This window comes from Paenibacillus sp. J22FR83, assembly GCF_059691955.1.
Genome location: NZ_JCAUAM010000028.1, coordinates 1 through 57,671, shown reverse-complemented (window position 1 = coordinate 57,671; position 57,671 = coordinate 1). Strand labels below are relative to the sequence as shown.

Below are 57,671 nucleotides of genomic sequence, written 5' to 3'. Positions count from 1 at the left end.
TACAGCATGGCATCAATCCGTCAATGAAATCTCTCTTCAAGCAAGCCAATGCGCAGAATCCACACGTAGTACCCTTCATCCTTGGGTTAAAAAAATTACCAATGCACCCACCAGCAACGATCGGGTCCGGGGATGAAACCGAGGCGATGGATTATATCATGTATCATCAACCTCTATACACCGCATCACCTAAATTAGTGAAATGGATGAGCAGGAACTAAACCCTCCTGCTTCATACACAGAAATTCAAGTTTCATCACTTCATTGCTGCTGAATAACTTCCACTGTAGTAGGTTTAAGTTGGACTTGGCCCGGTTGTGGCGGTTTTAGGGAACCCTTCCGAAGCGCCACTCTTCTACTAACTTTGGAGAGATCTTATCTATTTTTAAAACAGCCTATCCTAAATGATGGTCTGTTATAGCAGAACAACTTTAGTTCGGATACTTGTTAATCGACAAGGACGATCTCTCGATCGTTCGCTTCAACCGTAATGATTTTGGCCACATCGATATGCCCTCGTCCTATGAAGGCAGATTTCAGCAACTGTTAAAATTATCTCTTGGCCTTTCTCAGTCCATTAAAATACAAATAGTTCCGCGTTCAGTCGGACACTAGCCTGTTAATGCATATCCCTAACTTCACGCTACAGTCTGCGCCGGACCGAACCCTAGAGGCGTTCGCCTCCCCAGTCTCACCCATACAAAGGGAAAAGCACCCTCATTGGGTGCTTTCATCTTTGTATAGAAGTGAGCCATGGCTTGGTAAATCCACAATTCACCGCCACGTGATGGTTAGTTTATTTAGGAGGTGGCGTAACTTAATCTTTGGCCAGTACGGTCAGTTCCTTTGAATCAATCACCAATCCAGATAAACGTATGAAATCAAACCCCAGTATCCCGTCTATCTCCATTCCGTAATTCATATCTCCGATTTCTACTTCGAACGATGATAACGAAACCTCTCCCGCCTTCACAAATTCGAAATGCTTGGAATACACGACTTCTACTCCACCCACGCCTCTAATCTTGTTCAAAAAATCACCCAGTTCTATCATAACCCCAACAGAATCCACTGCATCCGCACTGAAAATAGTTCCTGCCGAGCCCGTATCGAGCAATACATTTTTTTAATTCTTCACCGCGGTAACAAATTGTTACTTCTATAAAGGGTAATCCATGCTTTACATCTATGTTCATCTGGGTCCCCGTACCCCCGCCCATTTCTCCCTAAGCTCCAGTTTTTCGCGGGATGTGTGAAAGAAGCCGTATTCCCGGTAAGGCTGCGCCCGATGCAATTCACAATACCGTTTCATGGCAACAGTGGAGTCATCAAAGCGATCAATGACAGCCACCTCATCAACAAGCCAGCATCCTTCCTCCGAGCGGGATTTTAATGCCTCACAAACAATCCATTCATTTGGAAACTGTTCACGAACTTCTTCCCATCTCATCCTTTCCACCTCCGAATCAATTTACCTTTATAATATCATAAAAGCCTAACCGGAAAATGATGTGGTTAAGCTTGGTAATTATGATGAACCCCTGTCCAGCTTTAACTATTATGGTTTTGTATGGACCAGGGTTCTAGCATGTGATCTATGTTAAAATACAATTTCTTCCATAAATTCACCCTCCTCTACGCTCCGGTCCGCGCAGACTGAACCCTTGAGGGAATCTCCTCCCCAGTCTCACCCATATAAAGATGAAAGCACCCCCATTGGGTGCTTTCATCTTTATATGGAGGTGAGCTGTGGATGGGTAAACTCACAATTCACTGCCAAGGTTCTTTTACTTCCCCTTCTGTGCCAACATTTTCAGTAAAACCGTAACAGCTTCTGCTCTTGTCGTTTTACCGCCTGGAGCAAATTCGTTCGCACCCTTGCCTTCGATGATGCCCAGCTTCTTCATAGCCTCAACTGCGCCTTTCGCCCAGTCCGGAATGGCCTTGTTATCCGAGAAACTTGTTTCCACGGCTGCTACATTAGATTGGCCCAAGGCACTTGCAATCATCGCCGCCATCTCAGCGCGTGTAATCTGTGCATCTGGACGGAATGTTCCGTCCTCATAGCCTGTAATAATTCCCGCTTGCACGGCTTGCGCCACCGCCTTCTGCGCCCATTCGCCGATCTTCGTATTATCGGTGAAAGTAAGCGCCGCTCCTTCTCCTTGCGGCTTCAACGCATTCATCAGCATAACCGCAAATTCTGCGCGCGTCACGGATTGCTCTGGCATGAACGTGCCGTCCGAATACCCGCTGACGATTCCGCTGCTTATCGCTTGCTTGATATTAATCTCAGCCCAGTGTCCGGAAATATCGTTAAAGTTAATCGTTAGTTTTGTGTCTGGTGTAGGCACCTTTGCCCCTTCACCTACAGTGAATACGGCATATTTCGTAAGGTGATTGACGTCCACGGAGATGTGATTTCCGTTGATCTTACCGCCGGGAACTTCTACCCATACTTTCTTCAATTCGTCAAAATAGAATACAGCTACGGTTTGGTTGCCGCTCAATTTTGCCTTATCAAATGCAAAAGTTAGTGTGATCGGTTTACTGAAGTTCTCCGAGAAGTTTTTTAGAATCTCGAAGATTGGGCTGGCTAGCACACCTTTATCATTTAAAAGATTTTGAGTGCCCACTAATTTTTCTATCGTGATCTTCAGTTCTTTATCTGTCGCATTAGCTGGAATCGAAACTGTGACCTCTTGTTGCAAACTGACTTCACCTGATCTACCTGCGGATAATGTTAGTTTACCATCTGTGGAGGAAGTATTATTAGTTGGCGTTGATGAGCCACCACCGATACCACCACCGCTAGATGGCATTGTGCTTACTTGATTAGAAGCCGCACTATCTCCTCCAGCGTTGACCGCCTTCACGACAAAATAATACGATGTGCCGTTAGTCAAGCCTGTCACCGTGCTGCTGTATACCGAGCTAGTCACACTATAGCTATAAACGGAGCCGCTCACTGCGGTGACTTCGTTGCCATAGATTCCCGAGGTCACGCTTTGGAATACTTTGTAGCCTGTCGAACCGTTTACTGGATTCCAAGTAAGCGTTATTTGCCCATTGCCTGCAACAGGCGAGTGCAATACCGGAGCTCCAGGTATCGGAACTTGCGGCGTTACACTCGCTGCGCTGGAGTCAGCACTAGTTCCGGCAGCGTTCGTCGCGGCCACTGTAAACGTATAGGTAGTTCCATTCGTTAACCCTGTGATCGTGATCGGACTTGTAGCTCCGGTAGCCGTGAAGCCTCCCGGATTAGCGGTTACCGTGTAGCCGGTAATCGCGAAACCACCGTCATTAGCAGGAGGCGTAAAGCTTATGGTGGCTTGTCCATCGCCTGCCGCAGCAGCTACTCCGGTTGGAGCTTCGGGTGAGAACGATATATGTTCCACGCCCAAAGTTCCCCCCGCATACAGCGTGCCGTTTACGTAGAGCAAAGAATTCAAATTGCCCGGAGAGCCTGCCGACTTCGTCCACGTCGTACCGTCGTATGACCATACGTCTTCGCTTCCGCTATCCATCGTACCTGCATATAGCGTGCCGTTTACATTGACCAAGGAGTTCACGTCGTTCGGCGAGTCTTCCATCTGCGTCCATGTCGTACCGTCGTATAACCATACACCGTCACTCGTACCCGCATATAACGTGCCAGCTACATTGGCAATGGCATTCACATCCTCACTCGGCTGCGAGCCTTCCGTCTCGCTCCATGTACCGTTGTATGACCATACGGTATCGCTCGAACCCGCATATAGTGTGCCGTTTACATTGACCAAGGACTTTACTTCATACGGTGAGTCGTCCATCTGCGCCCACGTCGTACCGTCGTATGACCATACAGCGCCCCTCGTACCCGCATATAGCATGCCGTTTACGTCGAGCAAGGAATACGCACGACCCGGCGATCCTGCCATCTGCGTCCACGTCGTACCGTCGTATGACCATACGCCTTCGCTACGACCACCCGTCGCGGCATACAGCTTGTTATTTAAATTAGCGATGGCATTCACACTGCCCGGCGAGTTTGGCATCTGCGTCCACTCCGTGCCGCCGTATGACCATACGTCAGTGGAAGCTGTCGCCGCATACAGGATCCCGTTTACATTGGCCAAGGACTTTATATTACTTGGCAAGATACTACTCCAGGTGCCGTTTCTGTATGAACGTACGCCGTTGTAATCTGCTGTATACAAGGTCCCGTTTACATTGACCAACGCACGCACGCTACCCGGCGAGCCTGCCATCTTCGTCCACGTCGTACCATCATATGACCATACATCATAGCTACCGGTCGACATTAGCGCATACAGGGTTCCGTTTACATTGCTCAATCTTTTGTAGCCCGTCGGCGCGTCTGCCATCTGCGTCCAATTCGCGCCGTCATATGACCATAAGCTGTTGCCATTATCATTATTCACCACATACAGCTTGTTGTTTACACTGACCCACATTTGTGGATAGAGCGGCGCACCTGTCGTCGGCGTCGACGACCACACCATGTTATCATATACCCACCATACGTAACCCACAGGGTAAGGGCCATACACCACCACATACAGCTTACCGTCTACATTGGTCAAAGACTTCACATTGCCCGACTTGATTTGCACCCACGTCGACGTCGCACCGTCGAATTGATACACGCCTTCCTCCGTCCCCGCATGCAGGATGCCGTTTACATTGACCAAGGAACTCACACTGCCCAGCAAGCCCACTAACTGTGTCCAGTTCTCGCCGTCGTATGACCATACGGCGTCGCTGTAACTACTCGTCACTGCGTACAGCGTGCCGTCTACATTGGCCACGAAATTTATAGAATAAGGAAAGTCTCGCATCATTGCCCACGTCGTCCCGTCGTATGACCATACGCTGGTATACGTTGCCGCATACAAAGTACCATTTACATTGGCCAAGGAACTCACATCTAACGGTCGCAATGGTGATGATGTCCAGGTTGGCGAAGCTGCATGGGCCACGTTACCTGTACCCATGAAAGGGATGATCATCATAGCGAGTAGAAATACCAAGAATACACTTTTGGATCTGCCTGACCACAACCTAAGTCCGGATTTAAATGAATTCATAACCATTTACACCTCTAAATTTATTAGTTTGATTACAATGGGCGATACAGCAATTCCGTCTGCCTTTACCTAATCTAATAACTTGCATGCTCTTGCCCATGCAATGGCTTGCGTACGCCTTTTACTCCCCAGCTTTTTATACAAATGAACGAGATGGCTTTTTACCGTTGCTTCCGCGAGTCCGAAGTGATTGGCAATTTCCATATTCGATAACCCGTCCGCAAGCAGATGCAAAATTTCCGTTTCACGGTTCGTCAAGGATACGGCCAATGGTGGATCTTTAGCGTAGGAAATAATCTCCGCATGAACTCGCGTTTCGCCAGAAAGCATACCTTGAGCATCCATAAGTTCTTCTCCTTCCTTTGTGACAATACGTATGGCGATTCGGATCAAATCTTCCCTACACTGGGACTCAGCATAGCTCGTCAATACGAAAAAAGAGTCAAACTAAAGTTGTAATTCAGAAAAAAAAGTCGAAAAAGCCCACAATCTGGCGCCTCTCGGCGCCTATTGTGGGCTTTTCGTACATCTTCTATATCAATTAATCTATGAATTGCAGTTCTCTTGCCTTTGCAATCGCCTGCCCACGCCGTTTCACGTCGAGCTTACCGTATAAACGGAAAACATGGCTTTTGACCGTAGCTTCCGTTATCCCAAAACGATAGGCGATTTCCTTATTGGATAAACCGTCTGACAATGCGTACAAAATTTCCATTTCACGGCTCGTCAGCGGATCAACAAGCGCCTGTGAAGCTTTTGCCGATACATCCATAAGACTACGGCTTGAATCACTTGACACACTAATTTGCTTGCGGGAATCATGGAGGGATTTCAGATAAACCATTCGAGTTATCATGAGATCCAGCACTTCCAGTCTTTCCTCCGTAAAAACACCAGGGATCAAGTTATTCTCCAAATAAAGGACAGACGGCTGCAATTTCTCCGGAAAAAGAATAGGCATACACAGAATCGAATACGGCTGGTAACGACGGATGTAAGCATCTACCGCATAAGAGCTGCAGGAAGCATTAGCAAGCACGACGGGGTCGCCGCTGTTAACAACATATCGAACGATAGCTTCTGCATAGGAAGGAACTTCTGGGGTATCCTCATTCCTTCCTGTTTGCGCTTCAATTGTGAAACCTTCCTCCTTGCTGTACAGTACATATCCCTTCTCTGCACCCGAATAACGAAGCGCCGATTCGAGGAAGTGATGTATCACATCCTCGTTATCCGCTATGCTCGACCAGCTCGAAATTTGCCGAATGAGCTCCTTTTCATCACCAGTGAAGGGAGGCATGTCCCGTATAAATTCACGTTGTCCTGTTTCTTCAGCGACTGTCATCCTGTTATGTTGCCCTTGGGCCATTACTAACAGCAGCTCAGGGTATGTCTCTCTCAGCTTGCTTGCTTTGGCAGCAGCCCCCCATTTCCAATAAGCAGCACAGGCATCCGTCATGAGCGTATCCGCCACCGTAGTCATGCCCGCTTCTCTGAAGTAAATGGAAGCCCGTTCGCAGGCGATCGCTTCCATCATCCCGTATCCCTCGCTTCGCGCTGCCCGAATCGCATCTTCGAAACCTTGCATGGCAGCCGCCCGGTTGCCGCAGATTCGCTGCCATTCGGCCGTGATGAGCAGATAAGCGGAAGACCCGTGTCCGTAAAAACCAGTATCGCGTGCCATAGAGCGTAATTGTTGATTAAGCAAACGTCGAATGCTTTTACACTCTTCAGGCGATGCCACGGCATGCAGAGCAGCCCGCGTTAAGGACTTATAGACCTCTTGTTTGCCGATTTGCAGCGGAGCTTGCTGATAAGAGCAGTTGCTGCCTAGCTCCGCCCATTTCAGGGCTTCACGGTACTCTCCGTTTAGATAGGCGATTTCGATTCTGCAGGTACAGGTATAGAAAGCCTGGTTGTTCTGTGTTTGGTTTCGTGGATTACCCTCCACATGAACTGAAATCTCGTCCATTTTACTTGCTGATCCAGCCAGTTCCTTTATATATTGCCTCGCGATATGAAATAATTGTAACGTATCTTTATCCAAAAGCAGCTGTGAAACTTCTTCATAATAAGAAATACGTTCAGACAACGTGTGTAAATCACCAATATGCGTGGTAATATGCGTATGCATTGCATGACCGACGAAAGTCATTTCACCAGTTTCCAGTCCATAGCGTATAGATTCCTCAAAATGCTCCACTGCCTGTATCGGATTACGGTACTGCTTAACGAGACCCATATACAAGTGAAGATGGCATTGTAAAGATCCGCCTTCAAAAGGAGCCGAAAGAAGATAAGCCGTCTCGGTATAAAAAGTCTCCGTAGGGCGGAACCCGACATTGTTACCTGGAAAAAAGTCTTGGGGGTTTTTAACAAAAATGCTGCCGTATATGCAAAGAACCACCGTAAAAGCTTCATTATTTCCATGCTTCAAACCATAGCGAACAAACCTTGAAAGCAGTACCGCATACAGTTCCAAACTTATGCTAAATACCGAAGCCGATATCGCCATGACCAGATCCGACAAAGCTTTATAACGGGCATCACGACTGGGCGGTAAGTGCGGCAACTCCTTACGCATTCTATACAGGGCGATTCGTGTCATAACGACTTCATTCACGATGACCGCTTTGGAGGGCTTCATTGGCAGCTTCCACCCGAATTCCGCCAGAGCCTGCCGTCCGATATCTACGGCAATCCCATTTCTTTTTAAATAAGCATTCATAGCGATTCGAATCATGTAAATGCGGGAACGCTGGACCAAGTCGGCGGTAAGGGTCATCAACTGATCTAACAGTTCTTCCGCGCGATCTATTCGCCCGCACATATACTCGCATTCAGGCAGCTCCAGCATGATCCGATAGGCAAGAGATTCCGTTCCAAGCTCATCGCCCGTGGCAAGACGCAAGCCTGTTTCTAGAAAATGCTGCGCTGCCGCAAACGCCGTGGATGCTTTTGACTTCAATCCAGCCTGAAGATTATAGGCAGCCAGCTCTCTTTTTTCCATCCCATCTGTCATCTCATGGTGTCCCAGATTCAAGTGATAAACTAAATCAAATAGCGATTCATCCCTCTGGTCGAAGCCTTGACTACGCATCGCGCGTCCGATCTTCAGATGTAGAACTGCTTGTTCCTGTTTGGGGATAGCTTGATAGGCGGCCTGCTGAACACGGTCATGTAAAAAAGCATAATAACCATTCCCCACATCCCCCTGGTCAACAGTGTCATTCTCCCGACAAATTAAAGCTTCTTCCTCGGCTAACGCTAAAAGTTTACGTGTATAGGGCAACGTGTAGCCACTTACTAGAGCAATCGTCGCAAGGCGGAATCGGTGCCCGATGGCTGCCGCAATCGTCAACAGTTGAATCGTTTCCTTCGGCAGCATACGAATACGACTCCCAATTAATTGGAGGATGTCCGGATCTTCTGGTATTTGTGCAACTATATCTAGTTCCCATGTCCAAGCGGCTTGTTCCTTATCGAAATACAGCCTTTTTTCGCGATACAGACTATCCAGAAGACGGTGTAAGTAAAGCGGATTGCCGCCTGTTCTATGGTAAATAGACTCCGCAAGCAATCGGATACGGGCCGTATTTTCGTTCAGAATTTGCGAGACAAATTGCCTCACATCGATATAAGACAAAGGCTCGAGCGCAATATACTGCACCTGTAGGGGGGGTCTGCCTTGTGCAGGGATAGCTCCTGTTCGATCCATTGAGGAGCCGCAACTAGGGTCTCTTCACTTTCCCGGAACGCGCCTATTACTAACAAACCATGTAAGTTTCGGTCATGTGAAACCGCCCGGAGGACATCCAGCGTAGCTGGGTCAGCCCATTGGAGATCATCCAAAAATATTACGAGGGGATCGTCCTTGCTGACAAAACATTTTATGAAAATAGGCAATAGTCGTTGAAAACGAATCGCTGCTTCGGCAGGAGATATGGGTTCCACCGCAGGAAAGTCCCCGAGAAGCGCTGCAGCTTCCGGTAGAAGCTGTGCAATAACGCCTGCTCCCGTGCTTAAAGATTCCGCTAATCGGACCTTTAGCTTTGCTACATTTTCGGGCGATGCACTCCAGATTTGCCGAATCAATCTTCGAAGGGCTTGAAGGATCGGTTCAAAAGGAATATCCCGATTCATGAGATCACATTTGCCTGTAATGAACCGACCGCCAACTCTTATAACCGATGGCTGAAGCTCTCGGATAAATGCGGTTTTACCGCTGCCTGCCTTGCCGCTAACGAACACGAACGCCGAAACGCTGGTACGCGTCTGTTCGAAAGCTTCGCGCAGCTTTTCTGCTTCTGTTTCACGGCCGAAGAGAGCACGCGGAAGCCGAAATTGACTAGCCGCATCTGCACGTGCAATCTCGAAGGGGACGATCTCTCCCTTTTGCTCCAAAGACAGAGCGCAATATTTTAAATCGGAAAATAAGCCATACGCACTCTGATAGCGCTCCTCAGGCGATTTTGACAACAGCTTCTCAATGATATCTTCCAATGGACCTGCCATCTCTGGACGCAGCTCGCTTAGCGGATTGGGTACCACTGCAAGATGGGCATGTACCCACTCTTCCTTACTCTGTGCTTGAAAAGGCAACCGCCCTGCCAGCATCTCGTAAAATATCATTCCTAACGCATACAAATCGCTGCGCTCATCAGGCGCACGATTCATCCTACCTGCTTGTTCGGGAGATAGATACGCGTAATCTAGCTCGCGACTTTCTGCTAGTACAGCTAGATTCATATCCTCCTGAATTCGGACACAGGATGGATTCAAATTGCCAATGATCCTATTGCCCTGATGAACCTGTTGAACCAACTTCACCAGAGCTATAGCTATATGTAAAAATGAAGGAACTTCCATTGGAGTTAACTTCAAAATCTCCTCTAGTTTGAAACCATCTGTACGTGACATGTTATCCGATCCTCCATTTGAAGCTCCGAATTTAATACTCTTCTAAATAATTGTGTGCCGTTTCTTATTCTAGCATTATTTAATGTGACTCACATTACGTTTCCAGTATAAAAAGGGTAAGCTTCGCTTACCCCAAAACATATAAATTCCTATATGTAAACAAAAGACACCCCGAAGGGTGTCTCATGTATTTTTATGGAGGTGAGCCGTGACTGAGTAAATCCACAGTTCGTCGTGGCTTATATGTCACAGCAATCTAAGTTGTCTCCATCAGGATTCATAAATAATACCTTCAAAATTGGAACATCACTCTTTTCTAATTAATTTGTAATTACTTGTTTGTTCCTTATAAATCTCTTCAACTTTTCTTTGCTTTTGGGATCATCTAGCCAGGAGATAGGTATTTCAAATCGGTATGAGAACCCAATCTTAAATGACGGATATTTTTTTTTATATACACGGATATTGTAAACCCACATTAGTATAAAATTCATTAATAAGTTCATCACAGAATTCAATCTATAGACAACGATGCCACTCTGGCTCATTCTACCTATAAACTTTTTTACGTGGTGGGACTCGCCAATAATATACTGTACATCACTATATCGGTTATTAGATTTAATTTCCTCGTAAGCAGTTAAAATACTTTCAGCTGCCTCAGAAATGAAGTATTGCCCTTTTTTACTTCGGAGTTCTCTTAACTTAAACAGTTCTTTTAATCCAATCTTATTATCCAAATGTATATTCAAAACATTTGCTATCTTCCATCTCAGAATAGTCGTTTCATAATGAGCGTACCCAAGATCAGTCAAATTTATCTTTGCTTTAACTACTCTGATCCTTCTAACTTTTATATAAACAAATAGCACAAACAAGCAAATAAACAGCACTGCTTCAGATAAAATTGAATAGTAGAAAGTATAAAATATAGTAACAGTCGTTGCATTGTAACAAATAACCAAACTAAGTCCAACTACAATTAGTAATATAAACATTATTTCCGTTAATAACTGTGACAAATACAGCGAAGGTCTTATATGGAATAACTTCATTATTTTCAACATAACTGCAGAAATATCTCCTCATAAAAATTGATGTTATTCAATAATTTCTAAAATAATATTCTGTAATTGGTCTTCTGATATAGTGTTTTTTCTTTCTGCGTATCTAATTCCGAATTTGTTAGTATAACTATCAACCACGTAAATATCATTTCTATCTGCGTAATCCCAGATCATCTTTGTGCCAATTGGATACTTCATATTAATCTCCCCTTAATGCCGCTGATATTGTATACGATAATTTATTAGACTTATTTTCTAAAGGTTCTTTCATAGTCTTCAAAACGAATTTTCCTAATAAGTTTACGATCAGAAGTACGAACGATTATCCCTTCGGATTTTCCACTTGCATCTATTCCTACTTTTGTGTTTTCAAATGTCTTTAATAATGAAAAAGTACTTTCTAAAGAGGTTGGAAATTCAGCGCCTTTGATTGTGTCCAGTAATGGAGCAAACTCTAAGTCCATAGATTCTATAAACCGCTTCTTTTCACTTTCATCATAGAAGGGTTGGTTACCATGGTCTCGCCACTCAGCAATCTTTTCTTGTGGCAATCCTAGAAGTCTTTCTAATTCACTTCTATCCAATGAAAAAACATCAAAAACTCGATAACCTTGTGTCTTGTTTTCTGTATAGTTTTTAGCAGCCTTAGTTTTGCCTCCATAGGATTCCTGATATATTACAGTCAGTGCCCAATCACTTTTAGTGAAAATATCGCCAATAATTTTTTCAGCTAGAGGCATAAGGAATTCTGCAATGTTGCCATAAGGGTTTCCAATTCTGTCACCTTTTGCATACAACAACTCTTCTCTAGAGCCGATCAAATAATCAACTTCTTCATAGTTATTTTTAAAAAGAATAAGTCTGGAGTTTTCACCATCAACTTTCTCGTAAACAAAACCATCATCCGAATCTGAGAAACCCTTACTCTCTGTTAACTCATCATTTAATTTACCGCGCTCACCCAATTGATGGTATGTAAGTATACTTGGGTACTTTGTTAAAGAGTTAATTTTCTTCAAATCCATCTTGTATTCAACCCCTTATAAAATTATATTTCTGACCCCAATGAATAAAATTGCTCTTTTGACTATTATTCACATTGAATGTTATGAACAAAGCTAATGCTAATAATCCCAACAAGCAGAAACCGAAAATTATAGCTAAAATCGAAACTATTGGTATGTACCATGGAAACCTAACCCTTACAACTCCCGATACCCCAAAAACAATTCCGCTTACAGACCAAGTTATCCAATACACATCTGCCCATAGTTCTTCAAACCTACTAAGCGAAACGTAAGGTACATGTAAAAGAAAGTAATCTGATAGAGAAATGACAATATACTTAGTATTGAAATAACATAAAATGAACGCTTACTTAGATTTTTTAAATTAATAGTAATCCTTAACCTTATTCCCATAACAATAACAATAACTGCAAGTATTCCTAATAAGCCAAAAATAAAAAACATGCTAGTCATTGCCAACAAAACTTCCCCTTAGTTCATAAAATCGTGCCCTCGTTTTTAATCTTGAACATTTTCCTTTGAAACTAGTATTAGTTCCTCTATTGTCAATTTGTAAGCATTCCCCTCTGTGTCAGTAAGAGTTTTACCTGATAAGTCTACCCACACTTCCTCCCAAACGTCGCCATCGTCATCAATGGTTTCAGGGTAAAATCTATAGCTCCTAACTTCATAACGCCCATCAGACCTTAAATAAATAACCGCTCTATACTGTTTATTTGACGAGAGCAATTCAGCGATTTGCTTCACGTTACACACCCCAGTTTCTTCAATGGAACATTAAAATCATTCTTTGATTTAATAACTCATCATAACCTCCTTATTATAATACCCACTTACAAAATAAGGATATTGACAGAACTCTTTTTCTTAAAGATATTATAATACTGATAACGCCAAAAAAAGCCAAGAGGCTTTTAGAATCTAAAGCTTATCATATCGTTAATTACAAAGGTAACGATTCTACTCATGACATATATACAACTGCTTGCTAAGCGATCTTTAAGTGGTATATTTTTGTAGACATTTTGTCTACAAAATATAAGCAATTTGCAATTCTTCTTCATGTCTACAATCCGTCTACAATTACATCCCTATAAAGCAAAAAAACGCAAACTTAGCGGGTTTCTCTGATGGAGGTGAGGGGAGTATTGAAATGTCCATCTAACTTACTAACGAAGCTTACTCACAGATAACAACCCTAGCGGTACATTTCAATGCCTTGCTCCCTCCGCTACGCTCCAGTCCGCGCGGACTGAACCCTAAAGGGGTTCTCCTCCCCAGTCTCACCCATACAAAGAAAAAAGCACCCTCATTGGGTGCTTTCATCTTTGTATGGAGGTGAGGGGAGTCGAACCCCTGTCCGAAAATATTGCCACACAGGCATCTACGGGTGTAGTCACAGTTTTGATGTCACCCGAGCATCGCCCCGTAACCGGCTATGCGTTGGGTCAGCCTGATTGTCTTCCTACGTCCGACCCCAGGCGGAGACCAAACGTCGTATCCCACTATAGTTGAGCCCCTATCCCAGTCACATGGGCGATGCTGAGTAGAAGCACGCTAACAGGTTATTAAGCTGCTAAAGCGTAAGGTTGTTGTTGTTTGCCATTTAATAGGCTTTAGCGTTTTATAGTGGACGCGGCCCCACTACCCGCAACCCGCGCTCAAACTATCCCCGTCGAATCCAAGAACACCCCCGGATTGCCTTCGTAACCGCCAAAGACGGTGAAGGATAAAAGGACAAGCTGTAGAGCCAAGTTACTCGAAATCGAAATCAAATCTCTTCGTTACATGTACTAGTATACCACATGCCTCAGCAAAGTGAACACTAGGTTCATGGAAGCCAAGGTGTTACCTTCCAGTAAGTCCAAGCTATCTGGCAATCTTCTGCTTCTCACGCAAAGCACGTTGAATATCGCGTTGCGCATCTTTCTTCGCAGCAGATTCACGCTTGTCGTATTGCTTCTTCCCTTTACCAATCCCAATCAGCAGCTTCGCATAACCATTCCGAATATATACCTTCAATGGAACAACGGTATACCCTTCTTGCTTAGCTTGGCCGAGGATTTTGGCGATTTGCACTTTCTTCAACAACAGCTTCCGCGTCCGTGTAGGATCTTCTGGATTGCTGCGATTTCCCTGTTCAAAAGGACTGATATGCATATTGTGTACAAATGCTTCGCCATTGCGAATGGTCGAGAAGCTGTCACCAATGTTGGCTTTACCTGCCCGTAAGGATTTGATCTCCGTGCCGGTCAGGACAAGACCGCATTCATACGTATCTTCAATGAAATAATCGTGTGAAGCCTTTTTATTCTGGGCGAGCAGTTTGCCATCGGCCTTCTTAGTTGCCACGTGAGATCCTCCTCCCGCACGTTAAAATGCAGGTAAATCTTGCTACAATGTGCAACCTATTGTAGCAAGATCCCACCCGAAAAGCAAGAACCGGCGACTATCTCCGCCGCTTCTTGCTACCATCGCCGTCGTCGCTCCGGCGACGACCGCCCTTGGCGAGCGCGTTCACGCCGCTCGCCCAATCCATGCCGCTGCGCTCCGCAGCAGCGCCACCGCCACCGCCCGCTTGGGCTTCGCCCCCAAGCGAAACCCCACGGCCACGCTCGCCGCCCTGGCCAACACCACTATCCGTCCGCCCTGCGCCGACGGACTGCAAGCGCTGGCGCAAGCTGCCGCCTTCGCCAATCTTGCCGCCTTTAGCGCTCTTGTCGCTCCAAGGCTTACTGCCACCCTTGCCACGGCGCGATTTCCCTTGATGGGATGCATGGCCTTGGAAGGACCCACCTTGCCCTTGCCCTTCTCCTGTGCCAATGCCTGCAATGTTCTCCGCTTTGCCATCTCCACCAGCATTGGCACCGTTACCGTTCGGCCCTCTACCTCTAGATCTTTTACGCCCCGCTGTAGGGTTAGCCTCTGCCCCCAGTGATGCTTCTCCCCCACCAGTAGCCTCAGCTTTTCGGCGAGCAGCCATTTCAATGCGTCTGGCAGCAGCATGATCGGCACGACTTCCTTTTTTCCCTCTATCTCCAGTCCCTTGCGTGCCGTCGCCTTGACCAGCCACAGGTTGGGTTTTGGCAAATCCACCCTTGCCTTTGTACCCGCCTTTGCCTTTCTCAGGTCTGCCGTTCGTTCCGCCTTTACCCTTATCAGGTCTGCCGCCCTTATCTTTTCCACCACGGAAACCTTTAAATCCACCTGAGCCCTTGAACTTGCTTCCACCACCGCCGCCGCGGCTAAATCCGCCCTCTTTGCGTGGTTTCATATCCAACAATTCGAAATCAATCGTATGATCTTCCATACTCACGCGGGCAACACGCACTTTGATGCTGTCCCCAAGTCGATAAATTTTGGAGGTGCGCTCACCAATCAATGCATGCTGCTTCTCGTGATGATTGTAATAATCGTCAGTCAAATCGCTCAGACGAATTAAACCCTCAACCGTGTTGTCCAATTCAATGAACATGCCGAAGCCCGTCACGCTCGAGATAATCCCCTCGAACTCTTCACCGACTTTATCTAGCATATACTGCGCTTTCTTCAAAGCTTCTGTATCACGTTCTGCATCGACAGCAACGCGCTCACGCTCGGAAGACTGCTGGGCAATATCATTCATACGCGAAGCCAAATAATCATGACGTTGATCCGGAAGCGTTCCACCGTTCTCCAATACTTCACGAATAACACGATGAATAACCAAATCCGGGTAACGACGAATCGGCGATGTGAAATGGGAATAAAACTCCGCGGCTAAGCCAAAATGCCCCAAACTCTGCGCATCATATTTCGCCTGCTTCATCGAGCGCAGCATGACTTTACTAATCACGCCTTCTTCCGGCGTTCCTTTGATATCTTCTAATAATGCCTGCAAGGAACGCGCATGAATCGCCCCGCCTTTACCGCCGCGCATCGCATAGCCGAAGGTTGTTACGAACTCCATGAAATTCATCAACTTCTCGGAATCTGGATCCTCATGCACCCGATACAGGAACGGCACTTTCAACCATGTAAAATGCTCAGCAACCGTCTCATTGGCGGCTAGCATGAACTCTTCGATCATCATCTCAGCGACGGAGCGCTCTCTTTTGACAATATCAGTTGGTTTCCCATCCGCATCGACAAGAATTTTGGACTCTTCAAAGTCAAAATCAATCGCGCCACGCTTCATCCGTCTGGAACGCAGTCTAGCTGCCAGCTCTTCCATGCGTTTGAAGTCTTCCATTAAATACGCATATTTCTCCGCGATTTCCGGCTCTGCCTCACCTGTCAGCAGCTTGCGTACATTCGTATAGGTCATGCGTTCTTTTGTTTTGATGACACTGGTGAAAATCTCATGATTAACGACTTTCAAATCTTGGTCAAATTCCATTTCACAAGACATGGTCAGTCGGTCAACTTGCGGGTTCAAGGAACAAATCCCATTCGATAAACGGTGCGGCAGCATTGGAATTACACGATCGGTCAAATACACCGAACAACCACGATTATAAGCCTCAATATCAAGCGCCGTGCCTTCCCGCACATAATAGCTCACATCGGCAATATGCACGCCAAGTCGAACGTTCCCATTGTCCAGTAGCTCCACATTCACGGCATCGTCCAAATCCTTGGCATCTTCACCGTCGATGGTCACAATGGTTTTCGCACGAAGATCGCGTCGGCCTTGACCGATGATTTCTTCTTCCGTAATCGAATCGGGTGCGGCATCTGCTTCTGCCAGTACTTCAGGCTGGAATGCTTCCGGTAATTGATGTTGACGGATAATCGCCAAGATATCCACACCTGGATCATCCTTATGACCTAGAATCTCAATCACTTCACCTTCCGCCGCAGACCGTCCCTCGGGATAATTTACGATTTTCACAACAACCTTCTGTCCAGAGACTGCTCCCATAAAAGCATGCTGCGGGATGAAAATATCTCTTGTTACCCGCTTATCATCTGCAATGACGAAGGCATACGTATCTTGGCTTTGAAATACCCCAACGATTTGCGAGTTCGCACGTGTAATTACACGTACAACTTCCCCCTCCAGACGACCGCCGCCTTGACTGCGCGATGTAACTTTCACGAAGACGATATCACCGTTCATCGCGGTATTCAGATCGTGAGCATTAATATAGACATCCGGGTGCTCGCGGTCCTCAGGAATTAAGAATGCAAAACCCTTCGCATGGGCCTGCAGCTTGCCTTTAACCAAATTCATCCGTTCCGGAACGCCATAACGATCATTGGGGCTCCTTACGATATGTCCGCTTTCTTCTAATTGATTGAGCAATTTAATAAAATCCTTAAACTCATTCGCACTTCCAACGCCAAAATGCTTCTCAAGCTCTTTATAGGACATAGGCTTATAGGCCTCTTCTTGCATCAAACTCATTATTTCATTCTCTTTTATCATGTTCTCTTCACCTTCTTGTTGTTGTTGAGCCTAGCTCTCATTCGCCGTATCCGTATCCGTTTCCCTTACTCCATAGTATGCCATTTCCAAGGAAAGGATAAACGCCTTTCTTATCCTACTTCTACCTTGCTCACACACCGAATCGGCGTTTTGGTATACGCACGTGACTCCGCATTGATGGAGATTAGTTTCTCCAACACATGCCCATACCAATCCGTCTATCCTTTATCTACGCTTAAAATGAAAAAACAGCAGGAGTATAGTTCTCCTGCTGTTATCGTTTTATGTGTGTTAGCTTTTCACTACGTATGCTACGACAATAGAAAGAATAAAGAATGCAGCAGCAAGGCCCATTGTTGCACGGGACAAAAATAGTTCCAAACCACGAGCTTTTTGTTTACCAAATAAGTGTTCTGCGCCACCGGAAATGGCACCGGACAAGCCTGCGCTTTTCCCTTTTTGTAAAAGAACAATCGCGATTAATCCAACCGAAGCTATGATTAACAAAATTTTCATAAAGATTAACATATTAGCACCCCAATTGCCGATTCTTTGCCTTATACAACTAGCATGAGTATTTTAACATAGTTTGTCCACGATTACAACAACTGCTCATGTGGTGCTAGGACCTCTTCTTGATTTACTTAGCCTCTCATATCTTTCTGCACAAGTAGGAATAATACCCTTAATCTAATAAATCCCTTGTATTGAGAAGGAGCATATTATCTTGAGTCATAACTCCTATTGGTATATAGGCTTGAGCCTGATCAGCTTAACACTGCTTGTATATATTTGCTTCATAAAAAATAAAGTCCGAAGTTTTTTTCTTTTTCTGATCATGGTACAAATCGCATATATGATTGAGACTGTCATTTATATTTATTTAGGCAGTTATCAGTATTACCCTAAAATACTCAAAAACTACGCTTTCTATGATAGCAATATGGGAGCGCTGACCTCTAATTTGTTAGCTATCCCTGTCGTAGCAACCTTCTTAACAACGTTTCAATTAGGGTGGTTTTGGATATTCGCCTTTATTGGCTTCTTTGCAGGTGTAGAATGGCTGTTCATCAAGCTCCACATCTATACGCTATTCTGGTGGCGAATTGAATTTACGTCCCTGGGACTTCCATTTTACTTTCTAGTTGCCAAACGTGTATACCCTTACTTATTAAAGCCCCTTAAAGGATGGTTTCACTCCCTACTTCTTTTTATGTGCACGGCTCCATTCCTCGGGACCCTTCATATCATTCCGATCATGGTGTTCCAGAACCGATTCTATCACCCTGGTTGGTTTAACGATCCGGCTCACGATACAACCGCCTTAGCATCCATTTATTATGTTTTCGGAACCCTCATCGTCATCATAGCGGTTAAGCTTCGATGGAAGTATGGATGGATCAAGCTTTGTCTGCTAACAACTGTTTTTTATATCCTAACGCTTGTCCTAAAGCGAAAAGAAATACTCGATATCCGCGTTTGGTGGGATCCCTATTTTTATGTTTTATTTCCTCTGCTGATTTACCCCATTGCTACGTCTATTAGTACGCGTTTATCCTCCGGTCCATCGCAGGCCAAACAATAATGTCTAATTAATGTACTCACGATGCAAAACAGCGGCAGCTCAGGACTTCTGTTACTCAGTCCAAGCTGCCGCTTATGTTAGATTGCGACCTAATCCCTATATGACATCGCGGTAGATCTAGTAGAGCGCTGCGCTCCTTTTTTCCGCCCCAAGAAGGCACTCACCGCTTGCTTCGCACACCACAGTGCGAATACCGTAAACAAGATCGCCCATGCAATAGCGGGTATCCCCGTGTAGTTGGCCAGGTTACTTGCATCACCAGCACTCCGACTGTTTTGCATCGCATATACGATCAGTGACCCAGGGCCGAACACCGACTCCTCCAAGCACAAGAACGCCAGCAGCAAATAGTAGAAATCGCGCAGCCACTTCGGGGCGAGCGCCAACGCTAGCACTGTCATAAGTATAAAGCCAAGCAGGAACGTAACGCCGAAGCTATTCCTAACGAACAGCACCAGTGACAGTGCAGACAGCGCCGTCATCACTTGCAGCCCTAGCCGCTGCTTGCCCTTGGCGTAAGCCGAGAACAAAAACCAGGCAAACAACGAGGCGGTCATATAACCCGCCAGCGAGACTGGGATGACAGCCCATGACTTGGTCATGGACGAGTAGGTGACACCGCTGTGGTCTCTGTACAGCTCGATGTACATAACCTTGCCGGATAGCGCAAGCGTTGCGACGGCATGGCCGAACTCGTGTACCATCGTATCCAAGTTCCGAAAGAATGAGGAAGGAATCCAGTGCGTGAGCACCGCGGAACCTATCAGGAATAGGATCGTTTTTACCCAGTTGCTCAAAAGCGTAACCTCCCTGCTTATCTGACGACTTCACTCCCATTATACGCCAAAACGGGCAGGTGTAAGCCACCTGCCCGCCTTATATTTACATACGAATCTGATTACTTGAAGTTTCTCAAGTTGTAGAATGCTTTTTTACCAGCGTATTGAGCAACTGTGAACAACTCGTCTTCGATGCGAAGAAGTTGGTTGTATTTCGCTACGCGGTCCGTACGGGACGGAGCACCTGTTTTGATTTGACCAGCGTTTGTAGCAACAGCGATGTCAGCGATTGTGCTGTCTTCGCTCTCACCGGAACGGTGGGAGATAACTGCTGTGTAACCAGCGCGTTTTGCCATTTCGATTGCATCGAAAGTCTCAGTAAGCGTACCGATTTGGTTAACTTTAACCAAGATGGAGTTTGCGATATCTTGCTCGATACCTGTGGAAAGACGCTCAGTGTTCGTAACGAACAAATCGTCACCAACCAGTTGAACTTTGCTGCCCACTTTCTCAGTAAGCAATTTCCAACCTTCCCAGTCATCCTCGGAGCAGCCGTCTTCAACTGTGATGATTGGGTATTTATCAACCCAAGCAGCCAAGAAGTCAACCCACTCAGCGGATGTGAAGGATTTGCCTTCGCCTTCCAAGTGGTATTTGCCGTCTTTGTAGAACTCTGTGGAAGCAACGTCCATACCCAAGAATACGTCAACACCTGGTGTGAAACCAGCTTTTTCGATAGCTGTAAGGATTGTCGTGATTGCTTCTTCATTGGATTTGAAGTTAGGAGCGAATCCGCCTTCGTCGCCAACAGCTGTGTTAAGACCTTTTTCTTTCAATACGGATTTCAAGCTATGGAAAATCTCAGCGCCGATGCGAAGAGCTTCTTTGAAAGTAGGCGCGCCTACTGGAAGAACCATGAACTCTTGAACGTCAACGTTGTTGTCGGCATGTGCCCCACCGTTGATGATGTTCATCATTGGAACTGGAAGCGTTTTGGCATTGAATCCACCAAGGTAAACGTACAATGGCACGTCCAAAGCGTCAGCAGCTGCGCGAGCAACAGCCATGGAAACAGCTAGAATTGCGTTAGCTCCCAATTTCGCTTTGTTAGGTGTACCGTCAAGCTCGATCATTTTGTTGTCGATGCCAACTTGATCAAGAGCGTCTAGACCAATGATTTCTGGAGCGATGATTTCATTTACGTTCTCAACAGCTTTCAGAACGCCTTTACCAAGGTAACGACCTTTGTCACCATCACGAAGCTCAACAGCCTCGTATGCGCCCGTGGAAGCGCCTGAAGGGACGATAGCACGGCCGAATGCGCCGGACTCAAGGTATACTTCGACTTCAACTGTTGGGTTACCGCGGGAATCCAATACTTCGCGTGCGTAAACATCAGAAATAATTGTCATTGTGATAAAACACTCCTTCAATAATATAAATTATTTGTTTAGAATTGTGACCCCAGTCATTTGCTGTGGTTGATTCAATCCTAAGAAATCTAGCATCGTTGGTGCTATATCTGCCAGAATACCGCCATCTCTTAGTGTAACAGATTTGTCCGTCACAATAAAAGGCACAGGATTCGTTGTATGTGCTGTGTTGCGTGAACCATCTGCATTCGTAACAACATCCGCGTTTCCGTGATCCGCTGTGATGCAGACTACGCCGCCTTTAGCAAGAATCGCCTCAACAACTTTACCAAGACAATCGTCTGTCGCCTCGATCGCTTTCACCGTCGGTTCAAGCAAGCCAGAGTGACCTACCATGTCAGGGTTCGCGAAGTTCAAGATGATCACGTCATGCTTCTCAGCTTCAACTTCCTTCACAACCGCATCCGCTAATTCGTAAGCGCTCATTTCCGGCTTCAAGTCATATGTAGCAACCTTCGGTGAAGGAATCAGAAGACGCGTTTCACCTGGTAGTTCTGCATCACGACCGCCGCTGAAGAAGAACGTTACGTGCGGGTACTTCTCGGTTTCTGCTGCACGAAGCTGCTTCAGACCGTTCTGAGCCAACACCTCGCCAAGCGTGTTATCCAGATCCTTCGGTTTGTACGCGACGAAACCGTCTACGGACTCGCTGAACAGCGTCAGACACACATAGTAGAGATTCTTCGCTACTTTAGGACCACGATCGAAGCCGCGGAAGTCTTCATTCGTGAAGACTTGGGACAGCTGGATCGCACGGTCAGGACGGAAGTTGAAGAAGATGACAGCATCGCCTGATTCTACAAGTCCTACCGGCTTACCACTGTCACCAACGATAACCGTTGGCATCACGAACTCGTCGTAGACGGATTTCTCATAGGATTGGGCGATCGCTTGCATCGGATCCGTATAAGTAGGACCCTCGCCATACACCATCGCGCGGTAGGATTTCTCCGTACGCTCCCAGCGTTTGTCGCGATCCATCGCATAATAACGGCCTTGTACGGTCGCAATTTTGCCAACGCCGACTTCCTCGATCTTGTTCAAAAGCTCTTCCATATACCCCTTCGCAGAATCAGGAGCCACGTCGCGGCCGTCCAAGAATGCGTGGATGTAAACTTCGCCGAACTGTTCTTTCTTACACAAATCAAGCAAGGCGAACAAATGCTTAATGTGACTGTGCACGCCACCGTCCGAAAGCAAACCGTACAGGTGCAGCTTCTTCGCGTTTTCTTTGGCATGACGAACTGCGCCTAGAATGGTTTCGTTGTCGAAAAACTCGCCATCACGAATCGATTTCGAAATCCGCGTCAGATCCTGATATACCGTACGGCCTGCGCCGATATTCAAGTGTCCTACTTCAGAATTCCCCATCTGGCCTTCTGGCAAACCTACAGCCTCACCGCAAGCAGTGAGGGTAGTATGAGGGAACGTGGACCAGTAACGGTCGTAGTTCGGCTTTTTGGCATGAGCAACCGCATTCCCCTGCTCTTCCGAACGAAGTCCGAAGCCATCGAGAATGATGAGTGCTACCGGTTTCGGTCTGGACATGTTACTTCGCCCCCTGGACGAGTTGGATGTAGGAAGCGGACTCTAAGCTCGCTCCACCTACAAGTGCGCCGTCGATGTCAGGCTGTGCCATGTACTCAGCGATGTTGTTTGGCTTCACGCTGCCGCCGTATTGGATACGAACAACATCAGCAACTGCTGCGCCGTAAAGACCGCTTACCAATGTACGGATGTAACCGATCACGTCTTGTGCATCTTCAGCTGTTGAAGATTTACCCGTACCGATTGCCCAGATTGGCTCGTATGCGATAACGACTTGTGCTGCTTGCTCTGCGCTCAGACCAGCAAAAGCTGCTTCTGTTTGCACTTTACAAACATCTTTCGTTTGACCTGCTTCGCGCTCTTCCAACTTCTCGCCTACGCAAAGAATTGGTTTCAAGCCGTGTTTGAAAGCCGCAACGACTTTCTTGTTCACGATTTCGTCGGACTCAGCGAAGTAAGCTCTACGCTCGGAGTGACCGATGATCACATACTCAACGCCAAGATCTTTCAGCATCACGCCGCTGATTTCACCAGTGAATGCGCCGTTATCTTCAAAGTGAAGGTTTTGTGCGCCAACATGAACGTTTGTACCTTTTGTAGCTTCAACAAGCGCAGGAAGGTTTGTGAAAGGGGAACAAATTACGCTCTCCACGCCTTCTACTGTGCTTCCTTTCACTTCGTTCACGAAGCTAATAGCTTCGGAAACAGTTTTGAACATTTTCCAGTTACCCGCGATAATCGGTGTTCTGCTCATGGTTCGGCTCCTTTTTATGAGAAAATAATTTCTTATTTGTCGTTAAGTGCTACTACGCCTGGCAATGCTTTACCTTCCATGAATTCCAAGGAAGCGCCGCCACCTGTGGACATGTGGTTCATTTGCTCAGCCAAGTGGAATTTCTCAGTTGCTGCAGCGGAATCGCCGCCACCAATAACTGTATAACCTTCAGAAGTTGCACAAGCTTGTGCGACTGCACGTGTCCCGTGGGAGAAAGGCTCGATTTCGAATACGCCCATTGGTCCGTTCCAAACAACTAGCTTGGATTTCGCGATAACGTCTGCATACAGCTCACGTGTTTTCGGTCCGATGTCAATGCCTTCCCAATCAGCAGGAATGCTGTCGATATCAACGATTTGCGTGTTCGCATCTGCGCTGAATTTATCTGTAACAACGATATCCACTGGAAGAAGGAAATTAACGCCTTTTTCTTTTGCTTTTGCAATAAAGCTAAGCGCAAGATCAAGTTTGGAGTTATCAAGAAGTGATTTACCGATTTCATAGCCTTGTGCTTTCAAGAATGTATAGGACAGACCGCCACCGATAAGGACGTTATCTGCAATGTTCAGAAGGTTTTCAATCACCGCAATTTTATCTTTAACTTTGGATCCGCCAACGATCGCTGTGAACGGACGCTCTGGGTTGTTCAGTGCTTTACCAAGAACATCAAGCTCTTTCTCCATCAAAAGACCGGAAACCGCTGGGATGTAAGCTGCGATACCTGAAGTGGAAGCATGCGCACGGTGAGCTGCACCGAAAGCATCATTTACGAACAAATCAGCTAGGTCAGCGAAAGCTTTTGCAAGTTCTGGATCATTCTTCTCTTCACCTTCGTTGAAACGAACGTTTTCAAGCAGGAGAACGTCGCCATTTTCAAGCGCTTCGACTTGTGCTTTCACGATTTCACCTACGGATTGATCCGCTTTGATCACGTTTTGACCAAGAAGCTCAGCCAATTTTGCAGCAACTGGTGTTAAGCGCAATTCTTCCACGACTTGACCGTTTGGACGACCAAAGTGAGCTGCAAGAATAACTTTAGCGCCTTGCTCAACTAAGAATTTAATTGTAGGAAGTGTTTCTCTGATACGTGTATCGTCTGTGATTTGACCGTTTTCTACAGGCACGTTGAAATCAACGCGAACAAATACTCTTTTACCAGCTACTTCAACATCGCGAACACTTTTCTTATTCATCGTAAAAGCCTCCTGAACATGTATGGTTTTCTTCCGGTTCTATCCTTTTATGGGGTAAATCGCACATAAAGAGGAGAATCTCTTCTCCCCTTCATGTGGTTTTCCAATGGATGAATTATGAAATTACAGACCTTTTTTCGCGATGAAAGCTACCAAGTCAACAACGCGGTTGGAGTAACCCCACTCGTTATCGTACCAGGAAACAACTTTCAACATGTTGTCGCCAACTACCATTGTGGACAAAGCGTCGACTGTGGAAGAAGCTGGGTCACCATTGAAGTCGCTGGATACAAGCGGCTCTTCTGTGTAGTTCAAAATGCCTTTAAGAGGGCCTTCGGAAGCTGCTTTCAAAGCTGCGTTTACTTCGTCAACTGTTACGTTAACTTTAAGCTCAACAACCAAATCAGTTACGGAAACGTTAGGTGTAGGTACACGCATAGCCATACCGTTTAATTTGCCTTTAAGCTCAGGAAGAACTAGACCGATTGCTTTAGCTGCGCCAGTGCTGGAAGGAATGATGTTCTCAGCTGCTGCACGAGCACGACGAAGGTCTTTATGTGGAACGTCAAGTACGGATTGGTCATTTGTGTAAGAGTGAACAGTTGTCATCATACCTTTTACGATTCCGAAGCTATCGTTGATAACTTTCGCGAAAGGAGCTAGACAGTTTGTTGTACAAGAAGCGTTGGAGATGATTGTGTGTGCAGCTGGATCGTATTTGTCTTCGTTAACACCAAGTACGATTGTGATATCTTCGTCGGAAGCAGGAGCGGAAATGATAACTTTCTTAGCTCCACCTTTCAAGTGAAGTTCTGCTTTTTCTTTCGCTGTGAAAATACCAGTGGATTCGATTACGATTTCAGCGCCTACAGATGCCCATGGCAGATCCCCAGGGTTACGCTCAGCAAAAACCTTGATGGAACGACCATTAACGATCAATTCGCCTTCGCCAGCTTCAACTGTAGCGTCTAGTCTACCGTGAGTCGTGTCATATTTAAGCAAGTGTGCCAATGTTTTAACGTCAGTCAAGTCGTTAACTGCTACGATTTGTACATCTGGGTTGTGAAGTGCTGCGCGGAAAACGTTACGACCAATACGTCCGAAACCGTTAATACCTACTTTTGTTGTCATAGTCAATTCCTCCTAGGTTTACATGCATGATATATATTTCAAAACGCAAGCCGATGAGGGCACACGTTATGATGTCTAACTTCCTTCTTGCACATGCTTCATGATTTCTAAGGCAGCTGCTTCATCTGTAACCAATACATCTTCTTGCCCATGTCGTAGTACAGAAGCGATCGCTTCACCCTTGCTCTTCCCGCCAGCAACACCAATCACAACTTCTACACGCTGCAGATCTTCTAGTCGAAGTCCAACGGTCGGCATCTTATGAACCACATTTCCTTGGCGGTCAAAATAATAACCGAGTGCCTCGGCAAGTGCACCATCCGCTCTCAGACTGCCCGTAGTATCGCTATCTACTTTGCGTCTGCGTGCCATGACCATAGCATCTCCGATACCATGGACAACAATGCGACAACTGCGCACCGCGTTCACAACTTCCTGAATCTGTGGATCTTGAATCAATGATTGGTACGCCTCTTCGCCCAGATGATCAGGAACATGCAACAACCTGTATTTCCCGCCCGTTTTCTTGGCCATAATGGAAGCAATCGTGTTCGCTTGCATATCCACACTTTCACCAAGTCCGCCTCGTGCAGGGACGAACAAACTCCCTTTCATCGAAGAGGATAATGCCAAGTTATTGGCAATCTGCGCCATCGTCGAGCCACCGGTTACCGCGATAATATCATCTTTGGCGATATATTTACGTAAGGCGGCCGCGCCAGCACGTCCAAGCTCTTTCTTCGTAAATACGGAAGTGTCTGAATCCCCAGGGACGATAATCACATTGGAGATGCGGAAAGCTTTGGCAATACTGTCTTCCAAATCTGTTAAGCCGAAGGCCATCTTAATGATCGGCTGCATATCTTCCAGCAATTGACGACCAGAATCACTGATCTTCATACCGCTTGCGTCCGATTCCAGAAGCCCCAGCTCCTTCAAGAAATCGACTTCACCGCGCAGCACCCGCTCCGTCATATCGAGTGAGGACGCCAGCGTCCTTCGTCCGACCACGCCAGAAACCAAGATGTGTTGCAGAATCGAGTAGCGTTTCTTCATGATGTCCATAAGATCAGGCATGAGCTGTTTCTGAATGTCTAGAATCTCTCTCATAGGACGACTTCCAACGCTCCCGATCCAAAGTAGGACGTTTATTGTCCCAGGCATACATTTTATGTCCCACCCGGGTGAAAAAAAAGTTCCTTACCGCATTTCATATGATGTTCCGCTGTTACATCCCTTATTATAACCACTTTCTTCTCAACATTCAACGTTTGTTCAAACTTTTTCGTGATTTTAGGCTGAAAGGGCTTACCATCTTGCTTTTTCCAGATACCTGTCTTATAATAACCCTTGCTTCACTTTTTCTACTATATACTATGCGCCCGTGGTCCAATGGATATGACGTAGGCCTCCGAAGCCTGAGATAAAGGTTCGATTCCTTTCGGGCGCGTCCAACAATCAGCTAATGAGTTAAGATTTCTTCGCCAAATCAGCTCTAAGGCTGATTTTTTTGTGTTTAGTTTGACCTTTCTTGACCTTCGGAGGTTTTTTCGTTATCATACTTGTAGATACTGTAAATAGTATGTACCCAATAATAGGTAACCCAACCCCAAGGAGGTCATTCTCATGAGTTTTATTCCTATGGTCGTCGAACAGGACGCGCGCGGTGAAAGAGGATATGACATCTACTCTCGCTTGCTGAAGGACCGCATTATATTCTTAGGCACAGGTGTCAACGATGTTGTGGCGAATTCCATCATTGCTCAGTTGCTCTTCTTGGCCGCTCAAGATCCTGATAAAGATATCTCGCTTTACATTAACAGCCCAGGCGGCTCTATCACAGCCGGTATGGCGATCTACGACACGATGCAGTTCATCAAACCAGACGTATCCACGATCTGCGTAGGTATGGCTGCCTCAATGGGCGCATTCTTGCTCACAGCTGGTGCCAAAGGCAAGCGTTACGCGCTTCCGAACAGCGAAGTCATGATTCACCAACCACTTGGCGGCGCAGAAGGTCAAGCCTCTGACATCGAGATTCGCGCGAAGCGTATTTTGAAAATGAGAGATAACCTGAACACGATCCTAGCTGAGCGCACTGGACAATCATTCGAGCGTATCGAGAAAGATACGGATCGCGATAACTTCATGAGTGCCAAGGAAGCAGCCGAATACGGACTCATCGATAAAGTCATCGAACGCGTCTAATTTATAACTAAGCAAGCCAGCCTGCAGCGACTGCTCGAAGAGCAAACCGTGAGGCTGGCTTTTTTATTATCCTTACACAGATACACAAAAGCCTCAGGAGCACTAGTGAATTCATTCACCAGTCTCCTGAGGCTCTTCATTCTCTTATTTTAAATCATCCAATGGATAGAAGATCAAATCAATCGGGAATGCCGAGCCCGCTGGAGGCGTAAACTCGATGTCTAAGGCATCCTCCGTACCTGTCGTACGCGCCAGCACTTCTAGGCCATCGAAAGCCGTAATAACACCGGAATACGGAACAGGAATGATTTCTCCGTTGATTTTAAACGGCCCCTTGAACACGCCGCCTCTAGCCATAATCATAACGGCCATTTTGCGCGGCTTATCCGCATGGATTTTATAGACCACACCATAATTGCCGCCATTCTCCACGACTTGCTTACGCATCACATCATAGCCTTTGACGAATGGATCCGTCTTATTATCTCCAATCGTTAGCCTGGAGGCTTTGGTAAAGCTCGTAGCGTCAATTTTCCATTCGATTTCGGATACAGGGAACGTACCGCGAACATGACCGTTAAAGGAAAGGTAAGGCAACTCCTTCACAATCGTTGGTGTCAGCATCTTCTCTGTCGCGATAAAGGACATTTGAAGTTCGCCGTCCGTTTCGACATCATAGAACAAATTCACACCTTGACCTGGATAAAAATCTGGCAACTTCGCGTACACATAGCTTGCTTTAGGCGGAACTGTCATGGAATCCGTGTACACGTTGTTAAGAAGGAAATCAACCGACGCTTCGCTGCCGATTAAGTTCGCATAAACCGAAGGATAGACTTCGCCTTTATTCGTTGTTTTAATCGTAATCGGTTTATCCGTGTTGTTTGTTGCAAAGATGGCAAACGTCATCTTCTGTTTTGTACCATTGATATGATCTGCGTACAAACGTCCTTTACCATTAATATTGTCTTGATACAAAATGCCGCTCGTTGTGAATTCTTCTGGACTGTCGCTAACTAGCAGCGTACGTCCTTGAACTTCTTTCACATCTTTGGGAAGCAGCGGCAACTCGTTAAAATGGGACCAGATCGTTGTCCAGTTGGTTTTTATAAACCCGCCAACCGGCTTCATATAAATCGGATACTCGACTTCTGACAAGTACGGTTCATTTACAACAGTCACAAAACTTTTGAACAACTTGCTCACATGACCATGGCCATCCTTAACCGTTAAAGTTACGGGATATTGACCAGCTTTGAAAAACGCCTCTTGTTTACCCGTCCAATCGAAGGATACGATGCCTTCTGCATCAGGATCATAACTCAAATCTAAGTACTTAACAGGCTCACCAAGCCTGTAGGTAGGCTTCGCAGTAGCGAACTTAGCAACTGGACGAGAATTGCTGTCTTGATCGATGTAGATGCCCTCAGGCGCTTTAAAATGCACGATCTCTACACGTCTTAGCTCACTATTGTAAGTATACTTGGCACCCATGTAATCAGCTAACCAAGTCAGCTTCACAAGCAACTTGCCATTCACGATAGCGGCTACCGAATTAAAGGGAATATCTACCCCATTCGTCGTCACCGTCTTATGATCAGGATCTAGCACGATGTTGTTACCCGGAGGCGCCATTTGAATCGTACGAGATAGGTCATTCCACTCTACCTGAAATCCTAATGTATCACCCAAGAATTTGGCTGGCACGAACGTGCTTCCATCAATAATGGTAGATGGTGACTCCAACTGAATCTGCTCTTGATTCACGAATGCTTCCGTCTTATCGATATAAAGTAAAATAAAGGACGAGCTTGTGGATACCGCATGCGCGGCTGGTGCTGTCATTGTGCTGACTAGAAATACGAGTACAGCGAGTAGAGCAATCATTTCTTTCCTTACTACATTCATTTCACTTCGGCTCCTTCTTCAAGCTTGGGATAGGCGCGCTACTAGAAACACTAATAGCCTTATCCATCATGACCACGTTTATTAGACGTAGCCAAGCGAAAAAGGTTGCTAATCCCAATATTTGTTAACAATTTTGACACTTTTAGCAGAAGCGTAGATCCACCTTCAAACTGCAAAAAAGCCCCCTCGAAAGGTAGGCTTTTAAAGGATTATTGGTTTTCCAACTCTTCCTTACTGACTAATGTGACTAAAGCGTTTACAGCCTGCTCTGCATCCGAACCTTCTGCACTTATGAAGACTTCGGTCCCTGTGCTGATCGCAAGACTCATAATTCCCATGATGCTCTTCGCATTCACTTTCTTCTCATCTTTCTCAACAAAGATCTCCGATGAAAACTTATTCGCCTCTTGAACAAACAATGCCGCAGGTCTGGCATGAAGTCCTGTTCTCAACTTCACAACGACTGGACGTCTGGACATGGAACTAATTCCCCCTAGTGTGGAGCTTATATGGATTACTATTAATAACAGCGTATACCTTATGTTTTAATATTATAGCATTTTTCCTTCAAGTACACTAGAAAAAATGCGAAAAACTTATACAAGCGTTGTACAGCTCGAGTTTTCCTACGAATTTCGGTGTTTTTCGGCTAATTCGTCTATTTTCCGCAGGCGATGATTCACGCCTGACTTGCTAACACTGCCCGAAAGCATGTCGCCAACTTCCTTCAAGTTTAAATCCGGGTGCGCAAGTCTGATCTCCGCAACCTCTCTTAACTTGTCAGGTAAGCTGTCTAGACCGATCTCCCGCTGCAATAATCGAATATTTTCGATTTGCCTAACGGCCGCCCCGATCGTTTTGTTCAAGTTCGCCGTTTCACAATTCACGATGCGATTAACGGAATTTCTCATATCCTTCATAATCCGAACATCCTCGAAGCGCAATAGCGCCTGATGAGCTCCAATGATATTGAGAAACTCAATAATTTTCTCACCTTCCTTGATATACAGCACGAAACCTTTCTTACGTTCAATGAAACGGGCGTTCAAGTCGAACTTGTTCGCAAGCTGGGTCAAAGCTTTGCAGTGTTCTTCATAAATCGAAGCGATTTCCAAATGGTAGGAAGATCCCTCCGGATTATTGACAGAACCGCCAGCCATGAAGGCCCCTCGGAGGTACGCACGCTTGCAGCAATTGCCGCGAATAATGTCCTTGTTAATCCCCGTTGTAAAAATAAAACCCTCAGAGACAATTTTCAAATCACTGAGCAGCTCTTGTACTTGACCAGGAACCCTAACAATGTACACATTATTCTTCTTTAGACGCATTTTCTTACGCACAAGAAGCTCCGTGTGTGTATTATACGTCTTCTTGATCAGCGAGTAAATTCGCCGAGCAATCGCGGCATTCTCCGTGGACACATCCAGCACGACACGCTGGTTGGTTAACTGCACAGCACCATTCATCCGAATGAGTGCGGACAGCTCCGCCTTTTCACAGCATGACTCCGAATCATTAATTAACGTTAACTCTTTTTTGGTTGTTGCCGCAAAGGACAAGGGACTCACTTCTTCCTTAACAGCCAGCTTTCGACGAGCTGATAGATATGGTCACTCAATTTCTCTGCATCATGACGAAGATAGGTACGGAATAAGACCAGTCGATCTGCAATTACGCGATATCCTCTTTTCGTCACTTCATCCAAATCCAAATGAACCGCTTTGGAACCTTTTTCCGCATATTTGGCTTGCACCTGCGGTGGAATCTCTCCATTATTCACGATCACATAATCAAACAAATGCTGACCTAAGTGATCATAAATCGCATCCAGATGATCGCTGACCGAGTAATCATCAGTTTCGCCTGGCTGTGTCATAACATTGCAAATGAACAATTTCACCGCATTCGATGCCACGATCTCTTTCACAATCCCTGGAACGAGCAAATTCGGCAGCAGACTTGTATATAAACTGCCAGGACCGCACAAGATGGCATCTGCTTCGCGTATAGCCTGAACGGCTTCGGTAAGTGGTGTCACCCCTGCCGGTTCAATGAATACTTTCTTGATCCGTCCATCGGCCTTCGGAATTTTGGACTCCCCAACAACTAAAGTCCCGTCCTCCATAATGGCTTTTAATACGATAGCTTGATTCGAAGCCGGAAGCACCCTCCCGCGAACAGCAAATACGCGATTCATTTCTTGCACGGCAGTAACAAAGTCACCTGTAATATCTGTCAATGCCGCTAGTATTAGATTTCCCAGACTATGTCCGGCTAAACCTGTACCGTTCTGAAATCGATATTGAAGCATCAATGACAACAACGGTTCAACGTCAGCTAATGATGTTAACACATTTCGAATGTCACCCGGAGGCGGCATCTGCAATTCACTTCGTAGAATGCCAGAGCTTCCTCCATCGTCTGCAACGGTCACGATAGCAGTAATATCAACCGGTTTCTCCTTCAGTCCTCTCAGCATTACGGAGAGTCCTGTTCCACCGCCAATAACGACTATTCTGGGCTTACGTTGTAATTGACCAAGCTCCATACTTCTTTCACCCTCTTACTGACATAGCCGTCTATAACCGGTCCCGCTCGGAATCTCGATGACTTAGACGCACGGTCTCCGTCTCACTGTTCCCCATGACTTTACCTAGATATTCCGTAATGGCAACCGATCTATGTTTACCTCCTGTGCAACCAATACCAACAACGACTTGGCTCTTGCCTTCTTTCTTATACTGAGGCATCAAGAAGTTGAGCATATCCAGCAGCTTTGTCAGGAATTCTTGCGTCTCTGACCACTTCATCACATAGTCATACACGTCCGGATCCTGACCCGTTTGCGGACGAAGCTGCTCCACATAATGGGGGTTTGGCAAGAATCGCACATCAAAGATAAGATCAGCGTCAATGGGGACACCATACTTAAATCCGAAAGAGATTACATTTATAGATATGCGGTTAGCTTCTAGATTGGTGAACCGGGAAATAATTCTTTCCTTCAACTGCACAGGCTTCAGGCTGCTCGTGTCAATCACCTGCGTCGCCAGACCCTTGAGCTCTTCCAACAGCTTGCGTTCAAGGCCAATACCCTCAAGCGGTGCACCGTCTGGAGCCAATGGATGGCGGCGACGGCTCTCTTTGTACCGCTGAACGAGCGTCCCATCCGTTGCATCTAAGAATAGGATTTCATAGCTAAGCGTGTAGTTTTCTTGGATATAACGTAAAGACTCTTGGAGCGCAGTGAAAAACTCACGTCCGCGCAAATCAATAACCAAGGCGACTTTGCCGATTTTACCCATCGATTGTACGATTAATTCAGCAAACTTCGGAATCAGGACGGGAGGTAAGTTGTCAACGCAGAAGAATCCTAGATCCTCCATACTTTGAACAGCAATTGTCTTACCTGCACCCGACATCCCTGTAATAATAACCAGTTTCGCTAAAGGGTGGTTCTCTTCCATACCTGACACCTTCCTTTGGGGAGCTTTCGCAGATCAGCCTATCTTAACTAGATCTACGAGCCCGGTCTAACCTTCTATCGCAAATTCAATCCTGCAGCTCCAACAACACCCGCATCATTACCAAGTGTAGCAGCAACAATCTCAACACCCTCAGCTGCCGCTTCTGGTGTATATTTGATGAACGTTTCACGTATCGGTTGGAATAGAATTTCCCCTGCCTTCGAAACACCACCGCCAATAATAAAGCGCTTCGGATTGATGACAACAGCCAAGGCTGCCATAGAACGACCGATATAATACGCGGCACGATTCACGATGCGCAGAGCTACTTCATCTCCGCTTTTGGCATCATCGAACACATGCTTAGCTTCAATTTTCTCGTGAAGAGCCAGTGATGTACGCTCGCCGCGCTCCACTGCTTCCTTCGCCATGCGTACGATACCTGTTGCGGAAGAAACGGTTTCAAGACAGCCCATTTGACCACAACCGCACTGAATCGCTTCAATGTCCGGCACGATCGACATATGACCAAGTTCGCCAGCCATACCAGCAGACCCTTGATAAATTTTACTGTTAATAATGATACCGCCGCCAACACCTGTTCCAAGCGTGTAACACACGACGTTCGGAATGCCCGCTCCCGCTCCAGACCAAGCTTCACCCAGCGCAGCTACATTCGCATCATTATCAATTTTCACTTGTTTACCGAGAAGTGCTTCGAGCGTCTTCTTCGCAGGTACGTTATGCCATTGCAAGTTCGGTGAGAATTTCACGAAGCCTTCTGGAATATCCATAAATCCAGCTAACCCCGCACCAATTCCAGCTACTTGCTCCCACGAATAGTCGGACTCTTCAACAACTTGACGTACATATTGAGCAATACGCTCTAGAACCGATTCTGCACCAAGTTCAGGTGAAGTAGGGCCTTCCAACGTCTTTAGAAGCTTTCCTTGCTCATCACAAATACCCACTTTAATATTCGTGCCACCTAGATCTACACCGATATAAATTTGACTGGACATTACAAGGTCACCTCATGAATAATCATAAAATTTTCGGGCATATGCACCTGTTCCAACTATAAGACAACACTGCCGGGAGGTCAAGATTCATCCACCCCTGTCAAAAGAGAAAACGTGGAGAGATGAGCCCTCCACGTTAACTTAATTGCCATAACGACTTACAGGGAAATACTCCAGTCGTGCACGCTGTTGCCTTCAAGGAACTTCTCAGCTTCCAACGCTGCCGCACAACCACTTCCAGCAGCTGTGATAGCCTGGCGATACTTCGTATCTTGCACATCACCACAAGCGAATACGCCTGGGATATTCGTTTCTGTTGTGCCAGGTTTCACGACGATGTAGCCATGCTCATCCGTGTCGATTTGTCCACCGAGGAACTTCGTATTCGGTGTATGACCGATTGCTACGAAGATACCGTCTGTTTCAAGGATTTCATCTTCACCTGTTTGGTTATTTTTCACTTTAAGGCCAGTCACACCTTTATCTCCCGCCACAACTTCTAATGGCGTGTTATTCAGTGACCACTTCACCTTCTCGTTTCCACGAGCACGGTCTTGCATAATTTTGGATGCACGAAGTTCATCGCGACGATGAACCAAACGCACTTCCGACGCGAAACGAGTCAAGAAGTTTGCCTCTTCCATCGCAGAGTCACCGCCGCCAACGACGATAATCTTTTTGCCGCGGAAGAAGAATCCATCGCATGTTGCACATGTACTTACACCGCGTCCGATGTTTTCTCTCTCATTCGAGATGCCAAGCAATCTTGCAGATGCACCTGTGGAGATAATCAGTGTTTCTGTTTCGATTTCGCCTAAGCCTTCTACTTGCAGTTTAAACGGACGGTTCGTTAATTCAACGGAATTCACCCAACCTGTTTTGAATTCAGCGCCGAAGCGTTCAGCCTGCTTGCGCATGTTTTCCATTAATTCCGGTCCCATAATCCCTTCAGGAAATCCTGGGAAGTTCTCTACTTCGGTAGTTGTTGTCAACTGTCCGCCTGGTTCTGGTCCTTCAATGACAAGTGGGCTTAGATTCGCACGCGCCAAGTAAATAGCTGCTGTTAGACCGGATGGCCCTGTTCCTACTACGACTGATTTGTACATATGATTTCCCTCCTAGGTGCTTTCCTTGAGAAAGCTCTCTTTAATTAGCGTGATAGTCATTGATTGCTCAGCTGCCGTTTACGACGCGAACAATCCGTTTATATATATGTATGAAAGCCGAGGCTTTCATGATGCATCAAGCTCGGCTATCAAAGACTCGTAAATTTATTGAAAATCGCATCCATTTTCTCACGTAAGCCACAAGTATCGTCGATGTGTTTCACATGCCGACTAACCGTGGAAACCGTCACGCCATAACGCGAAGCTACTTCCTGATAGGAAATCGTACGTCGATGCATTTTGGCAATCAAATATTCTAACGCCGCTGCCCAGCCTGCTGACTTATGAATCTTAGGCACGTTCGGGTACACCTTCGTCAGAAATTCAACCCACAGAATTTCTAAGTCATACTGTTGAACCATATCGTAACGCTTGTGCATATGCGACAGCGCTGTTTCCATCACTCGCTGCCATGTTGCATCCCATACGGGAAGTTGAGGCGAATATGGAGAAGCTTCTACCATGATGTCTTTATTTTCGAGATAGGCAGGAAGTGACTCCCGGATGCCCATACTGCGCAGAACGAAGATGGCCACCTTCTTCAAGTAATCATCCTCTTTGTGATCGAGAATGAAATCCTGAAGTGCATCTCTCACCTCGTTGTCCGCAATCAAGCCAAAGGCTTGAATAACTTGAAGCTTCGTTTCTACGTCGCCATGTCGCAAAGCCCAAAAGAAGGATGACCGCACAAGCGGGTCTTTCTTCAATTGATCAGGAATGCCCTGCGTTGATCTCTCAAGCGCACGGAACTGTTCCTCGAACGGCAGATGATAGTGATAACTCCAAGTAAGCGGAAGCGTCGACTTCTCTCTCAGCCGCAATTGCTCTAAGTAGAACTTGGAAATTTCAGCGCCTGGATCTAACTTCTGAACCTGCTTCCACAAGCGGTAGGCTTCAGCAAAACGTCCAATATGGCAGGCCGCTACAGCTGCATAATGGTACAAACAAGGATCAGTGCCCCCATCCCCCGCCTTCAATAGACGCTTGAACAGATGGTACGCTTTCTCATGCTGAGCAAGAATACCCATCGTCGTTGCCAGCTTGAACACATGCTCTTGCTGGAACGGGAACGTCTTGCCTAACAACGCAGTCAGCTCTGCCAGTTCCTTCTTGTTGCCAAAATGCTGATGGAATATCGCCATATTGCAAAGCGCATGTAGATTACCAGGATCAATAACCAGCACTTCGCGGATCGTTTCCATCGCTTTCTCGAATTGGCCCATGTAATAATAAGCCAATGCCAAATTGTTACGAGCGGCTGTGAAGTCCGGCTGCTTCTTTACCAGATTCTCCAGCTGCCTTACGGCTTCTGCGAACTTTCCTTCCTCAAGCAACGCACGGGCCTTATCATGCTCGAACAGCCCTTCTCGACTCTTGATGCTAGTGAGAGGGGCGGGACGATCAAGCTCGTAGCTAAGCATTTCCATCATTTCTTCGGATTCGTCCATGAACTGCCCTGTCGGGTCATTCTCCAAATACCGAACCAATGCCTGTTCCGCTTGCTCGAAGTTTTCCATGTTGGCATAGTTGTTCGCCATATAAAAGTGACATTCTGTCATCTCGGGATCGATGGTTTCAAGGATATGCTGCAAAATTTGGTTCGACTCGTCATAATTGCCCACTTCGGAGAGAACTCCTGCGAGATTGCAGTGATTCACAGGATTATCCTGCTCATACTCTGCAGCCCGCCGGAAATATTTCAATGCCTTATCATAATGAAACCGATCCAAAGATTGAACCGCTCTCTCGAAAAAGAACGCGGCATCCATGTTAATTGAGATAACTTTTGGTTTTGGCGCTTCGGATATGCGCTTTTTCTTTTCCATAGCAAGACACCTCCGGCAATTTGATTACACTCAAATTATACCATAGATCTCTTAGAAGCCAAAAACATTATCCGAAGGTAAGATATGGGCCTATACGCCGCCGTATTTGAAGAGGGAGGATAGGGACCCGCCGTCTTTAATAATGCGAATCGCATCGGACAGCAAAGGTGCTACGGAAAGCACATTAAACTTATCTGAATGACCCTCTGGAATTGCGATTGAATCTGTAATAATAACTTCTTTAATGCTTGGGTGATCCAGGCGTTGCAGCGCTGGGCCAGAGAACACAGGGTGTGTCGCACAGATGTAGACATCAAGCGCGCCGCGTTCTTTGAGACTTTCCACCACGTTAACGATGGTTGTACCTGTATCAATTAGATCCTCGATAATGATCGGTGTACGTCCTGCAACATCCCCAATAACGTGTGTAATCACGGATTCGTTGTGCTCAGGGCGCTTCTTGATCATCATTGCGAATGGCGCATCGAGAATGTTAGCCATTTTCTCAGCCGTTGTTGCACGTCCTGCATCTGGAGATACGATAACGGGATTCGGCAAATTCTTTCTTTTGATGTTATCACTGATCAGATCAAGCGCTGTCAAGTGATCCACTGGGATATTGAAGAAGCCTTGAATCGCTGGCGCATGAAGGTCAATCGTAACAACACGAGTTGCCCCAGCTGAAGCGAACAAGTCAGCGACTAATTTAGCTGAAATCGGCTCACGTGGAGCTGCTTTGCGTTCTTGACGGGAGTAACCATAGTAAGGGATGACAAGGTTGATCGTTTTTGCAGATGCTCTTTTCGCCGCATCCATCATGACCAGAAGCTCCATCATATGCTCATTAATCGGATGGGAGAAAGTTTGTACCAGAAATACGTCACAGTTACGAATAGTTTCTTCGTAAAGGCAATAAATTTCTCCGCTTTTGAAACGGGATAATTTGATTTGTCCTAGCGGCTGGCCGAGCTCTTTACAAATACTTTCCGCAAGCTTCGGATTCGAAGATCCGGAAAAAATTTTAACATTGTCGCTATGCATGGTTAATGGTTACCTCCGAAGGTTCATTAAATAGATTATATGGTCCTACTTATTATACATGATACGTATCGAAATTAAAAAGTCACAAGTTGTCGTTTTCGAGCAGAAAATGTGGCTATTTCGTTAAATCCAATCGTTTTTAATAGCTCTCTAGCCTCATCCAAATACTGGGACAACCGTTCCGGGAGGTGCGCATCTGATCCTAGTGTCACTGGAATTCCCACCTTATGGCAGTATTCAAGCATACGATGACTTGGGAACATCTCTTTACAAGGATGGCGCAGGCCAGAAGCATTCAATTCAATCGCGAGCCCACACTCTTTGACTGTATCTAACGCTGCTTTCTCCAATTCCCACGTATCACGTTCTGGCACGTAACCAAACCGTTTGATCATATCGATATGACCGATATAGTCATACAGTCCAGTTCGGACTGCTTGCTTCACTGCCTCGTAGTATTGGGTATAAACTTCAAAAATATCCTTACCTTCCCAACCAGCCAGCTGCCTAAAATCAGAAATATCCCACTCGCCTAGGAAATGAACCGATCCGATCACATAGTCCCAGGGGTAAGCGTTAATAATGGCCGCAATCTCTGACTCATAACCTTCAATATAGTCGCCTTCCAGACCGACGCGAATATCAATCTGATCCTTATACTTCTCTTTGAGATGAAGGCATTCTTCCACGTAACGAGGAAGCTCCTCCATCGGCATCGCCATTTCTGGCCAATACGTCTGCGGGTCAACATGCAAAAGCGGCATATGATCAGAAAGCCCCAACTGGGTGAGCCCGATCTCAATGCCGCGTTTGACGTATTCCTCCAGTTCCCCAGAGGCATGACCGCAGCGCACATGATGTGTATGATAATCAATCAACATCGTGAATTCACTCCAGGTCGTGTACTTTATTTTTTGACGTGACGATTAGCCAGCTCTTTCATAATATCATCCAATGGCAATTTATTATTACGCAGGAGCACCATTAAGTGAAAAATAAGATCGCTCGCTTCATAACGAAGCTCGTCATTGTCTTTATTTTTAGCTGCAATAATAACTTCCGCCGTTTCTTCGCCGACTTTTTTGAGGATTTTATCGACCCCTTTTTCGAAAAGGTACGTCGTATACGCGCCCTCAGGACGCTCCGCGTCACGGGAAGCAATGACAGCTTCAAGTTCAGCTAAGATAGCAAAACGGTCGCCGCCAGCAGCAGGTGCAGCTTCTTCTGACGAACCTTCCACTGCGATATTCGCTGTGAAGCAAGTGTAAGTGCCGTTATGACAAGCAGGCCCCACTTGTTCAACTAGTACCAATAACGTATCCGCATCGCAGTCGTAGCGAAGTGCTTTTACCTTTTGCGTATGACCGGAAGTTGCCCCTTTATTCCAAAGCTCATTGCGTGAACGGCTCCAGAACCACGTGTCCCCTGTTTGAATCGTGCGCTGCAAGGACTCACTGTTCATGTACGCCAACATAAGAACTTCTTTGCTCACCGCATCCTGCACGATCGCAGGCACAAGCCCTTGCGCGTCATACTTAATTTGATCCACTGAAAATGTCATCGAATTTCAACCCCTTTACCTTTCAGGTCAGCCTTGACCCCATCTATCGTTAATTCTTTATAGTGAAAAATCGTTGCCGCCAGCCCCGCATCCGCCTTACCTTCGGTGAATACATCGTAGAAATGCTCGGCTTTTCCCGCACCGCCTGAAGCAATGACTGGAATCGTCAGCAGTTCGGATACGGCCCGTGTCAGCTTCAAATCAAAGCCATCCTTCGTTCCGTCCGCATCCATGCTTGTCAGCAAGATTTCTCCTGCACCTAGCTCTTCTACACGCTTCGCCCATTCCAAAGTCTTAATGCCTGTCGGTTTGCGTCCACCATGCGTGTACACTTCCCACTCGCCCCACTCGGGATTGAACTTAGCATCAATGGCTACAACAATGCACTGAGAACCAAACTTCCGCGCACCATCCGAAACAAGCTGAGGATTCAGTACAGCCGCCGTGTTGATGCCAATTTTGTCCGCGCCTGCGCGAAGAAGACGTTTCATATCCTCTACACTCGAAATCCCGCCGCCAACCGTGAACGGAATCGTGATCTCACCGGCAGTTTGACGGACAACCTCGACCATCGTCGCGCGCCCTTCAACCGAAGCCGAAATATCGAGGAACACGAGCTCATCCGCGCCTTCCTTATCATATATCGCCGCAAGCTCTACGGGATCACCGGCATCACGTAAATTCACGAAATTTACGCCCTTCACCACTCGGCCATCCTTGACGTCGAGACAAGGGATAATTCTTTTGGCTAGCATGCTCAGCACCTCCTTGAAACTATCCAAACTTATTTACAAAGGGTTAAAAAGTTACCCAATAGCTGCATACCAATATCGCCGCTTTTCTCAGGGTGGAACTGCATGCCGTAGACGTTATCACGCCCAACGATCGCTGTTACGGGTTGATAGTAGTCTGTCACTGCCAACAGATCGCCTTCCCGCTCCGGCTTCACATGGTAGGAGTGTACGAAATACACGTGGCCTTCTTCAATCCCTTTGACAATAGGACTATTACTCTGCTTGTAACTCAAGCGATTCCAGCCCATATGCGGCACCTTATAGTCGCCTTGGAAACGCACAACCGAACCCGGCAGAAGCCCTAGCCCTTCGTGCTGCCCATGCTCTTCACTGCTGCTGAACAGCAGCTGCATGCCTAAGCAAATGCCGATCAACGGCTTGCCAGACTCTGCATACTGCTTCACAACCTCACCTAGACCGGTTTCACGCAGATGCTCCATCGCGTCGCCGAATGCACCGACACCAGGAAGAATCGCGCCTTCTGCTGCCAGAATTTGCGCTGGATCTCCAGTCACAATTGCTTCATAGCCGAGACGCTCTACCGCTTTGCTCACGCTATGTAAATTGCCCATTCCGTAATCGATAATCGCGATCATGCCTACAACATTCCTTTCGTCGAAGGAACCCCCTGCACACGAGGATCAATCGTTGTTGCTTCATCCAACGCACGTGCTAATGCTTTGAACACACCTTCAATCATGTGATGCGTGTTTTTGCCGTAATGCACGATGACATGCAACGTAATACGCGCTTCTAGCGCAAATTTCCACAGGAATTCATGCACGAGCTGTGTTTCAAAGCTGCCGACATTCGCTGTAGGATATTCTGCACGGTACTCCAAATGCGGACGATTGCTAATATCAATCACCACTTGTGCCAAAGCTTCATCCATCGGAACGAACACACTTGCATAACGTTTGATGCCGCGTTTGTCGCCAAGCGCTTCACGGAACGTTTGACCTAAACAAATTCCGATGTCCTCTACAGTGTGATGGTCATCGATTTCGATATCGCCTTTGGCATCCACTTTCAAGTTGAAATGTCCATGCTTGGTGAACAAATCTAGCATATGATTCAGAAAGGGAACATCTGTTTGCAGTTCTGAAATCCCTGTACCATCTACTTCAAAAGCAAGCTTAATGTCCGTCTCATTCGTCTTACGAGCTACACTCGCTGAACGCGTTCTTACTTGATCTTGCTCGGCCATTTATTTCAACTTCCCTTCTTTTTTAAGTCTGATCTCTACTGCACGCGCATGACCCTCCAGCCCTTCGTTCCGAGCTAAAGTCATAATCATGTCGCCGTTCGCGAGTAGTGCTTCTTTGCTATAGTGAATGACGCTTGATTTTTTGAGGAAATCGTCCACATTCAGTGGCGATGAGAATCGTGCCGTTCCATTCGTCGGAAGCACGTGGTTCGGGCCGGCGAAATAGTCGCCGACAGGCTCTGTGCTGTACGCACCTAGGAAAATGGCCCCTGCATTTTCAATGCGCGGCAGCCATGTGAAAGGCTCCTGCACCAGCAGCTCGCAGTGCTCCGGTGCCAAGCGATTGACGACGTCGATGCCCTCTTCGAGCGAGTCGACTAGCAGGATCGCGCCTTTCGTTGCCGTGGAGACGGCAGCGATGGCTTTCTTCGGCAGCACATCCAGCTGCCGCCATAGCTCTAGCCTAACCTCTTCGGCTAGTTCGGGTGAAGGTGTCACCAGAATCGACGGTGACATCTCATCATGCTCGGCCTGCGCCAGCAGATCGGCGGCGATGTACTGCGGATCGGCGTGCTCGTCGGCGAGCACGACAATGTCGGTTGGTCCGGCGATCATGTCGATATCGACGACGCCGAACACGAAGCGCTTCGCCAGCGCGACGTAGATGTTGCCCGGGCCGACGATTTTATCGACCGGCGCGATTGAGTCTGTGCCGTAGGCTAGCGCGGCGATAGCCTGCGCCCCGCCTACGCGGTAGATCTCTTTCACACCCGCTTCGGCCGCGGCCACGAGGATATGCGGGTTGATGCCTTCTTCGCCCGCGGTGGACGGAGGCGTCACCATCGCGATCTCTGGCACCCCTGCGACGATCGCAGGGATGGCGTTCATGAGCACGGAGGACGGGTACGCCGCCTTCCCTCCGGGCACGTACAATCCGACCCGCTTCAGCGGTCGGATGATCTGGCCCAGCAGACTGCCGTTCGGCTGCAGGTCCATCCATGAATTGCGTTTCTGCTTCTCATGAAACGCACGAATGTTAGCGGCGGCTTGACGCAGCGCCGCTAGGAATGCGGCGTCGACTTGCGCGTACGCCGCCTGGATCTCCTCGTCGCTGACGCGAAGCTCAGCGACGTCGACGCCGTCGAACTGCTGCGCGAGGCGGCGCAGCGCCGTATCCCCGTCCTGCCGCACCTCATCGATGATGCGGCGGACGGACTCATTTTGCTCCGGTGAGCCGTATTCGACCTCGCGTTTTAATTGAAATTCGGAGGCGGGCATAATCCGCATCTTCATCATCCTCTCATTGGTGTTTTACTTACATGGATCTATCGTTGCGCTGTTGGCAGAACCGCCTGCAGCATATCACACAACCGTTGGATGGAGTCGTTCTTCATCCGATAACTCACACGATTCGCAATTAAGCGGCTCGTAATTTGAAAGATTTCTTCTTGCTCCACGAGACCATTTTCTTTCAAAGTTTGACCAGTCTCCACCATATCCACGATGCGGTCAGCGAGTCCAATTAACGGTGCCAGCTCAATGGAACCATTCAACTTAATGACTTCTACTTGCTGGCCTTTTTCCCGGAAATACTGAGAAGCCACATTCGGATATTTCGTCGCGACGCGCGGGTTAATTACCTGCTTCCAGTCCGGCAATCCAATCACTGACATACGGCACCGTGCAATCCCTAGATCAAGCAATTCGTAAACATTCCGATTTTCTTCCATCAGAACATCCTTGCCCACAACCCCGATATCTGCAACACCGTACTCTACATAAGTAGGAACATCCACTGGCTTGGCTAAAATAAATTCCATCTTCGCCCCTGGCACAGGGATAATTAAACGGCGGCCTTCTTCCAAATCCTCAGGAATAGGCAATCCTGCTTGCGTAAACATTTTCGCGGCTTGTTTATAAATACGGCCTTTCGGCATCGCTACTTTAAGAATGTCTTCCACCGTTCCAACCCCCTTCAAACTTCCCTCATTCGCTGAGAGGCTATTCCGTTATCAACTTCATGACGTGATATCCCGCTCTGTTCAAATCAATTTCTTGTTCCTTCGTAACAAGCTGTGTGATTACGATACTCACAGTATTCGTTTCATCGTTCCGCATATCCTTCGCTAGTTGCAGCGCTGCTTCACGATGCTCCGCATCGTAGGCAATCAGTATACGACTCGGTTGTTTCACTTGCTCTTTGCCTGTTACTTCAAGGATTCGATTCGTTTTCAACGCAAATCCTGTAGCTGGCGCCGGGCGCCCGAATTGGCTCAATAAATTATCGTAGCGACCTCCGCTGCAAACAGGGAAACCTAGCTCAGCTGCATACCCTTCAAACGTCATGCCTGTATAGTAGGAGAAATCCCCAATCATCGTTAAATCAATGACAACATGCTCACTTACACCGTAAGCTTTCAACACATCCCATACTTCGCAAAGATGTCGGATCGCGTCCTGTGCGATTGGATGCTGGGAGACCATGCGTGCTTGCTCGCAAATTTCATCTCCTCCACGAAGCCTTAGTACGCCGATTAACTCACGCTCAACGTCAGGCTCTAGCGATAGTTTCTTAATCGCTTCTCGGTATCCAACATAATCACGGCTAAGCAGATGCTCTTTCAAGGAAAGCTGCGCATCCATGCGCCCTTCCAATGTTTCTTGGAATAATCCATTCAGAAAGCCAACATGGCCTAGTGCAATCTTGAATTTCTCAACGCCTGCAGCTTGTAAAGAAGCAATCGCTAGCGCCACAACTTCAGCATCCGCTTCAGAGGTAGCATCGCCGATCAATTCAACGCCAGTTTGATAGAACTCTGAATCTCTGCCCGCTTCTTCTTCAATCGAACGAAACACATTCGAATGATACGAAAGACGCAGCGGGAACTCTTGCTCTTTGAGAAGCGAAGAAGCTACACGCGCGATAGGCGCCGTTAGTTCTGAGCGTAGAACAAGCGTTTTCCCCTTGCGATCTAGCAGCTTGAACAGCTTCTTATCCTCTGTCGAGCTTGCAACGCCGACTGTATCGTAATATTCAAGTGTAGGTGTAATAATCTGGTTGTAACCCCAGCGTTCCATACAGGCCAACACACGGAATTCTATATTTCTTAGTTTCGCAACTGCATCTGGCAAATAATCTTTCGCGCCTACCGGCTTTTCAAATACTTTTGGCTTCGACACCGTCTCACCTCTATAAGTAGGAGTATAATTAGTTATCAATCTATGGGTCATTGTTCTATTCTTCATTGTTCGTCGTTCTATTGTCTGTCATTCGCTTTAGTGCATTAACGTTCTACCATGCTACCAAAATAAAGAATGTACGGCTATTTTATCACGTATTTTGGGGACCGTCAATCGTCTCCGCCTTGTCCAGCGCTTTAAGAATGGCATATACACCCATATGCCGTCAACTGTCCCCCACCTCCACTAATGTGAAATTCTTGTTGCGCGTAGTGGTCGTAGTGGGGCCACCTCATGTTGGCGGTCGCTCCTAGCTCATAGCTCATAGCATCTCAACAATATTCCAAACTAACTAGAAAACCTCCATTTAAATGGAGGGAAATTCACTCTCCTCAACGATTAGATGGATTTTCTACATCTATTTCCGCCAAAAGTAGCTCGTTGAGCTCATTCAGGTGAAATTAACAGTAGAAAATCCATCTATTTGCTTCAACCACCGAAATTCCGTCTATTTAGATGTATAAAATCCAGTTAATCGCCATCGCTTAACGGTGAGGAACCCCCAATAACAAAAGGCATGCTGTCACGGCAGCATGCCCTCTTTAAGACAATTTAATTAATCTTCTTCCACCGGTCCGTTAGGTGTTTTACCTCCGCCATTAGGCGCTTGTAATTGACCACCATTTGGAACCTTATTTCCATTTAGGCCGTTACCATTACCATTGCCGTTCGGTGCTTGTCCGTTTTGTCCGTTACCATTACCGTTCGGCGATTGTCCGTTTTGTCCGTTACCATTTCCATTCGGTGATTGTCCATTCTGCCCGTTACCATTTCCATTGCCGTTCCCATAAGGAGCCGGTGTTGCACCACCATTTGGCGCTGGCGCTTGACCGCCATTCGGCACTGGTTTCGGTCCGCCGTTAGGCCCCGGTGCTTGTGTTGCACTCGGCCCTTGGCCTTGGCCTCCTCCGTTACCGCCACCTTCGAACTTGCCGCCGCCAGTACCATTTCCGCCACCTTGGCCTTTGCCTCCACCAGTGCCATTACCGCCACCTTGGCCTTTGCCTCCACCGGTGCCATTACCGCCACCCTGGCCCTTGCCTCCGCCAGCGCCTTCACCACTACCTTGGCCCTTGCCTCCGCCAGCGCCTTCACCACCACCTTGGCCCTTGCCTCCGCCAGCGCCTTCACCACCACCTTGGCCTTGGCCTTCGCCTCCGCCAGTGCCTCCACTGCCACCTTGGCCTTTGCCTCCGCCGGAGCCTCCAGCTCCGCTTTGGCCCTTACCTCGACTTTTACCGCCTCCTTGCCCCTGTCCAACACCTTTAAGCTTCATATAGCTATACGTAATGGACTCGAGTGTGCGACTATCAACAGCGCCGGTTATCGGCAGCCCGTGTTTTTTCTGAAAATACCTCACGCCTTGCACAGTTGCATTATCGTAGTAACCGTTAATATCACCAGAGTAGCTCCCTAGTGATTTCAGCATCCCTTGGATAACGAACACATCCGGTCCGCTTGCTTCCTTGCCTACAGCCGAGCTTGTGGTTGGCAAGGATAACATTAGCATCAAGGCTAATACCACTACGCCTACATGTTTTCCTAACCACCATCCAAAGTTACCTTTTTTTACTTTTGCGTTTTTACTACGATTCCAATGCTGCACTTCATCGACACCTTCCCTTAACCAATAATTTTACTGCGTCTTTACTATTCCCTAGAAGTTAATTTTATTAGTCGTTCTCCTGCGATTGTGTCGTATTAAATTACTGGTATCGGTTTCCTCCTCACAACAAAAAATGGACCCCGCATCACAACGATGTTGAGTCCATTCTTATAAATTTTATACTAGGAATTACTAGACCGAATTACTTGCATCGGGTTACCTGCCACGAAGCTATTCGAGGCTACATCCTTATGAACGACAGATCCCGCGCCAATAATCGCATTATCACCAATCGTCACGCCAGGCAAAATTGTTGTATTCGCCCCTACCATCACATGGGAGCCAATACGTACATCGCCTAAACGATATTCCTTCGTTAAATACTCATGTGCGAGGATCGTCGTGTTATAGCCAATGATTGTATTATTCCCAATGTAAATCCGCTCCGGGAAGAACACATCTACCATCACCATCAAGGCAAATGCCGAGTGCTCACCAACCGTCATGCCAAGAATACGGCGGTAGATCCAGTTTTTCAACCGCAACGATGGTGAATATCGGGTAATTTGAATGAAAACAAAATTTCGCATGGCCTTCCACTTACTTACCGTTTGATAAATTTGCCATAGCGCATTCGGGCCATCTACGGGATACTTCTCTGTCTGCCTCAATCAACCTTCACTTCCGAGGATATCCCTACTAACGGCAACAGGTCAAACATATCATCGACAATATGATCCGGGTTGTACTGCTCTAAATACGAACGCCCTTTCCAAGACCAAGAAACGCCAACAGAAGTAACTCCTGCATTCTGAGCAGCCTCAACATCATAATGGCTATCGCCAACCATCATCGCTTCATCAGGCGAGCTGCCCAGTTCCTTCAGCGCTGCAAAGATACCCTCAGGACTCGGCTTTGGTTCTTTGACATCATCTACGGTTACAATTGCACTTACGTAGGAGTCTAATCCACAAAGTTTCAAACCCATCAGCGTGGTTATCCTGATTTTACTCGTCACGATGCCGATTTTGATACCTTTTTCGTGAAGCTTTGCCATTACCGTACGCACGTTCGGGAATTCCTTCACAAGCTCATCATGTTTAGCAAGATTAAACGTACGATATTTAGTAATCAACGCTTCAACTTCTTTTTTCCCTGTAAAAAACTCCATTTGCTCCACTAACGGACGGCCCATATTCGGAATAATAAGTTCCCGGCTAATAGGTTCCGGAGTTTCGCCTTCCAAGCTATGTAAGAACGATTGTACAATCAACTCATTCGTGTCTACAATCGTGCCATCCAAATCAAATAGTACGGTTTGAATCATAGTTAACTCCTTTATCTGTCTCTTCTTCTTTGACTGCTTTGTTGTTATCAAGTGCTAGCGTAGATACAATCGGATCTGAGTAATGTTCATTGGCATAACCTTTTTTCCTTCTAATGATGATCATAGTCACAGCCGCAATGACAATCAGCAGGGCAAGTAATTGTGAGAATCGAACATTCCCTCCATATGTCAATACGCCTGGTTCAAATACGATCTTCATTGGGGACCATAACGCATTCATCAAGGAGGCTAACCATGTTGGTCCTGTAATGTCCAAGCTGTCCGTACGAATTCCTTCAATGAAGAAACGACCGATGGAATACCAGATGAAGTAACTTAGGAAGACCTCTCCTGCCCGTAAGAACGGCCTACGACGAAGCCAGAATAACACCAGCAAGCCTACAAAACTCCATATCGACTCATAAAGGAACGCTGGATGGTAGAATGTCCCTTCAATATTCATTTGATTCACAATAAAATTCGGTAAATGCAGGCTATCTCTCAGAAACGACTCTTCCACTGGACCACCATGAGCTTCCTGATTCATGAAATTACCCCAACGGCCGATCGCCTGTCCAATAATTAATCCTGGCGCAAGGATATCAGCAATTCGAAAGAAGTTGTATCCCTTAGCCCGAATATAGAAGGAGGCACCGATAATAGCACCGATGAGAGCACCATATATCGCAATTCCCCCATGCCATATCATGAATATTTCCCATAAATTATCTTTATAATCTGCCCATTGGAATGCTACATAATAAATTCTTGCCCCGATAATGGCAGAAGGCACTCCAATTAACAATAAATCCATAAAGAAGTCAGGCACGATTTTGAATCGTTTCCCTTCCCTGATTGCCAACATTAAACCGATTAATGCAGCTGTTCCTAGAATTATGCCATACCATCTAACATGAATCGGTCCAAGGGAGAACGCAACACTTTCTAACATAGTTTCACTCCTTTATTTGATGAGCTTAAGCGCGCTCTCAATCAAAATCCTCAAAATCTTCATTCAATGATTCCGTTAATTTATTGGTAAACTGCAGCGCTGCGTTATATCCCATTCGTTTCAAGCGGTAATTCATCGCTGCGACCTCAACGATAACAGCTAAGTTTCGCCCTGGCCGTACAGGTATCGTGACGAGAGGCAGATCGGTATCGATAATCCGCGTTAGCTCCTCATCTAGCCCTAGACGATCATATTGCTTCTCTTGCTGCCAATTCTCCAACTTCACCACAACCGAGATCTTCTTCACATTACGAATGGCTCCTGCGCCGAAAAGCGTCATAACATTAATGATACCGACGCCGCGGATCTCAAGTAAATGACGAATCAACTCCGGTGCATTCCCTGTTAATACTTTATCGCCATTTTGTCTAATTTCTACAGCATCATCCGCAATCAGTCGATGCCCTCGTTTCACAAGCTCAAGCGCAGTTTCACTCTTACCAATCCCACTGCTGCCGGTAATCAACATACCTACCCCATAGACATCAACGAGTACACCATGAATCGTCGTGCTGGGAGCAAGCTTATTCTCAAGAAAGCCAGTTAACCGACTTGCAAAAATCGTCGTAGAAAGCTGCGTTCGTAGCACCGCCAAATCACGCTTAGTCGCCTCCTCGAGCAGTTCAACAGGAACATCCAGTCCTCTCGTTACAATAATGCAAGGTGTTTCCTCAGAGGCACATAGCTGTTCAACCCGATTTCTTCGAACACCCGTCGTTAGCATCTCTATAAACGTAATCTCTGTTTTACCAAGCATCTGAATTCGTTCTTTGGGATGGTAGTTGAAATATCCAGCCATTTCAAGACCTGGGCGATACAAGTCCCCTGTAGTGATCGGACGCTTCAGTCCACCTTCTCCTGCTAATACTTCCATATGTAGCTGTTCCATCATGTCGGAAACCTTTACCTTTTTGGCCATTGTCCTAACTCCTCCGAATTCGCTTATGTACCATATGTTTTGCTTGTTGCCTACAGGCTTCCAATAGTTTCATCGTAATGGAATACCTTATTGAAATCAACTACTGTGTTATTGAAGCGGAAAATAAACAAAAAAACCAGCCGATAACGGCTGGCCTTTCAGTACAATCCTTATAGGTTAGGGTTAACCAAGATGGAAAGTGTAGTTTCTTTATCGAAGAAATGAACTTTGTTCATGTCTAGTGCCAATTTAACGTTAGTACCTTCTTTGATTCCGGAACGACCGTCAACACGAGCGATTACTGTGTTAGCGCCGATACCGTTCAAGTACAAGTACATTTCGTGACCCAAGTTCTCAGTCAATTCAACGTTAACGTTGAATACTGTCTTAGGTGAAGCTTCCAAGAATACTGGCTCTTCGTGAATATCTTCTGGACGAACTCCCAGAATCACTTCTTTGCCAACGAATCCTTTGTCTTTAAGAACTTGTGCTTTACCTGCTGGAACTTCTACATTAACGGAACCAGCTTTGAAGAATATGCCGCCGCCTTCAGATGCCAATGTTCCTGTCATGAAGTTCATGGATGGGGATCCGATGAAACCAGCAACGAACATGTTCACTGGGAAGTTGTAGATTTCTTCTGGTGTAGCAGCTTGTTGAATGATACCTTTATCCATAACAACGATACGATCGCCCATTGTCATAGCTTCGATTTGGTCATGCGTTACGTAGATTGTTGTAACACCAAGACGTTTTGTCAATTTTGTGATTTCCGCACGCATTTGTACACGAAGTTTCGCATCCAAGTTGGAAAGCGGCTCATCCATTAAGAATACTTGTGGCTCACGAACAATCGCACGACCCAAGGCAACACGTTGACGTTGACCACCGGAAAGAGCTTTTGGCTTACGATCAAGCAAGTGAACGATATCTAGAATTTTCGCTGCTTCGCGAACGCGAGCATCGATATCAGCTTTTTTGAATTTACGAAGTTTCAATCCGAATGCCATGTTTTGGTAAACAGTCATATGCGGATAAAGAGCGTAGGATTGGAATACCATCGCGATATCGCGATCTTTTGGAGCTACGTCATTTACAAGGCGGTCTCCGATGTAAAGTTCACCTTCAGTGATTTCCTCTAAACCTGCGATCATACGAAGAGTTGTGGATTTTCCGCAACCGGATGCACCAACAAGTACTACGAACTCTTTGTCATCAATTTCAAGATGGAAATCCTTAACTGTGGATTCTTCTGCACCAGAATACTTTTTAACGATATGATTTAAACGTACGCCTGCCATGATTTCATTCCCCCTACAATTTATCGTTCAACTAATTTATTTGTCAACATTTCTATATACACATCTTACCCTACGAACAGCGGACTGACTATGCACAATCCCTACAAAAAAATCACTTTCTTTTCGTTACTTTGTACAATAGCAAGGCCAGACGTACCAAAACCGCATGATTGAACGTTCTAACATCCAGTCCTGTCTCATTCTTGAACTTGTCCAATCGATAAAGCAGCGTATTGCGATGAATATATAGCTTCTTCGCGGTTTCACTAACATTACAATCAAGTGTAAAGAAATGCTCAAGCGTCGTTACCGTCTCGCTATCCAGCACATGATCCGTGCCGCGGAGCACCTGCTCCAGGAAATCGGTTTTCTCTTCTTCCTCTATAAGGTGCAACAGCTTCTCCAGACGAAGCTCCCAACGCAGATGTATAAAGCTGCCCACATGGAAAGATCGGCCCAACATAATGGTCTCACGCAGTTTAAGCACAGTTGCGAACATGGACTTCGCTGGTTTTACAGGGAAATCGATAGCTAGATGGCATTCGCCTACCCATTCATTGGCCAACATTTCATACAAACCTGAGCCTAATGCATCAAGGGTTTGTTCTACGCTCTCTTCTTCATCCCCATCACGTTCCTCGCTGCCACTAGTAATAAGTACTTCAGGGGCAAGGATTAGCCATTCTTTTTCTAACAAAGGAATCAGAATAATCTCTGCTTCAAAGAACGATTCCAACAGCTTTTTAAGCTCTGTATAGGATACACGCTGGTTCTGAGGATAGTCCCCATACAACAAGAGAGGGATTTTGGTTGAATACAGCGATGACTGTGAAGCAAGCGCATCAGGAAGCTCTGCATGGCCTGTACCGCGTTCCAATTGCTGCAACAGCCAATCTCTTAATTGATTCGACTTTCTCTCGTCTTCCGACAAATAGGAGCCGAATTGCTTCTTCTCTACGGTTTGTTTTGATTCGATCGTAAGTTCGACAAGCTTGCGTTCCGAGATAGACAACTTACTCCCATCCATCTTCAATACACGGACCTCTTTGTGATCCTGTGAAAGGAAGAAAAGAACTTCCTGTCCCCGAATCACACTTCGACTAAAAGCTTCTTCTCGCTCTCCCTGATCCTCCACAAGCTGGTGCCATTCGGAATCCGGTATCAGGCTTATCTGTATTGGCGACTGTAAAACCGCTTCCAATCGCTCTTTGACATGTTCCCAAATCATCTGCCCTCACTCCTTATTGCCTATAGCATCTTCTATAATTATCTGTCTATTGTACCATATGTCTGCCTGTTCCTGTGAATCGAAAGGAACCCTCCTGCCATAACTGGCAAGAAGGTTCATACGAAAGAGGCTCTATTTGATTACGCGGCGAGCTGTTACGTAGTGATCTGCCCACCATTCTTTATTAATCGAGGTAAATTTAACGCCACCTTCACCGTATGTGTGAATCATCATCCCATTACCAACATAAATACCGACATGTCCTATGTTCTTACCGGAATCAGGCGTTGTAAAGAAGACCAAATCTCCTGTTTGTAAATTACTTTTGCTAACGAAAGTGCCTTCCTTCGCTTGATCGCGAGACACACGCGGCAATGTAATCCCGTAATCCGCAAACACAGTTTTTGTAAAAGAAGAACAATCCATCGTTTTCGTTTGACCATATTTGGCACCGAATACATACGGAGTACCTAGATATTTCTGAGCCGTTAAAATCAACTCAGCTTTCAACCGATCCTTAGCTGAAAGAATACTTCTTCCGCCAATAAAGCTGCCTTTAAGTTCACTTACATTGCGAGTGACGACTTCGTCTTTGCTCTGGGATGCCATGACCATTTTACCTTGGCCTACATAGATCCCAGCAAACGTTGGTTTTGAACCACTACCAAAGAACAAGACGTCACCTGGCTCCGCTTTATCGATCTTTGTGAATTTCGTTGCTTTCATACTGAATTGACCTGCTAATGTTCGAGGCACGGTGTAATTTAACGTTTCATAGACATAATAGATCAGTCCAGATGAATCAAATCCTGCAGATGGCGTTTCGTTACTTTTGGAGTAATCTACGCCAACCAACTTTTTGGCCAAAGAAACGGCATCCATATCATCATTCGCGGCATAAGCGGAAACGGCAGTTGTTGCTGATAATGCGATTGTAATCGCAGCAGTTATTCCTAACGTGCGGTGTGCAAGACTCTTTAACATTGTATTTCCTCCTGTGCATGCTCTAAGGTGAGTTGGGTAATTTGGAAAACTTCTCAGTTACTAGTACAAGATTACCATGGTAATGAAAAGACTTTCATTCCTAAAATATTTCCTAACAACCATGACATTGGCATTGGTGCCAATTCTTTCATCCCTTTATAATCTTCATCGTTAATATCCTCATATTTTCCATAGACTTGGAAATAATTGTAGTAACACTTTTTGGTTTTATACTCTCATTAGCTATGGAGGTGACAAGCATGGAAGATCACAATCACTACCCTACCTATGATGTCATGGAAGAAAGTAGTGAATGGGATGTACACACGAGATCCATTGTGAAAGCTCGACTTATTCGTGAACACTCCTATGGATATTTAACAATCGTTGAGGCAGAAACACTTCGTGCTTGGTGCTCGCTTCTTATGGACGATCATCGCGGAGAAATCATTCAATACATCATTAACCATATCGACCAGGTCTTATCGGAGAATCAAGGTGAAGGCCACCGTAAAGCAGGCACACCTCCGCTTCGAATGCTTGTACGTCAGGGACTGAAAGCGATCGATGAAACGGGATGGTTTGTAAACAGCCAACCCTTCTTTCAATTAGATGAAATGGATCAACGGAGCATCATGCTTCATATCAGCAACGAAAGTTACGCCCCAACGAAAAATTGGGAAGGCATCTCCCAAAAAGTCCTGTTTCAAAAGCTGCTTCAACTCAGTGTTGAAGCCTACTATGCCCATCCTTTGATTTGGTCGGAAATCGGGTTTGGGGGACCTGCTTATCCACGCGGATATTCCCTTCACAGGCCAGACCAATTGGAGTCTTGGGAGGCTGCGAAGCGTACATGAAATGGCGACATGATAATGACATCGTAGATATTCTCATCGTAGGAGCAGGGGCTGCTGGCGGTGTTTTGGCCAAAGAACTCAGCGAAGCTGGGCTCGGGGTCGTTGTGATTGATGCGGGGCCTTGGCGCGATCCTGAGAAAGATTTTGCAAGTGATGAATTGAGTATGAAGCGTCTTGCTTGGGAGGATACACGCCTTGTAGATGCCGCCGAGCCGTTCGTTACTGGAAAGCATCATTCAGGAAAGGGAGTTGGCGGGGGTACACAGAACTTTACCGGGGTTTTTCTGAGATTTCATGAATCTGATTTCAAAACGAAAGCCATTGATGGCGTTGGCGAAGATTGGCCTATTCATTACAAAGATTTGGATTCCTATTACACTCGTATCGAAAAAGAAATCTCCGTGTCTGGCCCTAAGCATTTCCCTTGGGGAAATTTTCAGGGTCCTTATCCGTTTCCAGAACTAGATTCGCTTAGCCCGAATGCAGTCTTATTTCACAAAGGCTGCAAATCGCTTGGTATCCGATCCGCACCTACACCACTAGCCATCCTTTCTCATCCGTTAGAGGGCCGGTCTGCCTGCACCAATCGGGGGTTCTGCCTACAGGGCTGTATGCCAAACGCCAAATTCAGTACGTTGACTGTACATATCCCTAAAGCGGTTCAAGCTGGAGCAGAGGTACTAGCAGACTGCAGAGTCACACAAATCGAAGTTAACGAATATGGACACGCTTGTGGGGCGCTCTTTGTCCACGAGGGCACGACTTATCGGCAACGGGCGAGAACCGTTATCCTCTGCGCCCATGCAGTAGAAACGCCGCGTTTGCTTCTGCACTCTGCCACACCACAGTTCCCAGAGGGATTAGCTAATTCCAGCGGATGGGTAGGCAGAGCAATTATGACGCATAGCTCCAACGACGTTTATGCCAAATTTGAAGAGGAAGTCCGACTATACAAGGGGACACCCATTCTGGCATCCACCCAAGATTTCTACGAGACAGATCCGTGTAGAGGCTTTGTCCGCGGATATACCATACACGCTCACGGCTCTCGGCCAATCGAGATGGCGGAAGGCTTTCGCAAAGCCACTGAAGCGCCGCTATGGGGCTCTTCCTTCAGACAAGCTATGCAAGAGTACAACTTCTATGGTCGTCTCAAAATGGTCGGAGAGGTACTGCCTAACTGGAACAATCACATAGCATTATCCGAAGAAAAAGATGCGTATGGCATGCCGATGGCTTCCATGTCCTTCCATTACTGCGATAATGATCTCAAGCTGCTCGATCATGCTGTTGATAATATGAAGATGATCCTCCGCGCCGCGGGTGGAGAGATCTCGTATGTCGTTCCAGATACCCAACATCTCATGGGTGGTTGCCGTATGGGGAATAACCCCGCGACATCCGTCGTGAACTCGTATGGTCAAAGTCATGACATCCCAAACCTTTTCATTTGCGATGCTAGTCTGTTCGTCACTTCTAGTGGGGTCAATCCTACGCTTACTATTATGGCCTTAGCTGCGCGAACTGCTGACTACATCATTGACCTCGCTAGCTCCTAATTGGTATCCTTAGCAAAAGCATACAAAAAGAAGGAGACCGTGATCCCCTATGGCCATCGCTGAATTCACCATCATACCCATTGGAACAGCTACAACTAGCCTAAGCGGCTATGTCGCTGACCTTCATAAGGAGTTAGAGCGACATGTCGATATTCGCTTTCAAATGACACCCATGGGCACCATCCTGGAAGGCCCCCTTGACCGCCTATTCGAGGTCATCCGTGCCGTCCACGAGGTTCCCTTCTTGCATGGAGCTGCGCGTGTATCCACGTCCATTAAAATCGATGATCGCCGCGACAAACCGGCCTCCATGGAACAGAAAATGCAGTCCGTCGCAGACAAGCTCTGAACAACAAAAAAAGCATCCTGCTAAAGGATGCTTTTTTCTATATATAATGGAAACAAAAAAAGACCCTATGGTCTTGTTACATTCGCTTATAAAAGTGAGTCATGTAGGATTCGAACCTACGACACCCTGATTAAAAGTCAGGTGCTCTACCAACTGAGCTAATGACTCGTAGGGAAAATGGAGGCTGATGGATTCGAACCACCGAACTCGAAGAGAGCAGATTTACAGTCTGCCGTGTTTAGCCACTTCACTAAGCCTCCAGATACGAGATACCCGTACTGCCAAAGCAATACAACCATCTCAATGGCTTTGGACGGAATCGAACCGCCGACACGAGGATTTTCAGTCCTCTGCTCTACCGACTGAGCTACAAAGCCAAATGATTATTTATAGCATGTCCAACATTAATTGTAAAAGAAATGGCGGAGCTGACGGGATTCGAACCCGCGGTCTCCTGCGTGACAGGCAGGCATGTTAGGCCACTACACCACAGCTCCATGCTACAAAAAGGTTTAACCATAAAAATGGTGCCGTCGAGAGGACTTGAACCCCCAACCTACTGATTACAAGTCAGTTGCTCTACCAGTTGAGCTACAACGGCGTGATGATGGTGGAGGCTGACGGGATCGAACCGCCGACCCTCTGCTTGTAAGGCAGATGCTCTCCCAGCTGAGCTAAGCCTCCATCTGGTGTTAAGGTTTTATGGTAGCGGCAGAGGGGCTCGAACCCCCGACCTTACGGGTATGAACCGTACGCTCTAGCCAGCTGAGCTACGCCGCCACATAAAAGTGTATATATATTTGGAACTGGCGGAGAGAGAGGGATTCGAACCCTCGCACCACTTACGCAGTCTAACCCCTTAGCAGAGGGTCCCCTTATAGCCACTTGGGTATCTCTCCAAGATATATATACGATTCAGGAATAGTATTCCCTGAAAACTAGATACGAAACTTCAACGTAAGTTATACTCTTAGGAATTTGGTTAAGCCCTCGACCGATTAGTATTCGTCAGCTGCATGCGTTACCGCACTTCCACCTCGAACCTATCAACCTCGTCGTCTACAAGGGGTCTTACATACTGGGAAATCTCATCTTGAGGGGGGCTTCGCGCTTAGATGCTTTCAGCGCTT

Annotated in this window: 51 protein-coding genes, 9 tRNA genes, 1 rRNA gene and 1 other RNA gene (1 of these 62 running past the window's edge); 7 read left to right on the top strand and 55 right to left on the bottom strand. The window is 46.5% G+C overall.

Annotated elements, in window-relative coordinates:
- Positions 1–221, top strand: partial view of a YecA family protein gene (locus tag AC58PV_RS32570; protein WP_497437145.1) — the end only. Its footprint begins 1,144 nt before the window's first position; the window shows 221 of its 1,365 coding nt (coding positions 1,145–1,365); its start codon lies off the left edge, out of view; it ends in the stop codon at positions 219–221.
- A 596-nt stretch (positions 222–817) separates the two neighbouring features.
- On the opposite strand, the gene AC58PV_RS32565 is transcribed toward AC58PV_RS32570, so the two are convergent.
- The 14 genes from AC58PV_RS32565 to secG form a co-directional block, all read right to left on the bottom strand.
- A complete protein-coding gene (locus AC58PV_RS32565; protein ID WP_497437168.1) occupies positions 818–1,072 on the bottom strand; it encodes a pepsin/retropepsin-like aspartic protease family protein in 255 nt (84 codons plus the stop codon).
- A gap of 120 nt (positions 1,073–1,192) precedes the next feature.
- Positions 1,193–1,450: a hypothetical protein gene (locus tag AC58PV_RS32560; RefSeq protein ID WP_497437143.1), complete on the bottom strand. Its 258-nt coding sequence runs from the start codon at positions 1,448–1,450 to the stop codon at positions 1,193–1,195.
- Positions 1,451–1,787: 337 nt separating this feature from the next.
- Positions 1,788–5,090, bottom strand: a complete 3,303-nt coding sequence (locus AC58PV_RS32555; protein ID WP_497437142.1) for an S-layer homology domain-containing protein — start codon at positions 5,088–5,090, stop codon at positions 1,788–1,790.
- Between the two features lie 69 nt (positions 5,091–5,159).
- On the bottom strand, positions 5,160–5,435 hold the full coding sequence (locus tag AC58PV_RS32550; RefSeq protein WP_497437140.1) for a response regulator transcription factor: 276 nt from the start codon (positions 5,433–5,435) through the stop codon (positions 5,160–5,162).
- A 196-nt stretch (positions 5,436–5,631) separates the two neighbouring features.
- A complete protein-coding gene (locus AC58PV_RS32545; RefSeq protein WP_497437139.1) occupies positions 5,632–8,808 on the bottom strand; it encodes a helix-turn-helix transcriptional regulator in 3,177 nt (1,058 codons plus the stop codon).
- A complete protein-coding gene (locus tag AC58PV_RS32540; RefSeq protein WP_497437137.1) occupies positions 8,718–10,010 on the bottom strand; it encodes an ATP-binding protein in 1,293 nt (430 codons plus the stop codon). The genes AC58PV_RS32545 and AC58PV_RS32540 overlap by 91 nt, the downstream gene beginning before the upstream one ends.
- Before the next feature lie 320 nt (positions 10,011–10,330).
- On the bottom strand, positions 10,331–11,077 hold the full coding sequence (locus AC58PV_RS32535) for a hypothetical protein (protein ID WP_497437136.1): 747 nt from the start codon (positions 11,075–11,077) through the stop codon (positions 10,331–10,333).
- A 33-nt stretch (positions 11,078–11,110) separates the two neighbouring features.
- A complete protein-coding gene (locus AC58PV_RS32530) occupies positions 11,111–11,275 on the bottom strand; it encodes a hypothetical protein (protein ID WP_497437135.1) in 165 nt (54 codons plus the stop codon).
- Positions 11,276–11,325: 50 nt separating this feature from the next.
- On the bottom strand, positions 11,326–12,102 hold the full coding sequence (locus AC58PV_RS32525) for an RNA ligase family protein (protein ID WP_497437134.1): 777 nt from the start codon (positions 12,100–12,102) through the stop codon (positions 11,326–11,328).
- 501 nt (positions 12,103–12,603) lie between these two features.
- Entirely contained in the window at positions 12,604–12,852 is a 249-nt protein-coding gene (locus AC58PV_RS32520) for a hypothetical protein (RefSeq protein WP_497437132.1), read from the bottom strand.
- A gap of 583 nt (positions 12,853–13,435) precedes the next feature.
- Positions 13,436–13,800: a transfer-messenger RNA gene (ssrA, locus tag AC58PV_RS32515) on the bottom strand.
- A gap of 174 nt (positions 13,801–13,974) precedes the next feature.
- On the bottom strand, positions 13,975–14,457 hold the full coding sequence (gene smpB / locus AC58PV_RS32510; RefSeq protein WP_028555549.1) for an SsrA-binding protein SmpB: 483 nt from the start codon (positions 14,455–14,457) through the stop codon (positions 13,975–13,977).
- A 97-nt stretch (positions 14,458–14,554) separates the two neighbouring features.
- On the bottom strand, positions 14,555–17,515 hold the full coding sequence (rnr, locus tag AC58PV_RS32505) for a ribonuclease R (RefSeq protein ID WP_497437131.1): 2,961 nt from the start codon (positions 17,513–17,515) through the stop codon (positions 14,555–14,557).
- Positions 17,516–17,806: 291 nt separating this feature from the next.
- A complete protein-coding gene (gene secG, locus AC58PV_RS32500; RefSeq protein WP_056611230.1) occupies positions 17,807–18,043 on the bottom strand; it encodes a preprotein translocase subunit SecG in 237 nt (78 codons plus the stop codon).
- A 199-nt stretch (positions 18,044–18,242) separates the two neighbouring features.
- On the opposite strand from secG, the gene AC58PV_RS32495 reads away from it, so the two are divergent.
- A complete protein-coding gene (locus AC58PV_RS32495; protein ID WP_497437129.1) occupies positions 18,243–19,100 on the top strand; it encodes a hypothetical protein in 858 nt (285 codons plus the stop codon).
- A gap of 89 nt (positions 19,101–19,189) precedes the next feature.
- Here AC58PV_RS32495 and AC58PV_RS32490 read toward each other — a convergent pair whose 3' ends face one another.
- The 7 genes from AC58PV_RS32490 to AC58PV_RS32460 all read right to left on the bottom strand — a co-directional run bounded on the left by AC58PV_RS32490 (position 19,190) and on the right by AC58PV_RS32460 (position 27,069).
- A complete protein-coding gene (locus tag AC58PV_RS32490; protein ID WP_497437128.1) occupies positions 19,190–19,897 on the bottom strand; it encodes a M50 family metallopeptidase in 708 nt (235 codons plus the stop codon).
- Positions 19,898–19,998: 101 nt separating this feature from the next.
- Positions 19,999–21,291: a phosphopyruvate hydratase gene (gene eno / locus AC58PV_RS32485; RefSeq protein ID WP_497437127.1), complete on the bottom strand. Its 1,293-nt coding sequence runs from the start codon at positions 21,289–21,291 to the stop codon at positions 19,999–20,001.
- Positions 21,292–21,321: 30 nt separating this feature from the next.
- Positions 21,322–22,860, bottom strand: coding sequence for a 2,3-bisphosphoglycerate-independent phosphoglycerate mutase (gpmI, locus tag AC58PV_RS32480; protein ID WP_497437125.1), 1,539 nt, complete (start codon positions 22,858–22,860; stop codon positions 21,322–21,324).
- Position 22,861: 1 nt separating this feature from the next.
- Positions 22,862–23,614 (bottom strand): triose-phosphate isomerase, encoded by a 753-nt coding sequence (tpiA, locus tag AC58PV_RS32475; protein ID WP_497437124.1) that lies wholly within the window; start codon positions 23,612–23,614, stop codon positions 22,862–22,864.
- Positions 23,615–23,646: 32 nt separating this feature from the next.
- The gene (locus tag AC58PV_RS32470) at positions 23,647–24,828 is read right to left on the bottom strand and encodes a phosphoglycerate kinase (RefSeq protein WP_497437123.1); all 1,182 of its coding nucleotides are present in this window, start codon (positions 24,826–24,828) and stop codon (positions 23,647–23,649) included.
- Positions 24,829–24,951: 123 nt separating this feature from the next.
- Positions 24,952–25,959 carry a type I glyceraldehyde-3-phosphate dehydrogenase gene (gene gap, locus AC58PV_RS32465; protein ID WP_497437122.1) on the bottom strand — a complete coding sequence of 336 codons (1,008 nt, stop codon included), beginning with the start codon at positions 25,957–25,959 and terminating at the stop codon, positions 24,952–24,954.
- Between the two features lie 75 nt (positions 25,960–26,034).
- A complete protein-coding gene (locus AC58PV_RS32460) occupies positions 26,035–27,069 on the bottom strand; it encodes a sugar-binding transcriptional regulator (RefSeq protein ID WP_497437120.1) in 1,035 nt (344 codons plus the stop codon).
- Positions 27,070–27,337: 268 nt separating this feature from the next.
- Between AC58PV_RS32460 and AC58PV_RS32455 the strand changes: the two genes are divergently transcribed.
- Both AC58PV_RS32455 and clpP read left to right on the top strand, forming a co-directional pair.
- Positions 27,338–27,409 (top strand) — tRNA-Arg (locus tag AC58PV_RS32455).
- Positions 27,410–27,585: 176 nt separating this feature from the next.
- The gene (clpP, locus tag AC58PV_RS32450; protein ID WP_497257838.1) at positions 27,586–28,167 is read left to right on the top strand and encodes an ATP-dependent Clp endopeptidase proteolytic subunit ClpP; all 582 of its coding nucleotides are present in this window, start codon (positions 27,586–27,588) and stop codon (positions 28,165–28,167) included.
- A 144-nt stretch (positions 28,168–28,311) separates the two neighbouring features.
- Here the strand turns inward: clpP and AC58PV_RS32445 are convergent, their stop codons facing one another.
- The 25 genes from AC58PV_RS32445 to AC58PV_RS32325 form a co-directional block, all read right to left on the bottom strand.
- Positions 28,312–30,075, bottom strand: a complete 1,764-nt coding sequence (locus AC58PV_RS32445) for a stalk domain-containing protein (protein ID WP_497437119.1) — start codon at positions 30,073–30,075, stop codon at positions 28,312–28,314.
- 209 nt (positions 30,076–30,284) lie between these two features.
- Complete coding sequence (locus AC58PV_RS32440; protein ID WP_028555561.1) at positions 30,285–30,554, bottom strand: HPr family phosphocarrier protein; 270 nt, start codon at positions 30,552–30,554, stop codon at positions 30,285–30,287.
- Between the two features lie 147 nt (positions 30,555–30,701).
- Positions 30,702–31,634 (bottom strand): DNA-binding protein WhiA, encoded by a 933-nt coding sequence (gene whiA / locus AC58PV_RS32435; RefSeq protein WP_068663507.1) that lies wholly within the window; start codon positions 31,632–31,634, stop codon positions 30,702–30,704.
- Positions 31,635–31,639: 5 nt separating this feature from the next.
- The gene (locus AC58PV_RS32430; protein ID WP_497437118.1) at positions 31,640–32,623 is read right to left on the bottom strand and encodes a gluconeogenesis factor YvcK family protein; all 984 of its coding nucleotides are present in this window, start codon (positions 32,621–32,623) and stop codon (positions 31,640–31,642) included.
- Between the two features lie 31 nt (positions 32,624–32,654).
- Positions 32,655–33,542 (bottom strand): RNase adapter RapZ, encoded by an 888-nt coding sequence (gene rapZ, locus AC58PV_RS32425; protein ID WP_057310218.1) that lies wholly within the window; start codon positions 33,540–33,542, stop codon positions 32,655–32,657.
- 74 nt (positions 33,543–33,616) lie between these two features.
- Positions 33,617–34,564 carry an ROK family glucokinase gene (locus tag AC58PV_RS32420; RefSeq protein ID WP_497437117.1) on the bottom strand — a complete coding sequence of 316 codons (948 nt, stop codon included), beginning with the start codon at positions 34,562–34,564 and terminating at the stop codon, positions 33,617–33,619.
- 158 nt (positions 34,565–34,722) lie between these two features.
- Positions 34,723–35,670, bottom strand: a complete 948-nt coding sequence (trxB, locus tag AC58PV_RS32415; RefSeq protein ID WP_068663504.1) for a thioredoxin-disulfide reductase — start codon at positions 35,668–35,670, stop codon at positions 34,723–34,725.
- A gap of 149 nt (positions 35,671–35,819) precedes the next feature.
- A complete protein-coding gene (locus AC58PV_RS32410; protein WP_497437115.1) occupies positions 35,820–37,556 on the bottom strand; it encodes a tetratricopeptide repeat protein in 1,737 nt (578 codons plus the stop codon).
- Positions 37,557–37,646: 90 nt separating this feature from the next.
- Positions 37,647–38,597, bottom strand: a complete 951-nt coding sequence (locus AC58PV_RS32405) for a ribose-phosphate diphosphokinase (RefSeq protein ID WP_497437114.1) — start codon at positions 38,595–38,597, stop codon at positions 37,647–37,649.
- A 74-nt stretch (positions 38,598–38,671) separates the two neighbouring features.
- Positions 38,672–39,478 carry a histidinol-phosphatase HisJ gene (gene hisJ, locus AC58PV_RS32400; RefSeq protein ID WP_497437113.1) on the bottom strand — a complete coding sequence of 269 codons (807 nt, stop codon included), beginning with the start codon at positions 39,476–39,478 and terminating at the stop codon, positions 38,672–38,674.
- A gap of 26 nt (positions 39,479–39,504) precedes the next feature.
- Entirely contained in the window at positions 39,505–40,158 is a 654-nt protein-coding gene (hisIE, locus tag AC58PV_RS32395) for a bifunctional phosphoribosyl-AMP cyclohydrolase/phosphoribosyl-ATP diphosphatase HisIE (RefSeq protein WP_497437112.1), read from the bottom strand.
- Positions 40,155–40,913: an imidazole glycerol phosphate synthase subunit HisF gene (hisF, locus tag AC58PV_RS32390; protein WP_068663499.1), complete on the bottom strand. Its 759-nt coding sequence runs from the start codon at positions 40,911–40,913 to the stop codon at positions 40,155–40,157. Before hisF ends, hisIE begins: the two co-directional genes overlap by 4 nt.
- Before the next feature lie 29 nt (positions 40,914–40,942).
- On the bottom strand, positions 40,943–41,548 hold the full coding sequence (hisH, locus tag AC58PV_RS32385; protein WP_497437110.1) for an imidazole glycerol phosphate synthase subunit HisH: 606 nt from the start codon (positions 41,546–41,548) through the stop codon (positions 40,943–40,945).
- A gap of 2 nt (positions 41,549–41,550) precedes the next feature.
- Positions 41,551–42,159, bottom strand: coding sequence for an imidazoleglycerol-phosphate dehydratase HisB (gene hisB, locus AC58PV_RS32380; protein ID WP_497437109.1), 609 nt, complete (start codon positions 42,157–42,159; stop codon positions 41,551–41,553).
- On the bottom strand, positions 42,160–43,446 hold the full coding sequence (gene hisD, locus AC58PV_RS32375) for a histidinol dehydrogenase (RefSeq protein WP_497437108.1): 1,287 nt from the start codon (positions 43,444–43,446) through the stop codon (positions 42,160–42,162).
- A gap of 38 nt (positions 43,447–43,484) precedes the next feature.
- Entirely contained in the window at positions 43,485–44,120 is a 636-nt protein-coding gene (gene hisG / locus AC58PV_RS32370; RefSeq protein WP_497437107.1) for an ATP phosphoribosyltransferase, read from the bottom strand.
- Positions 44,121–44,160: 40 nt separating this feature from the next.
- Positions 44,161–45,339, bottom strand: a complete 1,179-nt coding sequence (locus AC58PV_RS32365) for an ATP phosphoribosyltransferase regulatory subunit (RefSeq protein ID WP_497437105.1) — start codon at positions 45,337–45,339, stop codon at positions 44,161–44,163.
- Positions 45,340–45,955: 616 nt separating this feature from the next.
- Positions 45,956–47,005, bottom strand: a complete 1,050-nt coding sequence (locus AC58PV_RS32360; RefSeq protein ID WP_497437104.1) for a peptidoglycan-binding domain-containing protein — start codon at positions 47,003–47,005, stop codon at positions 45,956–45,958.
- A gap of 182 nt (positions 47,006–47,187) precedes the next feature.
- The gene (locus tag AC58PV_RS32355) at positions 47,188–47,676 is read right to left on the bottom strand and encodes an acyltransferase (protein WP_497437103.1); all 489 of its coding nucleotides are present in this window, start codon (positions 47,674–47,676) and stop codon (positions 47,188–47,190) included.
- Entirely contained in the window at positions 47,673–48,332 is a 660-nt protein-coding gene (ppaX, locus tag AC58PV_RS32350; protein WP_497437101.1) for a pyrophosphatase PpaX, read from the bottom strand. The genes AC58PV_RS32355 and ppaX overlap by 4 nt, the downstream gene beginning before the upstream one ends.
- A complete protein-coding gene (gene lgt, locus AC58PV_RS32345; protein ID WP_497437100.1) occupies positions 48,310–49,284 on the bottom strand; it encodes a prolipoprotein diacylglyceryl transferase in 975 nt (324 codons plus the stop codon). The genes ppaX and lgt overlap by 23 nt, the downstream gene beginning before the upstream one ends.
- A gap of 37 nt (positions 49,285–49,321) precedes the next feature.
- Positions 49,322–50,263, bottom strand: a complete 942-nt coding sequence (hprK, locus tag AC58PV_RS32340) for an HPr(Ser) kinase/phosphatase (protein ID WP_068663491.1) — start codon at positions 50,261–50,263, stop codon at positions 49,322–49,324.
- Positions 50,264–50,433: 170 nt separating this feature from the next.
- On the bottom strand, positions 50,434–51,564 hold the full coding sequence (locus AC58PV_RS32335; protein ID WP_497437099.1) for an ABC transporter ATP-binding protein: 1,131 nt from the start codon (positions 51,562–51,564) through the stop codon (positions 50,434–50,436).
- Positions 51,565–51,676: 112 nt separating this feature from the next.
- Positions 51,677–52,792 (bottom strand): PucR family transcriptional regulator, encoded by a 1,116-nt coding sequence (locus AC58PV_RS32330; protein ID WP_497437097.1) that lies wholly within the window; start codon positions 52,790–52,792, stop codon positions 51,677–51,679.
- A 132-nt stretch (positions 52,793–52,924) separates the two neighbouring features.
- A complete protein-coding gene (locus AC58PV_RS32325) occupies positions 52,925–53,776 on the bottom strand; it encodes a C40 family peptidase (RefSeq protein WP_497437096.1) in 852 nt (283 codons plus the stop codon).
- Positions 53,777–54,036: 260 nt separating this feature from the next.
- On the opposite strand from AC58PV_RS32325, the gene AC58PV_RS32320 reads away from it, so the two are divergent.
- From AC58PV_RS32320 to AC58PV_RS32310, 3 genes are read left to right on the top strand one after another with little or no spacing between them, the layout of a single operon-like run.
- The gene (locus AC58PV_RS32320; RefSeq protein WP_497437095.1) at positions 54,037–54,633 is read left to right on the top strand and encodes a gluconate 2-dehydrogenase subunit 3 family protein; all 597 of its coding nucleotides are present in this window, start codon (positions 54,037–54,039) and stop codon (positions 54,631–54,633) included.
- Positions 54,630–56,192 (top strand): GMC family oxidoreductase, encoded by a 1,563-nt coding sequence (locus tag AC58PV_RS32315; protein WP_497437093.1) that lies wholly within the window; start codon positions 54,630–54,632, stop codon positions 56,190–56,192. Before AC58PV_RS32320 ends, AC58PV_RS32315 begins: the two co-directional genes overlap by 4 nt.
- A gap of 49 nt (positions 56,193–56,241) precedes the next feature.
- A complete protein-coding gene (locus tag AC58PV_RS32310) occupies positions 56,242–56,541 on the top strand; it encodes an MTH1187 family thiamine-binding protein (protein ID WP_497437092.1) in 300 nt (99 codons plus the stop codon).
- Positions 56,542–56,636: 95 nt separating this feature from the next.
- Here the strand turns inward: AC58PV_RS32310 and AC58PV_RS32305 are convergent.
- The 9 genes from AC58PV_RS32305 to AC58PV_RS32265 form a co-directional block, all read right to left on the bottom strand.
- Positions 56,637–56,709: transfer RNA gene (locus AC58PV_RS32305), tRNA-Lys, on the bottom strand.
- A gap of 10 nt (positions 56,710–56,719) precedes the next feature.
- A tRNA-Tyr gene (locus AC58PV_RS32300) sits at positions 56,720–56,801 on the bottom strand.
- Positions 56,802–56,845: 44 nt separating this feature from the next.
- Positions 56,846–56,918, bottom strand: a tRNA-Phe gene (locus tag AC58PV_RS32295).
- 43 nt (positions 56,919–56,961) lie between these two features.
- Positions 56,962–57,038 (bottom strand) — tRNA-Asp (locus tag AC58PV_RS32290).
- 28 nt (positions 57,039–57,066) lie between these two features.
- Positions 57,067–57,142: transfer RNA gene (locus AC58PV_RS32285), tRNA-Thr, on the bottom strand.
- 7 nt (positions 57,143–57,149) lie between these two features.
- A tRNA-Val gene (locus tag AC58PV_RS32280) sits at positions 57,150–57,225 on the bottom strand.
- A gap of 19 nt (positions 57,226–57,244) precedes the next feature.
- Positions 57,245–57,321, bottom strand: a tRNA-Met gene (locus AC58PV_RS32275).
- 27 nt (positions 57,322–57,348) lie between these two features.
- A tRNA-Ser gene (locus AC58PV_RS32270) sits at positions 57,349–57,440 on the bottom strand.
- A 79-nt stretch (positions 57,441–57,519) separates the two neighbouring features.
- Positions 57,520–57,671, bottom strand: a 23S ribosomal RNA gene (locus tag AC58PV_RS32265); the annotation flags it as partial.

What these genes read in the sequence shown, in the direction of transcription:
- AC58PV_RS32560 (WP_497437143.1), bottom strand. Translation starts at nt 1,450, where the DNA reads ATGAGATGGGAAGAAGTTCGTGAACAGTTTCCAAATGAATGGATTGTT.
- AC58PV_RS32555 (WP_497437142.1), bottom strand. Translation starts at nt 5,090, where the DNA reads ATGAATTCATTTAAATCCGGACTTAGGTTGTGGTCAGGCAGATCCAAA.
- AC58PV_RS32550 (WP_497437140.1), bottom strand. Translation starts at nt 5,435, where the DNA reads ATGGATGCTCAAGGTATGCTTTCTGGCGAAACGCGAGTTCATGCGGAG.
- AC58PV_RS32545 (WP_497437139.1), bottom strand. Translation starts at nt 8,808, where the DNA reads ATGGATCGAACAGGAGCTATCCCTGCACAAGGCAGACCCCCCCTACAG.
- AC58PV_RS32540 (WP_497437137.1), bottom strand. Translation starts at nt 10,010, where the DNA reads ATGTCACGTACAGATGGTTTCAAACTAGAGGAGATTTTGAAGTTAACT.
- AC58PV_RS32535 (WP_497437136.1), bottom strand. Translation starts at nt 11,077, where the DNA reads ATGTTGAAAATAATGAAGTTATTCCATATAAGACCTTCGCTGTATTTG.
- AC58PV_RS32530 (WP_497437135.1), bottom strand. Translation starts at nt 11,275, where the DNA reads ATGAAGTATCCAATTGGCACAAAGATGATCTGGGATTACGCAGATAGA.
- AC58PV_RS32525 (WP_497437134.1), bottom strand. Translation starts at nt 12,102, where the DNA reads ATGGATTTGAAGAAAATTAACTCTTTAACAAAGTACCCAAGTATACTT.
- rnr (WP_497437131.1), bottom strand. Translation starts at nt 17,515, where the DNA reads ATGATAAAAGAGAATGAAATAATGAGTTTGATGCAAGAAGAGGCCTAT.
- secG (WP_056611230.1), bottom strand. Translation starts at nt 18,043, where the DNA reads ATGTTAATCTTTATGAAAATTTTGTTAATCATAGCTTCGGTTGGATTA.
- eno (WP_497437127.1), bottom strand. Translation starts at nt 21,291, where the DNA reads ATGACAATTATTTCTGATGTTTACGCACGCGAAGTATTGGATTCCCGC.
- gpmI (WP_497437125.1), bottom strand. Translation starts at nt 22,860, where the DNA reads ATGTCCAGACCGAAACCGGTAGCACTCATCATTCTCGATGGCTTCGGA.
- tpiA (WP_497437124.1), bottom strand. Translation starts at nt 23,614, where the DNA reads ATGAGCAGAACACCGATTATCGCGGGTAACTGGAAAATGTTCAAAACT.
- AC58PV_RS32470 (WP_497437123.1), bottom strand. Translation starts at nt 24,828, where the DNA reads ATGAATAAGAAAAGTGTTCGCGATGTTGAAGTAGCTGGTAAAAGAGTA.
- gap (WP_497437122.1), bottom strand. Translation starts at nt 25,959, where the DNA reads ATGACAACAAAAGTAGGTATTAACGGTTTCGGACGTATTGGTCGTAAC.
- AC58PV_RS32460 (WP_497437120.1), bottom strand. Translation starts at nt 27,069, where the DNA reads ATGAGAGAGATTCTAGACATTCAGAAACAGCTCATGCCTGATCTTATG.
- clpP (WP_497257838.1), top strand. Translation starts at nt 27,586, where the DNA reads ATGAGTTTTATTCCTATGGTCGTCGAACAGGACGCGCGCGGTGAAAGA.
- AC58PV_RS32445 (WP_497437119.1), bottom strand. Translation starts at nt 30,075, where the DNA reads ATGAATGTAGTAAGGAAAGAAATGATTGCTCTACTCGCTGTACTCGTA.
- AC58PV_RS32440 (WP_028555561.1), bottom strand. Translation starts at nt 30,554, where the DNA reads ATGTCCAGACGTCCAGTCGTTGTGAAGTTGAGAACAGGACTTCATGCC.
- AC58PV_RS32430 (WP_497437118.1), bottom strand. Translation starts at nt 32,623, where the DNA reads ATGGAGCTTGGTCAATTACAACGTAAGCCCAGAATAGTCGTTATTGGC.
- rapZ (WP_057310218.1), bottom strand. Translation starts at nt 33,542, where the DNA reads ATGGAAGAGAACCACCCTTTAGCGAAACTGGTTATTATTACAGGGATG.
- AC58PV_RS32420 (WP_497437117.1), bottom strand. Translation starts at nt 34,564, where the DNA reads ATGTCCAGTCAAATTTATATCGGTGTAGATCTAGGTGGCACGAATATT.
- trxB (WP_068663504.1), bottom strand. Translation starts at nt 35,670, where the DNA reads ATGTACAAATCAGTCGTAGTAGGAACAGGGCCATCCGGTCTAACAGCA.
- AC58PV_RS32410 (WP_497437115.1), bottom strand. Translation starts at nt 37,556, where the DNA reads ATGGAAAAGAAAAAGCGCATATCCGAAGCGCCAAAACCAAAAGTTATC.
- AC58PV_RS32405 (WP_497437114.1), bottom strand. Translation starts at nt 38,597, where the DNA reads ATGCATAGCGACAATGTTAAAATTTTTTCCGGATCTTCGAATCCGAAG.
- hisJ (WP_497437113.1), bottom strand. Translation starts at nt 39,478, where the DNA reads ATGTTGATTGATTATCATACACATCATGTGCGCTGCGGTCATGCCTCT.
- hisIE (WP_497437112.1), bottom strand. Translation starts at nt 40,158, where the DNA reads ATGACATTTTCAGTGGATCAAATTAAGTATGACGCGCAAGGGCTTGTG.
- hisF (WP_068663499.1), bottom strand. Translation starts at nt 40,913, where the DNA reads ATGCTAGCCAAAAGAATTATCCCTTGTCTCGACGTCAAGGATGGCCGA.
- hisH (WP_497437110.1), bottom strand. Translation starts at nt 41,548, where the DNA reads ATGATCGCGATTATCGATTACGGAATGGGCAATTTACATAGCGTGAGC.
- hisB (WP_497437109.1), bottom strand. Translation starts at nt 42,159, where the DNA reads ATGGCCGAGCAAGATCAAGTAAGAACGCGTTCAGCGAGTGTAGCTCGT.
- hisD (WP_497437108.1), bottom strand. Translation starts at nt 43,446, where the DNA reads ATGCGGATTATGCCCGCCTCCGAATTTCAATTAAAACGCGAGGTCGAA.
- ppaX (WP_497437101.1), bottom strand. Translation starts at nt 48,332, where the DNA reads ATGATTCAAACCGTACTATTTGATTTGGATGGCACGATTGTAGACACG.
- lgt (WP_497437100.1), bottom strand. Translation starts at nt 49,284, where the DNA reads ATGTTAGAAAGTGTTGCGTTCTCCCTTGGACCGATTCATGTTAGATGG.
- hprK (WP_068663491.1), bottom strand. Translation starts at nt 50,263, where the DNA reads ATGGCCAAAAAGGTAAAGGTTTCCGACATGATGGAACAGCTACATATG.
- AC58PV_RS32335 (WP_497437099.1), bottom strand. Translation starts at nt 51,564, where the DNA reads ATGGCAGGCGTACGTTTAAATCATATCGTTAAAAAGTATTCTGGTGCA.
- AC58PV_RS32330 (WP_497437097.1), bottom strand. Translation starts at nt 52,792, where the DNA reads ATGATTTGGGAACATGTCAAAGAGCGATTGGAAGCGGTTTTACAGTCG.
- AC58PV_RS32325 (WP_497437096.1), bottom strand. Translation starts at nt 53,776, where the DNA reads ATGTTAAAGAGTCTTGCACACCGCACGTTAGGAATAACTGCTGCGATT.
- AC58PV_RS32320 (WP_497437095.1), top strand. Translation starts at nt 54,037, where the DNA reads ATGGAAGATCACAATCACTACCCTACCTATGATGTCATGGAAGAAAGT.
- AC58PV_RS32315 (WP_497437093.1), top strand. Translation starts at nt 54,630, where the DNA reads ATGAAATGGCGACATGATAATGACATCGTAGATATTCTCATCGTAGGA.
- AC58PV_RS32310 (WP_497437092.1), top strand. Translation starts at nt 56,242, where the DNA reads ATGGCCATCGCTGAATTCACCATCATACCCATTGGAACAGCTACAACT.